The sequence below is a fragment of the Mesorhizobium sp. L-8-10 genome (genome assembly GCF_016756635.1).
Lineage (GTDB): Bacteria > Pseudomonadota > Alphaproteobacteria > Rhizobiales > Rhizobiaceae.
The window spans coordinates 6129735-6184879 of record NZ_AP023263.1 but is presented as its reverse complement, the minus strand read 5'-3'; the positions used below and the strand labels follow the sequence as shown (position 1 = coordinate 6184879).

General features: G+C 65.6%; 56 protein-coding genes and 1 pseudogene (2 of these 57 cut by a window edge). 30 read left to right on the top strand and 27 right to left on the bottom strand.

Features of this window, described 5'->3' with window-relative positions; translation table 11 throughout:
• The 4 genes from JN280_RS29005 to JN280_RS28990 all read left to right on the top strand — a co-directional run.
• Nucleotides 1-72, top strand: the 3' portion of a protein-coding gene (locus tag JN280_RS29005) for a DUF6398 domain-containing protein (protein WP_274609042.1). Its footprint begins 447 nt before the window's first position; only the last 72 of its 519 coding nucleotides appear in the window; its start codon lies beyond the left edge, outside the window; it ends in the stop codon at nt 70-72.
• Between the two features lie 179 nt (nt 73-251).
• Nucleotides 252-1013 carry a DNA repair protein RecO gene (gene recO / locus JN280_RS29000; RefSeq protein WP_202307448.1) on the top strand — a complete coding sequence of 254 codons (762 nt, stop codon included), beginning with the start codon at nt 252-254 and terminating at the stop codon, nt 1011-1013.
• Entirely contained in the window at nt 1010-1528 is a 519-nt protein-coding gene (locus tag JN280_RS28995) for a PaaI family thioesterase (RefSeq protein WP_202307446.1), read from the top strand. The genes recO and JN280_RS28995 overlap by 4 nt, the downstream gene beginning before the upstream one ends.
• 24 nt (nt 1529-1552) lie before the next feature.
• Nucleotides 1553-4276 (top strand): DUF2339 domain-containing protein, encoded by a 2724-nt coding sequence (locus JN280_RS28990; RefSeq protein WP_202307445.1) that lies wholly within the window; start codon nt 1553-1555, stop codon nt 4274-4276.
• Between the two features lie 181 nt (nt 4277-4457).
• Here JN280_RS28990 and JN280_RS28985 read toward each other — a convergent pair whose 3' ends face one another.
• Nucleotides 4458-4805, bottom strand: a complete 348-nt coding sequence (locus JN280_RS28985; RefSeq protein ID WP_202307443.1) for a winged helix-turn-helix transcriptional regulator — start codon at nt 4803-4805, stop codon at nt 4458-4460.
• 107 nt (nt 4806-4912) lie between these two features.
• Here JN280_RS28985 and JN280_RS28980 point away from each other — a divergent pair, with 107 nt between their 5' ends.
• Together JN280_RS28980 and JN280_RS28975 are read left to right on the top strand one after the other, a co-directional pair.
• Nucleotides 4913-5617 (top strand): glutathione S-transferase family protein, encoded by a 705-nt coding sequence (locus JN280_RS28980; RefSeq protein WP_202307441.1) that lies wholly within the window; start codon nt 4913-4915, stop codon nt 5615-5617.
• A 294-nt stretch (nt 5618-5911) separates the two neighbouring features.
• Nucleotides 5912-6607 (top strand): outer membrane protein, encoded by a 696-nt coding sequence (locus JN280_RS28975; protein WP_202307439.1) that lies wholly within the window; start codon nt 5912-5914, stop codon nt 6605-6607.
• A 23-nt stretch (nt 6608-6630) separates the two neighbouring features.
• Here the strand turns inward: JN280_RS28975 and JN280_RS28970 are convergent, their stop codons facing one another.
• The gene (locus JN280_RS28970) at nt 6631-7866 is read right to left on the bottom strand and encodes an MFS transporter (RefSeq protein ID WP_202307436.1); all 1236 of its coding nucleotides are present in this window, start codon (nt 7864-7866) and stop codon (nt 6631-6633) included.
• A gap of 226 nt (nt 7867-8092) precedes the next feature.
• Between JN280_RS28970 and JN280_RS28965 the strand changes: the two genes are divergently transcribed.
• From JN280_RS28965 to JN280_RS28950, 4 genes are all read left to right on the top strand, one after another.
• The gene (locus JN280_RS28965) at nt 8093-8605 is read left to right on the top strand and encodes a sigma-70 family RNA polymerase sigma factor (RefSeq protein ID WP_202307434.1); all 513 of its coding nucleotides are present in this window, start codon (nt 8093-8095) and stop codon (nt 8603-8605) included.
• On the top strand, nt 8602-9426 hold the full coding sequence (locus JN280_RS28960) for an anti-sigma factor family protein (RefSeq protein ID WP_202307432.1): 825 nt from the start codon (nt 8602-8604) through the stop codon (nt 9424-9426). The genes JN280_RS28965 and JN280_RS28960 overlap by 4 nt, the downstream gene beginning before the upstream one ends.
• Nucleotides 9427-9626: 200 nt before the next feature.
• Nucleotides 9627-10130 (top strand): GNAT family N-acetyltransferase, encoded by a 504-nt coding sequence (locus tag JN280_RS28955; protein WP_202307430.1) that lies wholly within the window; start codon nt 9627-9629, stop codon nt 10128-10130.
• Nucleotides 10131-10221: 91 nt separating this feature from the next.
• Nucleotides 10222-11685: a RimK family protein gene (locus JN280_RS28950; protein ID WP_202307428.1), complete on the top strand. Its 1464-nt coding sequence runs from the start codon at nt 10222-10224 to the stop codon at nt 11683-11685.
• Between the two features lie 15 nt (nt 11686-11700).
• On the opposite strand, the gene JN280_RS28945 is transcribed toward JN280_RS28950, so the two are convergent.
• The 7 genes from JN280_RS28945 to ygfZ form a co-directional block, all read right to left on the bottom strand.
• On the bottom strand, nt 11701-12435 hold the full coding sequence (locus JN280_RS28945) for an energy-coupling factor transporter transmembrane component T family protein (protein ID WP_202307427.1): 735 nt from the start codon (nt 12433-12435) through the stop codon (nt 11701-11703).
• Entirely contained in the window at nt 12429-14084 is a 1656-nt protein-coding gene (locus JN280_RS28940) for an ABC transporter ATP-binding protein (protein ID WP_202307426.1), read from the bottom strand. Before JN280_RS28940 ends, JN280_RS28945 begins: the two co-directional genes overlap by 7 nt.
• Nucleotides 14077-14661, bottom strand: coding sequence for an ECF transporter S component (locus JN280_RS28935; RefSeq protein WP_202307421.1), 585 nt, complete (start codon nt 14659-14661; stop codon nt 14077-14079). The genes JN280_RS28940 and JN280_RS28935 overlap by 8 nt, the downstream gene beginning before the upstream one ends.
• A 79-nt stretch (nt 14662-14740) precedes the next feature.
• Nucleotides 14741-15349 carry a YkoF family thiamine/hydroxymethylpyrimidine-binding protein gene (locus tag JN280_RS28930; protein ID WP_202307419.1) on the bottom strand — a complete coding sequence of 203 codons (609 nt, stop codon included), beginning with the start codon at nt 15347-15349 and terminating at the stop codon, nt 14741-14743.
• 221 nt (nt 15350-15570) lie between these two features.
• A complete protein-coding gene (locus JN280_RS28925; protein WP_202307417.1) occupies nt 15571-16761 on the bottom strand; it encodes an MFS transporter in 1191 nt (396 codons plus the stop codon).
• Nucleotides 16762-16922: 161 nt separating this feature from the next.
• The gene (locus tag JN280_RS28920) at nt 16923-17540 is read right to left on the bottom strand and encodes a YfbR-like 5'-deoxynucleotidase (protein ID WP_244743624.1); all 618 of its coding nucleotides are present in this window, start codon (nt 17538-17540) and stop codon (nt 16923-16925) included.
• Nucleotides 17537-18412: a CAF17-like 4Fe-4S cluster assembly/insertion protein YgfZ gene (gene ygfZ / locus JN280_RS28915; RefSeq protein ID WP_202307414.1), complete on the bottom strand. Its 876-nt coding sequence runs from the start codon at nt 18410-18412 to the stop codon at nt 17537-17539. The genes JN280_RS28920 and ygfZ overlap by 4 nt, the downstream gene beginning before the upstream one ends.
• A 103-nt stretch (nt 18413-18515) precedes the next feature.
• On the opposite strand from ygfZ, the gene JN280_RS28910 reads away from it, so the two are divergent.
• Nucleotides 18516-19841, top strand: a complete 1326-nt coding sequence (locus JN280_RS28910; RefSeq protein WP_202307413.1) for a dihydroorotase — start codon at nt 18516-18518, stop codon at nt 19839-19841.
• A 223-nt stretch (nt 19842-20064) separates the two neighbouring features.
• On the opposite strand, the gene JN280_RS28905 is transcribed toward JN280_RS28910, so the two are convergent.
• The 4 genes from JN280_RS28905 to JN280_RS28890 form a co-directional block, all read right to left on the bottom strand.
• Nucleotides 20065-20874 carry a hypothetical protein gene (locus JN280_RS28905; protein WP_244742214.1) on the bottom strand — a complete coding sequence of 270 codons (810 nt, stop codon included), beginning with the start codon at nt 20872-20874 and terminating at the stop codon, nt 20065-20067.
• A 78-nt stretch (nt 20875-20952) separates the two neighbouring features.
• Nucleotides 20953-21210, bottom strand: coding sequence for a hypothetical protein (locus JN280_RS28900; protein WP_202307412.1), 258 nt, complete (start codon nt 21208-21210; stop codon nt 20953-20955).
• 138 nt (nt 21211-21348) lie between these two features.
• Complete coding sequence (locus tag JN280_RS28895; RefSeq protein WP_202307411.1) at nt 21349-21726, bottom strand: TIGR02301 family protein; 378 nt, start codon at nt 21724-21726, stop codon at nt 21349-21351.
• 87 nt (nt 21727-21813) lie between these two features.
• Entirely contained in the window at nt 21814-22227 is a 414-nt protein-coding gene (locus tag JN280_RS28890) for an NUDIX hydrolase (RefSeq protein ID WP_202307410.1), read from the bottom strand.
• Between the two features lie 168 nt (nt 22228-22395).
• On the opposite strand from JN280_RS28890, the gene JN280_RS28885 reads away from it, so the two are divergent.
• Nucleotides 22396-23169, top strand: coding sequence for an SOS response-associated peptidase (locus JN280_RS28885; RefSeq protein WP_202307409.1), 774 nt, complete (start codon nt 22396-22398; stop codon nt 23167-23169).
• Between the two features lie 57 nt (nt 23170-23226).
• Here JN280_RS28885 and JN280_RS28880 read toward each other — a convergent pair whose 3' ends face one another.
• Entirely contained in the window at nt 23227-23367 is a 141-nt protein-coding gene (locus JN280_RS28880) for a transcriptional regulator (protein WP_202307408.1), read from the bottom strand.
• A gap of 407 nt (nt 23368-23774) precedes the next feature.
• On the opposite strand from JN280_RS28880, the gene cysS reads away from it, so the two are divergent.
• From cysS to rarD, 9 genes and pseudogenes are all read left to right on the top strand, one after another.
• The gene (gene cysS, locus JN280_RS28875; protein WP_202307406.1) at nt 23775-25271 is read left to right on the top strand and encodes a cysteine--tRNA ligase; all 1497 of its coding nucleotides are present in this window, start codon (nt 23775-23777) and stop codon (nt 25269-25271) included.
• 229 nt (nt 25272-25500) lie between these two features.
• Nucleotides 25501-25893, top strand: coding sequence for an endonuclease domain-containing protein (locus JN280_RS28870; RefSeq protein WP_202307404.1), 393 nt, complete (start codon nt 25501-25503; stop codon nt 25891-25893).
• The gene (locus JN280_RS28865) at nt 25890-26273 is read left to right on the top strand and encodes a VOC family protein (protein ID WP_202307402.1); all 384 of its coding nucleotides are present in this window, start codon (nt 25890-25892) and stop codon (nt 26271-26273) included. Before JN280_RS28870 ends, JN280_RS28865 begins: the two co-directional genes overlap by 4 nt.
• Before the next feature lie 13 nt (nt 26274-26286).
• Nucleotides 26287-26778, top strand: a complete 492-nt coding sequence (locus JN280_RS28860) for a GFA family protein (protein ID WP_202307400.1) — start codon at nt 26287-26289, stop codon at nt 26776-26778.
• A complete protein-coding gene (locus JN280_RS28855) occupies nt 26775-27251 on the top strand; it encodes a GFA family protein (protein WP_202307398.1) in 477 nt (158 codons plus the stop codon). The genes JN280_RS28860 and JN280_RS28855 overlap by 4 nt, the downstream gene beginning before the upstream one ends.
• A 14-nt stretch (nt 27252-27265) precedes the next feature.
• A pseudogene (locus JN280_RS28850) lies at nt 27266-27400 on the top strand (prolyl aminopeptidase); the annotation flags it as partial.
• Nucleotides 27401-27449: 49 nt separating this feature from the next.
• On the top strand, nt 27450-29066 hold the full coding sequence (gene cimA / locus JN280_RS28845) for a citramalate synthase (RefSeq protein ID WP_202307396.1): 1617 nt from the start codon (nt 27450-27452) through the stop codon (nt 29064-29066).
• Nucleotides 29063-29194 carry an urea carboxylase-associated family protein gene (locus JN280_RS39620; protein ID WP_244742209.1) on the top strand — a complete coding sequence of 44 codons (132 nt, stop codon included), beginning with the start codon at nt 29063-29065 and terminating at the stop codon, nt 29192-29194. Before cimA ends, JN280_RS39620 begins: the two co-directional genes overlap by 4 nt.
• Before the next feature lie 122 nt (nt 29195-29316).
• Complete coding sequence (gene rarD / locus JN280_RS28840) at nt 29317-30225, top strand: EamA family transporter RarD (protein ID WP_202307394.1); 909 nt, start codon at nt 29317-29319, stop codon at nt 30223-30225.
• A 12-nt stretch (nt 30226-30237) separates the two neighbouring features.
• Here rarD and JN280_RS28835 read toward each other — a convergent pair whose 3' ends face one another.
• On the bottom strand, nt 30238-30849 hold the full coding sequence (locus JN280_RS28835; protein ID WP_202307393.1) for an LOG family protein: 612 nt from the start codon (nt 30847-30849) through the stop codon (nt 30238-30240).
• Nucleotides 30850-31001: 152 nt separating this feature from the next.
• Between JN280_RS28835 and JN280_RS28830 the strand changes: the two genes are divergently transcribed.
• From JN280_RS28830 to pssA, 5 genes are all read left to right on the top strand, one after another.
• On the top strand, nt 31002-32498 hold the full coding sequence (locus JN280_RS28830; protein ID WP_202307392.1) for an Ig-like domain-containing protein: 1497 nt from the start codon (nt 31002-31004) through the stop codon (nt 32496-32498).
• A 42-nt stretch (nt 32499-32540) separates the two neighbouring features.
• Nucleotides 32541-32912, top strand: a complete 372-nt coding sequence (locus JN280_RS28825) for an ArsR/SmtB family transcription factor (protein ID WP_202307391.1) — start codon at nt 32541-32543, stop codon at nt 32910-32912.
• Between the two features lie 19 nt (nt 32913-32931).
• Nucleotides 32932-34812, top strand: a complete 1881-nt coding sequence (locus JN280_RS28820; RefSeq protein ID WP_202315348.1) for an ABCB family ABC transporter ATP-binding protein/permease — start codon at nt 32932-32934, stop codon at nt 34810-34812.
• Between the two features lie 247 nt (nt 34813-35059).
• Nucleotides 35060-35758 (top strand): phosphatidylserine decarboxylase, encoded by a 699-nt coding sequence (locus JN280_RS28815; RefSeq protein ID WP_202307390.1) that lies wholly within the window; start codon nt 35060-35062, stop codon nt 35756-35758.
• A gap of 4 nt (nt 35759-35762) precedes the next feature.
• On the top strand, nt 35763-36614 hold the full coding sequence (pssA, locus tag JN280_RS28810; protein ID WP_202307389.1) for a CDP-diacylglycerol--serine O-phosphatidyltransferase: 852 nt from the start codon (nt 35763-35765) through the stop codon (nt 36612-36614).
• A 122-nt stretch (nt 36615-36736) separates the two neighbouring features.
• Here the strand turns inward: pssA and JN280_RS28805 are convergent, their stop codons facing one another.
• From JN280_RS28805 to JN280_RS28790, 4 genes are all read right to left on the bottom strand, one after another.
• Nucleotides 36737-38965 (bottom strand): AMP-binding protein, encoded by a 2229-nt coding sequence (locus tag JN280_RS28805; protein ID WP_202307388.1) that lies wholly within the window; start codon nt 38963-38965, stop codon nt 36737-36739.
• A 139-nt stretch (nt 38966-39104) separates the two neighbouring features.
• Nucleotides 39105-39674 (bottom strand): putative glycolipid-binding domain-containing protein, encoded by a 570-nt coding sequence (locus JN280_RS28800; RefSeq protein WP_202307387.1) that lies wholly within the window; start codon nt 39672-39674, stop codon nt 39105-39107.
• 216 nt (nt 39675-39890) lie between these two features.
• Complete coding sequence (locus JN280_RS28795; protein ID WP_202307385.1) at nt 39891-40790, bottom strand: DMT family transporter; 900 nt, start codon at nt 40788-40790, stop codon at nt 39891-39893.
• 147 nt (nt 40791-40937) lie between these two features.
• Nucleotides 40938-41558: a hypothetical protein gene (locus tag JN280_RS28790; RefSeq protein ID WP_202307383.1), complete on the bottom strand. Its 621-nt coding sequence runs from the start codon at nt 41556-41558 to the stop codon at nt 40938-40940.
• A gap of 212 nt (nt 41559-41770) precedes the next feature.
• Here JN280_RS28790 and JN280_RS28785 point away from each other — a divergent pair, with 212 nt between their 5' ends.
• Together JN280_RS28785 and JN280_RS28780 are read left to right on the top strand one after the other, a co-directional pair.
• Entirely contained in the window at nt 41771-42907 is a 1137-nt protein-coding gene (locus tag JN280_RS28785) for a helix-turn-helix transcriptional regulator (RefSeq protein WP_202307381.1), read from the top strand.
• Nucleotides 42908-43013: 106 nt separating this feature from the next.
• Nucleotides 43014-44222, top strand: coding sequence for an ISAzo13 family transposase (locus JN280_RS28780; protein ID WP_202307379.1), 1209 nt, complete (start codon nt 43014-43016; stop codon nt 44220-44222).
• A gap of 182 nt (nt 44223-44404) precedes the next feature.
• Here the strand turns inward: JN280_RS28780 and JN280_RS28775 are convergent, their stop codons facing one another.
• The 5 genes from JN280_RS28775 to JN280_RS28755 all read right to left on the bottom strand — a co-directional run bounded on the left by JN280_RS28775 (nt 44405) and on the right by JN280_RS28755 (nt 50418).
• Nucleotides 44405-45151, bottom strand: coding sequence for an SDR family NAD(P)-dependent oxidoreductase (locus JN280_RS28775; protein ID WP_202307375.1), 747 nt, complete (start codon nt 45149-45151; stop codon nt 44405-44407).
• Between the two features lie 117 nt (nt 45152-45268).
• Nucleotides 45269-46744, bottom strand: a complete 1476-nt coding sequence (purF, locus tag JN280_RS28770; RefSeq protein WP_202307373.1) for an amidophosphoribosyltransferase — start codon at nt 46742-46744, stop codon at nt 45269-45271.
• A gap of 61 nt (nt 46745-46805) precedes the next feature.
• Nucleotides 46806-47402: a CvpA family protein gene (locus JN280_RS28765; RefSeq protein WP_202307372.1), complete on the bottom strand. Its 597-nt coding sequence runs from the start codon at nt 47400-47402 to the stop codon at nt 46806-46808.
• Between the two features lie 46 nt (nt 47403-47448).
• The gene (gene radA / locus JN280_RS28760; protein ID WP_202307371.1) at nt 47449-48846 is read right to left on the bottom strand and encodes a DNA repair protein RadA; all 1398 of its coding nucleotides are present in this window, start codon (nt 48844-48846) and stop codon (nt 47449-47451) included.
• An 84-nt stretch (nt 48847-48930) separates the two neighbouring features.
• Nucleotides 48931-50418, bottom strand: coding sequence for a replicative DNA helicase (locus tag JN280_RS28755; protein ID WP_202307370.1), 1488 nt, complete (start codon nt 50416-50418; stop codon nt 48931-48933).
• Between the two features lie 293 nt (nt 50419-50711).
• Between JN280_RS28755 and JN280_RS28750 the strand changes: the two genes are divergently transcribed.
• Nucleotides 50712-51542 (top strand): AraC family transcriptional regulator, encoded by an 831-nt coding sequence (locus JN280_RS28750; RefSeq protein ID WP_202307369.1) that lies wholly within the window; start codon nt 50712-50714, stop codon nt 51540-51542.
• 84 nt (nt 51543-51626) lie between these two features.
• Entirely contained in the window at nt 51627-52502 is an 876-nt protein-coding gene (locus tag JN280_RS28745; RefSeq protein ID WP_202307368.1) for a DMT family transporter, read from the top strand.
• A gap of 8 nt (nt 52503-52510) precedes the next feature.
• Here the strand turns inward: JN280_RS28745 and JN280_RS28740 are convergent, their stop codons facing one another.
• The 3 genes from JN280_RS28740 to JN280_RS28730 form a co-directional block, all read right to left on the bottom strand.
• Nucleotides 52511-53494, bottom strand: coding sequence for a small ribosomal subunit Rsm22 family protein (locus JN280_RS28740; RefSeq protein ID WP_202307367.1), 984 nt, complete (start codon nt 53492-53494; stop codon nt 52511-52513).
• A gap of 7 nt (nt 53495-53501) precedes the next feature.
• On the bottom strand, nt 53502-53822 hold the full coding sequence (locus JN280_RS28735) for a YnfA family protein (protein ID WP_202307366.1): 321 nt from the start codon (nt 53820-53822) through the stop codon (nt 53502-53504).
• A gap of 125 nt (nt 53823-53947) precedes the next feature.
• Nucleotides 53948-55145: the 3' portion of an SAM-dependent methyltransferase gene (locus JN280_RS28730; RefSeq protein ID WP_202307364.1), read on the bottom strand. The gene runs 98 nt beyond the window's last position; 1198 of the gene's 1296 nt are visible here — the last part of the coding sequence; its start codon lies beyond the right edge, outside the window; its stop codon occupies nt 53948-53950.

Below are 55145 nucleotides of genomic sequence, written 5' to 3'. Positions count from 1 at the left end.
GCGCCCCAGGAAATCCAACAGCTCGCCTTGGCCAACGGCCTCATCCCCTACCTCCCGCACGACAAGTCGTAGAGGCCCAGACATTCCAATCGCTCTCATAGGCCTGCCGTGTCTAAGTCCAACAGGCTGCTAGCACTATGAATCTACGCATCGTGCTTTCCGAAGATCGAGCACGATTTTCGGGCCGATGCGGTAGGGCAGCCGTGCCCCGTCCCTTGATTTTGGGGGCCGGGCGGTGAAAGGCTTGTTCCATGGAATGGCGCGACGAGGGAATCATACTCGGCACTCGCAAGCACGGCGAGACGAGCGTGATTCTGGAAGTGATGACCCGCGTGCACGGCCGTCATCTCGGCGTGGTCCGGGGCGGGCGCTCGCGCCGGCAGCAACCGGTGCTGCAGGCCGGCAACCGTGTCGACCTTCTTTGGCGCGCGCGACTCGACGAGCATCTCGGCACCTTCCAGGCGGAGGGCATCGAATTGAATGCGGCGCGCCTGTTCGACAGCGCCACCGCCGTCTACGGCCTTCAGACATTGGCCGCGCATCTGCGGCTGCTGCCGGAACGCGATCCGCATCAGAGCCTCTACGAAACCTTGACGCTGATGCTCGACCATCTCGACGATCCCGCGGCAGCGGGCGAACTCGTGGTGCGCTTCGAACTGCTGATCCTAGACGAACTCGGTTTCGGCCTCGACCTTTCGTGCTGCGCCGCGACGGGCGCGACGGAAGACCTGATCTACGTCTCACCGAAATCGGGCCGCGCCGTCTCGAAGTCGGCGGGTGATCCGTGGCGCGGCAGGATGCTGCCGCTGCCGGCCTTTCTGCGGCGCGGCTCGGGCCTGCGCGCCGGGCCGGCCGAGATTGACGATGCGTTCCGACTGACCGGCTTCTTCCTGACGCGCCATGTCTACGAACCGCGCGGAATGGGCGAGCCGGAAGCCCGTGTCGGCTTCATTGCCGCCCTGCGCAAGAATCTCGCCGGAAAGTCGGCGCCAAATGGAGAATCCGCTGCATGACCGAAGTCGAGCTTTTCCCGGGATATGTGTCGCGTCTCGGCATCGGCACGATCCCGCACGAAGACCTTGCCTATTATACCGGCCTGGAACTGCTGCAGCGCCTCATCGACGGTAAATATCCGGCTCCCAGCATCAATGCACGGCTGAACTTCGCGCTATGCGACGTTTCCGAGGGAAAGGCCGTTTTCCGCGGCCTGCCGAGCGAGCGTCACCTCAATCCGCTGGGCGGGGTGCATGGTGGCTGGGCTGCGACAATCCTCGATTCGGCGCTCGCCTGCAGCGTCCAGACGTTGCTCGACAAGGGTGAGGCCTATACGACGGCGGAATTCAAGGTGAATCTGACGCGTCCGATCACTCCGAAAACGGGCGAAGTGGTGTGTGAGGGCAGGGTGATCCACAAGGGCCGGACGCTCGCGGTCTCGGAGGCGTCCTTGAAGGACAGCAACGGCAAGCTGCTGGCCTTCGGTACGGAAACCTGCTCCATCTTCCCGGCGGCCAATCTGGCTGCGCGGTGACGATCGGTCCGGCGGGGGTAGCGTATGGAACTCGGCATAATCTCCCTGGTGGCGGTGATCGTGCTGTTCGCCGTGGTCGTGCGCCAACAGAAGCGCATCACGGTGCTCGAGTTCGATCTCGAAGGCCTGCGCAAGGCGTTCCTCGCCAACCGCGAAGCCATGTTGAGGATGGCTCCGCCGGCAGCGGAGGCGGCGTCCGCCGAGCCAGCCACGGCCCTGCCGGACGACGCCACGAAGGAGGCGATGACGGCCATGTCCGAGGCCGCGCCAGGTGAACGGGAAAAGCTCGGGCAAGTCGAAGCGGCAGATGCCCAGGCGCCCGCGGAACCTGGCCCGTGGTCCAGACCGCACGGCGAGCAACTGGAGGCCGTGCCCGCGGCCGCGGCGAAGAAGCCCGACATCGAGACCGCGCTCGGCACGCGCTGGGCGGTGTGGGTCGGTGGCCTGGCATTGGCGCTCGGCGGCATCTTCCTGGTCCGTTATTCGATCGAGGCCGGCATCTTCGGACCCGGCGTGCGCCTGACCATGGCGGCCCTCTTCGGCCTGATCCTCGTCGGCGGCGGGGAGTTCATTCGCCGCACCGGATTCCGCTTGCCGGCGGAGGGACTGCAGAGCGCGTATGTGCCGGCGATCCTGACTGCGGCCGGGGCCTTCACCTTGTTCGGCACGGTATATGCCGCGCACGGCATATACGGCTTCATCGGCCCCGGCTCCGCCTTCGTCCTGCTCGGACTGATCGGCGTCGGTACGATCGCGGCGGCGCTGGTTCACGGCCAGGCGCTGGGAGGCGTCGGTCTCGTCGGCTCGTATCTCACGCCGCTGCTTGTCGCGTCGGAGGCGCCCAACCATTGGGCGCTGTTCGGCTTCCTCGCCATTGTTCTTGTCGCATCGGGCGTCATCGCCCGGCTGCGGGACTGGGCGCCGCTGATGACGGCTGCCTTCGCCGGCTCCGGGCTCTGGAGCCTGCTCTATCTCGCGAGCTTCGCGGAAACCGACCTCACGATCCTGCTCTTCATCGGTGCGGTGACACTCGGCGTGCTGGTCTTCATCTGGCTGCGCGGCCGAGCCGTGGCTTCGCCGCACGGCTTCGATATCCCGTCGATCGCCCCTGCGGTATTCGTCGGGCTTACCGCCCTGGCGCTCGCGGTCGATCCGAGTCTCAGCGATGTCGGCGGCATGGCGGTCGCCACGGTCCTGATCGCAGGCCTGCTCGGCGCCGCCTGCTATCGCCGCCTGGCGATCCCCGCATTGTTCGGCGCGGGGGCGGCTGCCGCGCTTGCCTATGCCTATGTCGGCCTCGGCGGGCGCTTCCTTGTCGAATTCTCGTCAGGCTCGATCGCATTCGAGGGGACATCTCCGGCACCGTTTGGCGCGACCGCCGTCCGCTATGGCATCATGCTGGCGCTTGTCTTCGTCGCCGCCGGCCTGTGGGGCGCCTGGCGATTCGCAGGCGCCGCTCGCATCCGTGCGGTCGCCTGGGCCGGCTGGGGTGTCGCCGTGCCGCTCGCGGTCCTCGCCGCCACCTGGATCGCCTTCGGCAATCTCGATCAGGATTATTCATTCGCCGGCTCGGCGCTGCTGCTCGCTGCGGTCCTGGTGGCTGGCGCCGAATGGGTGGCACGCGCCGAAAGGCCTCCCCTCGCGGGTGGTCCGGCGGTTTCGGTCCTGCTCAGCGGTGCGGGCGCTGCAACGCTTCTCATGTTCCACATGGCGCTCGGCGGCGGCTGGACGACGCTGGCGCTGGGCGTGGTCGCTGCAGTACCTGCCTATGCCACGCGGTTCAGGTCCTATCCTGTGCTGGGCTGGCTGAGTGTCGCCACAGCGGTGGCCGTGCTCGGCCGCATGGCCTTCGACCCGACTATCGTCGGCGAGGAATTCCTCGGCACGACGCCGGTCTTCAACCGGTTGCTTCCCGGTTATGGCGTTCCTGCTCTCGGCGCAGCCTATGCGGCATGGCAGTTGGCGCGGACGACGAATGGCCGACCGCGGCTGGCGATGGAAGGCTTCGCCTCGCTCTTCGCCATGCTTGGGGTCGCCATGCTCGTACGTCATGCCATGAATGGCGGCGTCATCGATGCCGGCGCTCCGATGCTCGCCGAACAGTCGATCTACACGCTGATCGCCATCGGCGGCGGCGCCATACTCATCTCGCTCGACCTGCGTTCGCCGAGCCCGGTCTTCCGCTACGGTTCCCTGGCGCTCGGCGTGCTGTCGGTCACCTCCATCGTGCTCCAGCATTTCGCCAATCTGAATCCGGTCTATACGGACGAATCGACCGGCGGCATTCCGATCTTCAACCTGCTCCTGCTCGGCTATCTCCTGCCCTGTCTGGCCATGGCCGGGCTCGCCTGGCTGGCGCGGGGCAAGCGGCCGCGTTGGTACGTGGCGATGCTGGCCGTGGTCGCGGCCATGCTCGGCTTCGCCTACGCGACGCTGTCGGTGCGCCGCCTCTTCCACGGCGAGTTCATCGGCCTGTGGAAAGGCTTCACCCAGCTCGAAACCTATTCCTATTCGGCCCTTTGGCTGGCGATGGGCGTCGTCCTGCTCGCGGCGGGTGTGCGACTGGGCTCGCAGGCGCTTCGCATCGCGTCGGCCGGGCTGGTCGTGATTGCCGTGGCAAAGGTTTTCCTGCTCGACATGTCGGAACTTGAGGGCGTGCTGCGGGCACTTTCCTTCATCGGGCTTGGGGCCGTGCTCATCGGCATCGGCCTCTTCTATCAGCGCATGCTGGCCGCGGCTGCGAAATAAGCCTCGGGAGCGGTGCGGGTCGCAATGTTGGCGCAACCCGTGCCCGCGAATTTGCGCGGGCCTCGGCCCCGAGCGCACCCCAAGCCGCGCTGCCCGGCGCGGCACGGCACCGAGGCGCCGCTGCCGGTCCTGTTTTCCTCCCCGTGGATTGCAGGTCCGGCAGCGCTTCCAGCAGCAACGATCAGGCGGCGTGGCGCAGCTTCGGTAGGCCGAGCCTTTCGGTTTCCGTCTTTTCCCACCAGCCTCCGAGCGCGTCGATCAGCGGTACCAGCGTCAGGCCGACCGGCGTCAGGTCATAGTCGACCCGCAGCGGATAGCCCTGATGGGCCGTACGCCGGACGATTCCCGCCTTTTCGAGCTTGCGGAGCTCGAGCGTCAGGATCCGGTGCGACACGGTCGGATTGTCCCGCCTCAGGTCGCTGAACCGCTTGGTCCCATCCTTGAGATAGTAGAGCAGCAGCGTCGGCCAGCGGCCGCTCAGAACCTGCATGACCTCTTCGATGGGGCAACGCGAGACCAGATCTTTCACGGCAACGGTCCTTGGTTACAGAAATGTGCGTAATTTACATGGGGCCGCGAGCGCTTATGTTCCAGTCACGCTGCGCAGCGTGACCCTTTAATCCACGGAAGAAGACAATGGAACCGATCCTGCTTTACGGCTTCCCCCTGGGAAGCTCGATGGGGCTCGTAGCTGCGCTTGAGTGGCTCGGACAGCCCTACCGTTTGAGCCGCGTCGACATGCTCGGCGAGATGCGCGAACCCTCCTATGCGCGGCTGAACGCTCGCCACGAGACGCCCGTGATTATCACGGAGGAGGGACGTCCGCTAACCGAGACCATGGCGATTGCGGCATGGCTCGAGGCGCGCGACATCGAACGGCGCATCAGCTTCGCTCCCGGCTCGCCCGAGGCCGACCGCATGCATCAGATCATGGCCTTCGTGAACACGGGCTTCACCGGCGCTTTCAGCCCGCTCTGGGTGGCACTGGAGACGGAGGATCCCGATCCGGAACTGAAGGCGCGTCTGCGCAAGTTCGGGCAAGAACGGGTGATCGAGCGGCATGACAAGCTGGAGGCCATGATCGGCGACGCGCCGTTTCTCGTGGGTGATCGGCCAACGCTCGCCGACGGCGTGCTGATCGGCGTGGCGCGATGGCTGGAATTCCACGAGGTTGCCGAGCCGGACCGCTGGCCAAGGTTGGAGGCGCTGCGCCGCCGGATCGAGGCTGATCCGGCCGTGCGTTTCGCCACGGCGATCGAGAACGGCGAGACGCCGGTGGGATCCGGCGCACTGCGCGGACAGCTGCCGCTCGCGGAAGTGATTGAAAAGTTCGGCGTCTGAGCCGGACCGCGGGCACGGCTGGAGTTCCGACCGGAACTCACCAGCGAGACCTTCGAGAAAAAAGGGCCGCCGCTTGGCGGCCCTTCACCGTGAGTGGGTGAATTTCTTTCCCGCCATATCCATGGTTTATGAAGAGTAAATGATAAATATCTGTTTTTATTAAACTTTATGCAATGCAGGCGCAATGCGCGGTGGCCATCCTCCCCTCGTCACCAATTGGCGCGGCTCGATTTGCGGATTGGCCCGGAGGGCCTGACGTGCAGGCGGCCGCCAATGACGATTTCGGAGTTTGTCATGTCCAGGAAGTTCTTCACATTGCTCACACTGGCGGGTATCGCGGCGTCGTTCGCCTCTTTCGCATCGGCCGCCGACATGGCTTCGGGCTACGAGCCGGCCGGCGGCGGCGGGGAACTCGCCTATGACTGGTCCGGCGTCTATGCCGGCGTCCAGGGCGGGGTGCAGTCCAAAGGTGTCCCGAACCCATTCTCGTCGCGCAGCGGCTGGGCGTTCGGCGGGCAGGTTGGCGCCAACTTCCAGGCCGGTCCGCTGGTCTATGGCGGCGAGCTCGACGGCACCTATTCGACCGGCACCGACATCCGTCTCGGCAACGGTGCCGAACGGGAGCAGACGATCACGGGCGCCGCCAAGCTGCGCGCGGGCGTGTCGCTCGACCGGACGCTGATCTACGGCACGGCCGGCTATGGCTGGGCCAAGCTGAAGCCGAAAGGCACGGTGGTCTCGGACGACCAGTGGAAGGGCGGCTTCGTGGTAGGCGCGGGCGCCGAACAGGCTTTTGCCGGACGCACCTCGCTGAAGGTCGAATATCTGATGCACAGGCTGAACGATGTGGAATCAACGGTGGTCGGCGGGGCAACCCGCTCCGACGACGTCAACACCCAGAGCCTGAGCTCGGCCTCAACTACCGCTTCTGAGCGACGCCCGTGGCGGGAGTATCCGCCACGGGCCTTTTCTTCACGATTTGGAGCCTGACCGCGTGATGCCGGTCGGCGCCGCTATTCGGCGGGCGCCAATGCCGGGCGCTCGACAGGCTTCTCGCGGATCGGCCAATGCACGACCGCTGCAAACAGGCCGAGCAGGACGCCGAGCCACCAGACCGGATCGTAGGTACCGAAGCGGTCGTAGAGATAGCCGCCCAGCCAGACGCCCAGGAACGAACCGATCTGGTGCGAAAAGAACACGATGCCGCCCAGCATGCCGAGATGGCGCGTGCCGAACATGATCGCCACCAGCGCGTTGGTGGGCGGCACGGTCGACAGCCACAGCAGCCCCATCAGGATGGCGAAGACGATGACGCTCGCCGGCGTCTGCGGAAGAAGCAGGAAGGCCGTGACCAGGATCGATCGGCCGAGATAGATGAGCGCGAGGAAGATCGGCTTGGAGTATTTCTGGCCGATGACGCCCGCGGCCAGCGAGCCGATGATGTTGCAGAAGCCGATGAGGGCGAGCGCGATGACCGCGTAACGCGCGTCGATGCCGATGTCGCGGATATAGGCCGGGAAATGGGCTGTAATGAACGCCACCTGGAAGCCGCAGACGAAGAAGCCTGATGTGAGCAGCAGGAAGCTCTGGTGTCCGAATGCCTCCTTCAGGGCCTGGCCGATCGACTGGTCGCGTTCCGTCTGCGCCGCCTTGCCGCTGGCGGCGTTGCCGACGAGCGGGATGGCGAGCACCGGAATGACCAGCATGGCAATGGCCATGTAAACCAGCGAATCGGACCAGCCGAAGGCATCGATCATGCCCTGGCTGATCGGCGCGAAGAGGAACATGCCGGCGGAGCCGGCGGCGGTGCCGAGGCCGAAGACGAAGCTGCGGCGCTCGGCCGGCACGTTGCGCGCAAAGGCTGCCAGCACGATGCCGAAACCGCCGGCCGCGACACCGAGTCCGACGAGCACGCCGCCACCGATATGCAGCATGGTCGGGCTGTCGGCTGTCGCCATCAGGAACAGGCCGAGCGCATAGAGGACGCCCGAAAGCGCCAGGACGCGCCAGGTGCCGAACTTGTCGGCGATGGCGCCGAAGAACGGAAGGCCCGCGCCCCAGAAGAAATTCTGGATCGCCATCGCCAGCCCGAATGTGGTGCGGTCCCAGCCCTTCTCGGCGAGCATGGGAAGCTGGAAGAAGCCCATCGCCGACCGTGGCCCGAAGGTCAGTGCGGCGATCAGGCAACCGCAGATAATCATCAGCCAGGGGAGGTGGCGGGCAGTTTGCGAGGCCTGGGTGCTGGACATCGGAGTCTCTCGTGTATCTACACGATTGATATACGATCCGACCCGTCATTCAAATGAATTGGTTGGATCGATCGATTCAGTTTCGTTGATGAATCAGCGTGGAACCACCGGGAGTTCCACGGTTCGCATCGTCTGTTGCCGTGGCGGGTGCACACGGGAATATTTTCACAGGCCGGACGTTATAGGCTATGGTTCCCCAACAGGAACCGGCCGCCAGCGGGGCTCGATGGACGAGAAGAGGACGGCGATATTGGCGGAGATCCCTCGTCTGCGGCGCTACGCTCGCGCGCTTCTTCGCGACCGCGAAGCCGCCGACGATCTGGTGCAGGATTGCCTCGAGAGAGCACTGACCCGGCTGGAGAACTGGCGCACCGGCGAAAGTCCGCGACGCTGGCTCTTCACCATCATGCATCACCTGTTCGTCGACCAGACGCGCAAGGTGAGGAGGCGCGGCGAGACGATGCCGATCGAGGCGGCCGACGGGATGGTCACTCCGGCTACGCAGGTCGAGAACTTGGCGTCGCGCGAGATTCTCGAAGCGTTGCAGGCGATAAGCCCGGAAAGGCGGGCGGCTTTGGTGATGGTTACGATCGAAGGTTTCTCATATGCCGAGGCCGCCGATATGCTCGGCATCCCCGCCGGCACACTGATGTCGCGCATCTCGCGCGGCCGCGATGATCTGCGCGAATTGCTCGGCGATGCGGCTCGGCGCCGGACGATAAGGGTGATCGACAAATGACCGGCCGCCCGTTCTCCGAACGCGACATCCACCTGGCGCTCGACGGCGAACTGCCGCCGGAGGAACGGGCCGATTTCGAGGCATGGCTCGAGGCCGACTCCGATATGAAAGCGAAGTATTCGCGCTTCGCCGACGATGCGGCCCGGTTGCGGGACACCCTTGCCGGCGTGCTCGACGAAGCCGTGCCCGATCGCCTGTCCGGACTCCTGAGCGCCGGGGGTATCGGCGCCGAGACAGCCAGCAACCCCGGCCGCAAGGCAATCGTGGACGACCGGCGGGCTCGATGGTGGGGGGATTGGCGGGCGGCGGCCGCTGCCGTGCTGATGTTGCTGGCTGGCGGGGTAGGGGGCTACCTCATCGGTACGCGGCAGGACCGGGCGGAAAGCCGGCTCGCCGAGCAGGCGGTCGGTGCCTATCTGACCTATGCCGTCGACCAGCCCCGCGCTGTCGAAGTCGATGCCGGCGACAAGCTTCGTCTGGATGGATGGTTGTCGAAGCGGGTGGGCCTGAAGCTCGTCGCGCCCGACCTTTCCGCACAGGGCTTCGAGTTGCTGGGCGGACGGATCCTTCCCTATGACGACAAGGTTGCGGCGCTGCTGGTCTACAAGAATGCGGCCGGCAAGCAGATATCGCTCTATGTCACCGCGACAAAGGAAGACGGCATCAGGGGGACCTATGCGCAGGAAGCCGGTGGGCCGAGCGCCGTCTATTGGCTGGACAAGGGTTTCGGCTGCGCCGTCGTCGGGGCTCTGCCATCGGACGAGTTGGCAGAGGTTGCCCGAAACGCCTGGCGGCAACTGGTCGAGGGCGCTGCGACGTAGAGGCAGCCCCTGCGACACCTTGCGTCGCACAGAGATCGTGACTCATTGAGCTTTTTGCGGCTTACATTGTGCCGATCACCGCGTCACAATTCGGCCGATTTGGCGCGCCAAAGCGCGATGGATGCTGGAGTGTAGTCAGGCTGCAGCAGGGACCTTTCATTTCGGCACGCCAACGCATCGCACGAGGTTCCCTGGTCCGCATGACAGCCGACATCCGCCAGGCCCGCGCGTCCGACGCGAGTGCCATCCTTACCATCGAGAATGCAGTGTTCGAAGGGGACCGGATTTCGACCCGCTCGATGCGCCGGCTGCTGGCCGGTCGTTCGGCGGCCGTGCTGGTTGCCGCCGTCAGGGATGTGGTGGTCGGCTATTGCGTGGTGCTCTGGCGCGAGGGCACGCGAGTGGCGCGACTCTATTCGATCGCGACGGACAGGAACCATGGCGGCGCCGGAATCGGTCGGGCGCTGCTGGAGGCCGCCGAGGCGGCCGCGCGGCAGCGTGGGCGACGGCTGATCAGGCTCGAGGTGCGTGAAGACAATGGCCGCGCTCGCGCGCTCTATGAGCGCAACGGATATCGCTTCATCGGCAGGTTGCAGCGTTATTACCACGACGGAACGGCCGCACTTCGCTACGAGAAGGAGTTGCCGCCGGCCGGACCGCCTGCGGACGCGGAAGCGGCCGGCCGGGATGGACCTGCCCGCTGATCCCGCTATTGTCCGTCCCCCCCGCGTGAACATTCAGTGCCGCGCCGCATGACCTCCTCTCCCTCCTCGCTCCTGGAAGGCGCCTAACATCATGACCTGGGTCATCCTCACCGGCAGGCAGAACGACATCGATCAGGTCGCCACGCCGCATAAGATCATCACCAATCGCGACTATCTCGCGCATCCCGCATTGTTCCGCGGCCAGCGGCCCAAGGTCATCAACCTCTCGAACAACTACGGCTACCAGAGCCGTGGCTACTACGCTTCGCTGCTGGCGAGCTCTCGCGGCCATCGCGTCATTCCGACCGTCGAGACGATGATCGATCTGTCCGAGCGCAAACTCTACGAGCATGCCCTGCCGGAACTCGAAGTGGCGCTGAACAAGTGCCGCAAGGACCTCGGCGGCTCCTTTCCATCGCGTGTGCCGATCTTCTTCGGCATCGGGCCGTCGAAGGCCTGGGACCGTTTCGCAAAGCAGCTCTTCGACTGGTTCCGCGCCCCGGCCCTTGAAGTCTCGATCAGGGACAGTGCCGAATGGGCGACGATCCGCAAGGTCGGCTTCCTGCCGCTCGCCCGGATGACGGATCCGGAGGAAAAGCGCTTCGTCGATTGCCTCGACACCTATACGAGCCGCGAATGGCGCGACACCAAGACACGGACACCGGCGCGCTACACTTTCGCCACGCTGGTCGACCCGCAAGAGCAATTGCCGCCGTCGGAGATCGCCTCGCTGCGCTACTGGGCGCGCATCGCGGAGAAGATGGGCGTCGAGGTGGAGCCGATCACCAGGCGCGATCTGGCGAAGCTCGCCAACTACGACGCGCTGTTCATCCGCGAGACGACATCGATTTCGAACCATACCTATCGTTTCGCGCGCCGCGCGCAGCAGGAGGGCATGCCCGTCATCGACGATCCGCTGTCGATGATCCGCTGCACCAACAAGGTCTATCTGAACGAGCTGATGACCTACAACAAGGTGCCGACGCCCCCGACGGTGATGATCGCCGGCCCGGCCGATTTCGAGGTCGCTGCACAGACCCTCGGCTTTCCGCTGGTGCTTAAGATCCCGGACAGCGCCTTCTCGCGCGGCGTCAAGAAGGTGCAGGATTTCCACCAGCTGAAGACGCTGGCGACGACATGGATGGAGGATTCCGACCTTCTCATCGCCCAGAAGTTTGTTCCGACCGAATATGATTGGCGCGTCGGCGTGCTCGGCGGGCAGCCGCTATTTGCCGTCCACTATCTGATGGCGAAGAAGCACTGGCAGATCGTCAATCACGAGCGGGCCGGCAAGCCGGACCAGGGCGGCATCAAGACCTTCACCCTTAAGGATACGCCCGCCCATGTCGTGGAGACGGCGGTGCGCGCCGCAAGCTGTATCGGCGACGGGCTGTACGGCGTCGATCTCAAGGAGACCAGAGACGGTGTCTTCGTCATTGAGGTGAACGACAACCCGAATCTCGACCATGGCTGCGAGGACTCCGGCGAAAAGGACGAAGTCTGGGTAAGGCTGACGCAGTGGTTCCTGGACCGCCTCGAACGCCAGGGCAGGTAGGCAGCTGCGTACACGCTAAAGCCGAACCCACGCCGCGCAAAAGGCGAGCATGGCGAGCGTGACGGCCAAGAAGACGACGTCCCGGGGGCGAGATCGGGGCGCGCCGATGATCGTGCGCGGTGAAGCCACGCCGAGGCCGCGCGCCTCCAGGGCGATGGCGGCGCGGTTCGCCCGCCTGATCGCATAGGCGAGCAGTGGCACGAGCAGCGTCATTGCCTCGGCCGGATTGGGGAAGCGTGACGGCGGTTTGCCGCGCTTCATCGCACGCGCCAGCCGGATCTGCTGAGCTTCCGCTCCAAGGTCGGGTACCAACTGCAGCACCGAGAACAGCGAATAGCCGATGCGCGGCGAAAGCCGGCAGTTCGCCATCAATGCCTTGATTAGCGCGCCGGGATCGGTGGTCAGCGCGAACAGCGCCGAGATCATGCCGCAGGCGACTGCCCGCAGGAACAGCGTGATGCCGGCCGAGAAGGCCTCTGACGCCATCGGCGCCTCCTTCGCCATCTGAAGCGCGAAGCCGCTCTCCTGACGGAACAGAAGGCTGGTCGTGAGAAAGCCGAATCCGAAGAGTGCGAAGGGCACCATCAGCGCCAGCACGGCGAGCGGCGAACGCTTCTCCAGCACCACCAGCGCGAGCACGCACAGAACGATGGCGGCAAGCTGGAAGCGCGCGTCGAATACCGCGATCGACGCGCCGATCCAGGCGATGCAGACGACCAGCTTGGCGAGGGGATGGATCGAGCTCAGCATGCCGGCACCTGTCGGAGCCAGCGCCGCACCGGCGCGATCACCGGTTCGGCCAGCCCTGCTCGGGCGACGAGATTCCGATCCTCCAGAAGCTCGACGGTGGGGCCTTCGGCCAGAAGGCCGCCTTCGCCGACGATGACCGAGCGCGCGCAGAGACGCAGGGCGAAATCCATGTCGTGGGTGATGACAGCGATGCCCCGACCCGATCGGGCGAGAGCCTCGATGCGACCTGCGATCATGGTCGCGCCCGCGGCATCGAGGCCGGCGGTCGGCTCGTCAAGCACAAGAAGGCGCCAACGTTCGGTCGCGGTGAGCGTGGCGAGCGCCAGCCGCCGCTTCTGCCCTTGCGACAGCTCGTACGGATGGCGTTCCGCGAGGTCGGCAAGGTTCCAGGCGGCGGCGATGTCCTCGGCGGTCCGGAGTCTTTCCGATATCGGCAAGGAACGGTCGAGCGAGGCCACGATCTCCTCGCGCACTGAGCCGGCGGTGAACTGGCTTTCGGAATTCTGGAAGGCGACGCCGCCGATGGCCCCCTGCCGCCGTCCGCTGCCGAGCCTGAGGAGACCCGCCAGGCTGGCGCCGAGCGTCGACTTGCCGGCGCCGTTTGCGCCAAGAATGCCGAGGCACTCTCCTGTGCGAATCTCCAGTGAGATGTTCCTGAGAATGGTGGGCCCGAACAGCGGCGCGCAATCCGCCTTTTCGAGCCTGGCGGCGATTTCGGCACCGGGAGTGAGGCTGGCGCGCGCGGAATGCTCGGCGAGGAAATTCTGCAGCACCGGCGCCGCCCGTGCCGTCATCCCCTCCGCGTCGATGGCCCGCAGCAGGCCGTCGATCGTGAGCGGCGGGGTCGCGGGCGCCAGGCCGGCCTCCGCCAGCTTCGCGTCGAGCCGGCTCGCCGTTGGCACCCAGATTCCGAGCCGGTCGAACAGATCCTGGTTTCTTCGGAACAAGGGCGCCGGTTGCCCCTCGGCAATGATCTCGCCGTCCACGCCGAGCACCGCCACGCGATCGACGGAACCGATCAGCCCGTCGAGCCTGTGATCGACGATGAGCACGCTGCGCGCGATCGATTCTTCGAGAAGCAGATGATGCAAGCGGGCGGCCGCCGCCGGCGCCAGATGTGCCGTCGGTTCGTCCGCCACGAACAGCGGCGCCTCCTGCACCAGTGTCGCGGCGAGCGCGACGAGCTGTTTCTCGCCGCCTGAAAGCGTGGCGGTACGGCGTCGGCGCCATGCTTCCGACAGCCCGACCCGGCGCATGGCTTCGCTCACCTTGCGCACGATATCCTGTTCCGGTATCGCCCGGTTTTCGAGGGCGAAGGCGATTTCGTCCTCGACGCGCATGCCGCAAAGTGTCTGGTCGGCATCCTGGAAGAAGCGCGCCACCGTGCCGGCCCAGCGGTCGGGCCGGCATTCGTTCACCGCGCTGCCGAACAATCGGATCGAGCCTGCGACGGTTGCCGGAATCGTCTGCGGAATGAGCGCGGTCAACGTATTGAGGAGCGTCGACTTGCCGGAGCCGGACGGACCGAGAAGCAGAAGCCTTTCGCCTTGCCTGACGTCGAGATCGACCGGCCCGACCGCATCGCGGCCGGCATAGGGATACCGGGCCGTGACATTCTTCCAGGCCGCGGCCGGGGCAAGCTCAGGCACGGGCCGTCCGTTTGGCGTGGTCGATCGGCAGGCCCGACAGGACGCCCGTGCGATAGAGCGCTTCGACGATGAAATGGCCGAGCACGCTGCCGAGCAGGGCGCCGCTCAGGCAGCGGAGCACGAACATGGTGACGAGCAGGCCGGGAGCCAGCGCGCCGTAGTCGAAGCGGATCCAGGTGTAGACGAAGGAGACGATCGCCGCGCCGATGCCTGCCGCGATCAGCACGGGCAGCCTGTAGTTGCGCCAGCGGGTGGCGGCGAAAACCGCCTCCGCGCCCGCACCCTGGACAAGGCCGGTCACAAGCAGGAGCAGGCCGGCCGGGCTGCCGAGCAGGATCTGGGTGGCCGCGGCCAGCAACTCGGAGAACAGCGCCGCGCCGGGCTTTCGGATAATGACGGCGGCGATGATGGACACGATGAACCAGAAGCCCATCACGACATCCATGGTCACCGGACCGAACACGGCCTGGGCGATGAGCCAGACCTGCACCCAGGCCAGATAGAGGACGCCGAACACCGCGCCGAGCACGGTCACGATCAGTATGTCACGCAAAGTCCAGGCGCTGTTGTCATTCATTGTTCGATCTCCCGCGATGTCGAGTTTCGGAGTGTTGGAGCGTCCTTGCGCATCCAGAAGGACGCGCGCCCGATGCGGTTCAGGCGACAGTGGGACTGTTCGCCGAGGCCGTGAGGTCGAGCGCCACATGACCCTGCGGCGCCCCGAAACGCAGGAAGGCTTCGGCCAATGTGGCGAAGACCGGCCCGGCATCGCCGCGCAGCTTGGTGCAGAAATTCTTCGACCGGTCGAAGACGCCGGAGGATTTCAGGAATTCGATACAGCCGTAGATCTCGTCCATGTGATGGCCGGCGCCCAGGGGATAGAGCGAGAACTGGGCCGCGACGGGCTGGCCGGTCGGTTGCGCTGCGAGGACCGCGGCGGCTGCCGCTTCGATCCGGTCCCGCAGCGGCAAATCCGGTGGGGCCGATACGAGCGGCGTGCAGATCGCATCGTCCGGCTCGCCCGGACAGCCGCGCGAGACCGTCGCCGACAGTACGCAGTGCTTGCCGCTAGACGCTGCGGCGACGAAGAGGTCTCGCATGGCCGGGAAAAGCTGCTCGGGCGGCCCGACGATGAGCGTCGAGACGTCGTCCGTCTCGATCCTGAAGTTCGGGCGATAGGGCTCAAGCGCCTTGATGGCGCCCAGGATGATGCCGACGAAGTCGTCGGCCATCGGGTAAAGGGATAGCTGTGCACCTGAGAACATCGGCCGCCTCGCTCCGCTGGCATTAACCAGATCAGCTGAAGGGTCCGGAGGCATGCCGCCTCGCATCTCAGCCCCGGCAATACGGAGCACCCCTGTCGAACGACGTAAGCTCTATGCCGCGGCGTCCCGCGACGCAAGCCCCGTATTGGGCCTGTCGATCGCGAATTGCGGGCCAGGATGCCGCCGGTTCGCAGCGGCCCCCTTCGTCCTTCGAGGCGCAGTCAGCCGCCGCTGCCTTCTTGCTGTTCGAGGCTCGGCAGCAAGGTCACAAGAGCGACCGAAGCAAGTGCCAGCACGGCGGCACCCATGGCGAGCGGCATGAGGCCGGCCGTGATGAAAGGAGCGACCGCCGCGGTGCCGACGGCGGTGGTGACGAGGATGGCCACGACCACCAATGCGGCGCCGCGAGCATCGTCGCCACGCGCAGCAACGACGGCGAGGTGAAAGCCGGGCGGTCCGCGCAGCCCGAGACCGGTGTTGAACGGGATGAAGAGCGCCGTGACCACCAGAGTGTCGTCCCCGCCCGCAAGCGCATAGGCGAGCATGGCAACCGCCCCCGCCGCCGACAGCAGGGTGCCCATCGATATCAAGCGTTCTGCGTCGAAGCGGCGAACGAGGCGGCCGGCCAGGTTGGCCGCCACGACAAAGGTGGCGATCCCCGTCATCTGCATGATGATGAAGTCGGCAAGCGTGGCGCCGAGGGCCGCGACGAACACGGTCGGCGCGCCGAACACGACGACGAGAAGAGCGCCCAGAGTGAAGGCGTGGCTCACGGCGTAGCGAAGGAAGACCGGATCGGCCAGCAGGTGGCCATATCCACCGGCCTTGCGGCTGCTCACCACGGCGGGGATGTGACGATGCCAGGCGGTGATCGCGCCGGCCAGCAGCAAAGCCAGGAGCGCAATCGCCCCGAAGGAGGCGTTCCAGCCGAACAGGCGGATCAGCCACAGGCCGGCGACCGGAGCGAGTGCTGGCGTCAGCGCTTCCACGCTGCCGAGGAAGCCGAGAGCGCCGACGGCGCGCTCGTCGCCGTAGAGCGCGCGGATGATCCCCGGCGCAAAGACCGCCGCCGCCGAGCCCGCGGCGCCCTGCAGGAAGCGCAGGCCGATCAGGGCTTCCAGTGACGGGCTCAATCCGGCGAGGCCGGAAATCACGCCGTAGGCAACCAGCGAACCGACCAGCAGCGCACGCTGATCGTACCGTGCGCCGAGCGAGCCGAACACGAGCAGACCGAAGGCGGAGCCGGCGACGAAAGCCGCGAGCACCAACTGGGAGCGTTCGAGCGTGCCGCCGAGAGCCTCCGGCAACTCAGGCACGGCGGGCAGCACGAGATCGGTGCCGGCGATCCCGAGGACGGTTCCGCAGACGATCATCACGAAGGCCGGCACGTGGCTGCCGCCGGTCTTTTGCATGGCGCACACTCCTTGACCGCCAACAGGCGGGCGCGCGCAATGCACGGGAGGTGACGCGAAGTCAAGCCGCGCTTGTTGGGCCAGGCGACAACAAGACCCCGGCTTCGTCCACTATGAATGGGCGCGGCGGTGTCCCCGACCATGCGCTGCAGCGGGCGCGGCTACGCGGCCACCCGCGCCTTCTCGAGCGCAGCGAAACGTTTGAGAAATGTTCCCTGGACTGCGTTCGGCGGTCTGGGCGTCAGGTCGAACTGGTCGGCCGCGATGCCGCGCGGGCGTCCGAAGAACTGGGTCGCCTCGGCGACCGAGAAGCCGGCAAGCTCGGTGGCTTCGAAATAGGCAGCGATCTGGTCGGCCCGCTTGATCTCCTGCTTGAGCTTGCCGGGCAAGGCTGTAGGCAGCGAAAAACGCATATGGATCGCGCGCTGCAGCCGCTCCTCACAGGATTTGTAGCCACCTCCGATCACCGACTTGAACGGCGAGATCATGTCGCCGATCACATATTCGGGGGCGTCATGCAGCAGGGCGGCAAGCTGGGCTTCCGGCCGGATGTCTTTGCTGATGGCCGAATGGATTTCCTCAACCAGCAGCGAATGCTGCGCGACGGAAAAGGCGTGGTCGCCGCGGGTCTGCCCGTTCCATCGCGAGACGCGCGCCAGCCCGTGCGCGATGTCGGAGATCTCGACGTCGAGCGGCGAGGGGTCCAGAAGATCGAGCCGGCGGCCGGACAGCATGCGCTGCCAGGCCCTGGCCGGCGCCCCCGGTCTGTCTCCCATCAGGCGCCCTCCGCGGACGCGGCGTCCGCCGGGAAGGTGAATTTCGCCCAGGAGGGGATCGCAAGCTCGAGCTCGAGCCCGTCCGCGGTGATCGGGTTGCCCGCGGCCATCGCATCCTTGACGCGATCGATCCGGACGATGGCGAGGCCGGTACGGCCGGCGACCGTGCCGAGCGCACCGAGCGGGCGGCCATTGGCGAGGATCTCGGTGCCGGGGGCGGGAAGTGCGGCCGGCCCCGTCGCGATCAGCACGCGCCGTCGCGCCGTACCCCGATGCTGCATCCGCGACACGACCTCCTGCCCGACATAGCAGCCTTTGGCCAGGCCGACGCCGCCGGTCTGGTCGAGAAGCACGTCGTGGGGAAAGGCGTCGCCGAGTTCATAGTCGGCGCCGCTTTCGGCGATCCCGTGGGCGGCCCGCAATGCGTCCCATTCCGCGCGGTCCGACCCTCCGGCCGTCTTGCCGTAGTGCCGGGATACGTCGACCTCCGGGAAGCGGGTGTCGAGCAAGCTTGATTCATTTCGTGAAGAAGCTGAATCGGAAGGGGAGGAGCGTGAATCATCGCCCCACGAGACGGCGACAAGCGCTTGATCCTGCTTCTTTATCTTGGCCTTTGCCCGGAGGCGGTAGAGGGTCAGCCGCTTCACCAGGTCGTCGGCGACATCGGCCCGGCAGTCGAGGCGGAAGCCCGTATCGACGCGTGAGACGAGGAAGTCGAAGAGGATCTTGCCTTGCGGGGCGAGCAGGGCGCCGGGCTTGACCTCGCCCGTCTTCAGCGAGGAGATATCGGTGGTGATGATGTTCTGGAGCAGCGTCTCCGCATCGTCGTCGGTGACGAGGACGAGGGCGCGGTCGTCGAGCTGGACGGTGGGCATCGTTGGCGGGGCCTGATCTTGCAAATCGGTTGGCCATTACGTAAGCCCTGCCGCGCGGGGCGGCAAGGACCGGCCCGACCGGCGAACGGCAAGGACCACTGTCATGGCGACAACATTCGACCTGATCCTGAAGGGCGGCACGGTCGTCAACCATGACGGCCGCGGCGCGCGTGACATCGGCGTCGTCGGCGGGAGGATCGCCGCGATCGGCGAACTGCGCAGCGCCTCCGCCGGGACGACGATCGACTGCACGGGCCTGCATATCCTGCCGGGTGTCGTCGACAGCCAGGTGCATTTCCGCGAGCCCGGCCTCGAGCACAAGGAAGACTTGCAGACCGGTTCGCTTGCCGCGGTGCTGGGCGGCGTTACCGCCGTGTTCGAGATGCCGAACACCAAGCCGCTCACCACGAGCGCCGAGGCGCTGGCCGACAAGGTCGCCCGCGCCCGGCACAGGATGCATTGCGATTTCGCCTTCTGGGTTGGCGGCACGCGGGACAATGCGGGGGACGTGGGCGAACTTGAACGCCTGCCGGGCGCAGCCGGCATCAAGATATTCATGGGTTCGTCGACCGGCGACCTCCTCGTCGAGGACGACGACGGCGTCTATTCGATCCTCAGCAAGACGCGCCGTCGCGCCGCTTTCCATTCCGAAGACGAGTTCCGCCTGCGCGAGCGGCTGGGCGAGCGGGTGGAGGGCGATCCGTCAAGCCACCCGGTCTGGCGCGACGAGATCGCCGCGCTGCAGTGCACGCAGCGCCTGATCGCCGTGGCGCGGAAGGCGCGGGCGCGCATCCACGTGCTCCATATCTCGACGGCTGAGGAGATCGATTTCCTCGAGGCGCATAAGGACGTCGCCACCTGCGAGGCGACGCCGCACCATCTGACGCTGAGCGCCGACGATTACGCCACGCTCGGCAACCTGATCCAGATGAACCCGCCGGTGCGCGCGGCGCGCCATCGCGACGGCGTCTGGCGTGGCGTGACGCAGGGCATCGTCGACGTGCTGGGCTCCGACCATGCGCCGCATACGCTGGAGGAAAAGGCCAAGCCCTATCCGGCCTCACCTTCGGGCATGACCGGCGTGCAGACGCTCGTCCCGATCATGCTCGACCATGTCAACACCGGGAAACTCTCTCTCGAGCGGTTCGTCGATCTCTCCAGCCACGGTCCGCAGCGGATTTTCGGCATGGCGCGCAAGGGACGGATCGCTGCCGGGTATGACGCGGATTTCACCGTTGTCGACCTCAAGCGCCGCGCGACGATCCTCAACGAGCAGGCGGGTTCCAAAGCCGGCTGGACGCCTTATCACGGCCGGCAAGTCACCGGCTGGCCAGTCGGCACCATCATTCGCGGCAAGCAGGTGATGTGGGAAGGCGAGCTCGTCGAGGCAGAGCAGGGCGAACCCGTCGCGTTCTCCGAGGCCCTGTAGCCATCCGTCACACGGGACGCATCTTGCGTCCTGTCCACAGGCGGCAACGAAGGGAGCGAGGGGCGGGCCTGATACCGACGGCACTGGCTGCCGACACATCCACCGGGCGTGGCTGCTGACGTCTCGAACACCAGCGCCGCCCTTCCGGGCGCTTGGCTATGCGCCGAAGGGCGTGGGCCAAGCCGTCGCGCGCTCCAACGGTCGATCTCATAGACCGTTGGCGTCAGTCGCCGGCGACGAAAAACTCCCACTTGCCTTCCGGCGAGATGCCGACGCGATAGAAGATATAGGTCCCGTAGGTCTTCATGTCTTCAAGGTCGCCCGCCGTCACGATCTTGAAGAGCTCGACCTTCTGGCGTGCGTCGAGGCGATCGAGCGGCACGGCGATGAAATACGGCCAGACGTAGAGCTCTCCCGGCTTGCCCGCGTCGAGGTGGACATAGCCGGCGTTCAGCACCTCCTCAAGGATCGCGAGCAGCTCCTGGCCTTCCTCGTCGCCGGAGAGGCCCTTCAGGAATTCGATCGGATCACCGTCGACGCCGCCAAGCGCGATCTGAGTGCCATCCGGTCCGTTGCCGATCAGCGGCCGCAGGGCCTCGATGTTGCCGCTTTGGGCAGCCTCCACGATCAGCTCGCGCATCCGCTTCACCTGCGACGGCAGGCGGTTCAGGTCGTATATGATCTCGGGCAACGGCGCATTGGGGTCGATGACCGGGCGGCCGATCTGGCCGCCGCTTTCGTCCTCGCCGGGGACGGTCTCTTCTTCAGCGGGTTGCGAAGGCTCGTCGGTCCCCTGCGGCGTGGTCTGGATCGGGTCGGGGTCGGGCACGGTATGGACCGGCGGCAGCGGCTCCTGCTCGACCGATTCGGCGGCAGGCGGAGGCGTCGCCTGTTCCTGCTTGATTTCGCTCAGCGCCGATGCCGGGGCGGTGGCCCAAACGACCGTGCCGGAAAGGAAAAACGCGCCGGCCAGAAGGCGCAACGCGGCGCGTCGTGCGCCGGCGTATGATCTCTGGGGGGACTGACTTGCCATGCTTCCTCGACCTGTCGGGCAGGGCGGTCTGCGCCCTGTCGCAGGATCATATACATGAAAAACCGGAAAGCAGGTGTGTCAATGACGCCGCAGCAGCGGCTCGAATTCTCCGGCGACGACCTTTTCGCGCATGCGATCGAGAAGCGCGAGGGCAGCACCCTCGCCGCTGGAGCGCAGCAACTCGCCGAAAGCGGTGGCCAGGGCCGCCTCGGCGATGATCTCGGGCTCGATGCCGGCTGAAAGCCCCTCGGCCCAGGCTTCGTTGTGGCTCTCGACGGCAGTCAACCGTTTTTCTTCGCGCACCAGGGCGTCGATGTCGCTGAAGCCTTGTTCCATCTTGCCTTCCACCCTTTCAAGCGGCGATCCGGACAATTCGGATCAACTTGAGTCGTCCCTGTTAATGTCCCATTAAGGCTTTCTAACACACCGGATCGCGATTGTGCGCTGTCCATCGGGAAAAAAGTTAACAGGTTCCTAATTGCCGAATCGGGACGCGATGTCCCTGCTGAGCGCCTCACCCTCCTTCATGTAGCGCCCGATCGCCTCCGTCGCCGAGGCAGTGCAGTTCACATAGATGCCGTCGAAGGAACGGTAGCCGCGGTTGAAGCTGGCGATGAAGCGCGCCCGCCGCGTAGGCTCGGGATTCTCGGCGGCCAGCAGCTTCTCCATCTCGTCGCGCCATTGATTGCCCTTCTCGCCGCAAAGATTGCGCAGATAGTGGAGCGAGCCCAACACCTCTGCCAGCCGCATCAATTGTGCCTCGAAGGGCGACACGGCCGCGGGCGCCTGCGCCGAGACGTTCGGCGCGCCGAGCATGACTAGGGCGAAGGCGGCGATTGCGATGCGGCTCATAAGGCCTTGTGGCCAATGATCTTGTCGCCTGCAAGGCAATTTGCCGGGATCCCGCAATCTGCCAGGAAATCCCGTGCCCGGCGTCGCCTATCGGCTTCGGCCGGACAGGACCTCCCGTGCGACGTCGAACACGAAATCCGACAGCAGCATGCCGCGCATCGCGTCCAGGTCGTACCAGCCCGCCTCGTCAGCGTCGTCGCCGGCCACGGCCTCGCCCCCCTTGTGAACGCCGGAGAAGACCATGAGCCGGTAGCGCATGGCACGGCCGTCCTTGGTGCCGCCGACCCGGTACTCCCGAACCGGCGCGAGATCCCCGACGTCGAGGCCGGTCTCCTCCAGCAGTTCCCGGCGAGCGGCCTGCTCGGCGTCCTCGCCCGTTTCGACGCGTCCGCCCGGAAAGGCGTAGTAGCCGCGCGAGGGCTCGCGCCCGCGCTTCACCAGAAGGACGGTGTTGCCGCGACGTACTGCCACCGAGACGGCCGGAATCTCCTGTTCGTCCATGAGGTCTGGATAGCGCGGGGCGCTTTCTTGTGGAAGGCGGTCCTCACCCGGACGAGATGCGACGGCGGGATGTTGCGAAGCGCGCGGTCGCGCGCCACCATGCCGTTGTCGGGCGCATGCGCCGTCCGCCCCGAATCTCCTCCCACTCTGCAAGGACAGGCGCGAACCATGTGCGGACGCTTCGCTCTCACCGCCTCGCCGGACCAGACGGCCGCCTTCGCCGGCTTGGCCGATCTGGAGGATTTCCCCGCCCGCTACAACATCGCGCCGACGCAGCCGATTCTGACTGTGATCGCCGGCGAACCGCGCGCGCCGGGTTCGAACCTGCCGGACCGGCGCGCCCTGCTGGTGCGCTGGGGGCTGATCCCTGCCTGGGTGAAGGATCCGAAGGAATTTCCCTTGCTGCTCAATGCGCGATCGGAGAGCGCGGCCGAGAAGGCATCGTTCAAGGTGGCGATGCGTCACCGCCGGGTGCTCATCCCGGCATCGGGCTTCTACGAATGGAAGCGCAGCGGCCCGCGCTTGGCGCAAGCTTACTGGATACGGCCGAAGGCGGGCGGTATCGTCGCCTTTGCCGGGCTGATGGAGACGTGGAGTGAGCCCGGCGGCTCCGAGATCGACACGGGCGCGATACTGACGACATCGGCCAACAGCGACGTCAGTCACATCCATGACCGTATGCCTGTCATCGTCAGGCCGGAGGATTTCTCGCGATGGCTGGATTGCCGCACCCGGGAGCCGCGCGACGTGGCGGACCTGTTGCGGCCGGCCGAACCGGATTTCTTCGAGGCCGTGCCGGTTTCCGACCGGGTGAACAAGGTGGCCAACACCAGCCCCGACATACAGGAGCGCGTCGACCCGGTGCTCCTGGAGAGCGAGGCGCGGGCAAAACCCGCAAGAGCGCAGAAGTCCGCTTCAGGCGATCAGATGTCGTTGTTCTGATCGCAGGCCGATAGCCAAACCCGCCGGTGCCGTCAAAAGCGGGGCTATGGCTTGGCGTCAGGCCGCCTTGTTCGGCTTGCGCTTCTTAGTGTGCAGCAGCGCGGCCACGATCGCTGCCGGGCCGATCGCGCGATAGTGCTTGGTGAGGGCGGCGTACTGGCTGCGGGCTCGTTCTGCTTCGCTTTTGGTGCGAGTCATTGTCTCTTCCCTAAGGTAAGTCTGGGTCATGGGAGTGCAGATGGTGATCGATTTCGACCAAATCGTGACATCGGACCGATATCTTCATCTTCGTCCCGTTTCGTTCGTACAGATATGTTTAATAAAATCTTAGCCGATAGGTTCCCCCGAGACGGGGCCAGTGAAATTGCGGCTGTGAAATTGCGGCTTGACGCACTGCCCGGCGTAGAGCGATAAAGCCGGCCATGAAAACGTTTTTTGCCATTCCCGGCATTTGCATTATCGGCTAGCGCTCTCGCTGGTCCGGACGTTTTCGCCCTCTTTCAAGAAAAGACAAGCAAACGCCCCGGCCAGCGGTGCGCCGCGAAAGGTTTCCACAGGAGTCATGCGTCCCGAGGCGCAGGGCTGCACGAGGGCTTGGAGAACATATGTCGGAAGCATCCACGGGACTGCGGCTCTACAATACGCTGACGCGCGCGAAGGAGGACTTCGCCCCGATCGACGTCCGCAATGTCCGGCTCTATGTCTGCGGCCCGACGGTCTACGACTTCGCCCATATCGGCAATGCCCGACCGGTGATCGTCTTCGACGTGCTGTTCCGCCTCTTGCGGCACCTCTACGGCGCGGACCACGTGACCTATGTCCGCAACATCACCGACGTCGACGACAAGATCAACGCGCGCGCCGCGCGTGACTTTCCGGGCCTGCCGCTGAACGAGGCGATCCGGCAGGTGACTGAGAAGACCGCGCGGCAGTTCCACGAGGACGTCGCGGCGCTGAACTGCCTGCCGCCCACGCACGAACCGCGCGCAACGGAGCATATCGCCGAGATGCGGGCGATGATCGAGCGGCTGGTCGCGCGCGGTGTGGCCTATGTCGCCGAGGACCATGTGCTGTTCTCGCCTTCCGAAATGAACAGGCGGTCCGGGCCGCGTTATGGGGCACTCGCCAAACGATCGCTCGACGAGATGCTGGCCGGGGCACGTGTCGACGTCGCCTCCTACAAGCGCGACGAGATGGATTTCGTGCTGTGGAAGCCGTCCAGGCCCGGAGAGCCTGGATGGCCGTCGCCTGCCGGCATAGAGGTTGACGGTCGGCCGGGCTGGCACATCGAGTGCTCGGCCATGTCGATGGCCAAGCTGCTCGAACCCTTCGGCGGCGGCCTGCAATGCGATGATCCCCTGAAGAACACCTTCGACATTCATGCCGGCGGCATCGATCTCGTCTTTCCGCACCACGAGAACGAGATCGCACAGTCCTGCTGCGCCTTCGGTTCCGAGCGCATGGCCAATGTCTGGATGCACAACGGCTTCCTGCAGGTCGAGGGCCAGAAGATGTCGAAGAGCCTCGGCAATTTCGTCACCATCAACGAGTTGCTGCGCACCGATACGTTCGGCGGCCGCCGGTGGCCGGGGGAGGTGCTGCGGCTCGCCATGCTGACGACGCATTACCGGCAGCCAATCGACTTTACGGCCAACGCGCTCATGGAAGCCGAGCGGACGCTGGATGGCTGGTATCGCGCCGTCGGGGACGTCGATGCCGGCGACGTGTCATGCGCCGAAACGGTCGATGCGCTGCTCGACGACCTCAACACGTCGAAGGCGATCGCGGGTTTGCACGAACTGCGCGCCGAAGCTTCGAAGGGATCACTCGGCGCGAAGCAGGCCCTCAAACGCAGTGCCGCGCTGCTCGGCCTGCTCGGCCAGACCGAGAGTGCCTGGACCGCCGGCAAGGCGGCGAATGCCGGCGTCGATCGTCAGGCGATCGAGGCGCAGATCGCGACGCGGCTGGCCCATATCGCCGCGAAGGACTGGCCGGCCGCCGACCGCGTGCGCGACGAGCTTCTGGCGCAGGGCATCCAGCTGAAGGACGGCAAGGATCCCGCAACCGGTGCGCGGGTGACGACCTGGGAGATGAAGCGGTGACATTGGCGGTGGTTCACCCCCCTCTGCCCTGCCGGGCATCTCCCCCTCAAGGGGGGAGATTGGCTGTGGCTATCGCCAGCTCTCATTGGAAACGCTGGTGCTATTTGCAGCTTGCCTACAGTGAGGGCGGGCATTGCGGCCGGCCAATCTCCCCCCTTGAGGGGGAGATGCCCGGCAGGGCAGAGGGGGGTAACGGACCTCGCCGACACGAGAAGCGGGGATCGGTTTCATGAACCACGCGTCCGTCCCCGATACCCACCGACGTCTCGCGCGAAAAATGCGCAAATCCATGACAGAAGCAGAGCTAAAGCTCTGGAATGAAATCCGCGCTCACCGGCTGATGGGGCTCGGCTTCAGGCGGCAGTTGCCGATATCAGGGTACATCGTCGATTTTGCCTGCCCGGAGAAAAAGCTCGTTATCGAGATCGACGGCTCTCATCACGGGGAAGCAGGGCAGGCCGAAGCGGACCGAATCCGCGACGCAAAGCTTCAGTCTCTCGGTTGGACTGTCCTGCGCTTCTGGAACGACGACATCCTTCGCGACATTGACGGTGTATGCCAACATATCGTGGTTTCGGCCGGGCGCGATGAGCCCGGCCTTGGTAAGGAGGCAGCAGCATGATCGATCACCTCGGCATCAGCGTTTCCGACTTCGAGGCCTCGAAAACCTTCTACGACAAGGCGATGGCACCGCTTGGCGCTTCATTGCTCCATATGGTTCCGGCCGAGTACACGGGTGGAGTCAAGGTCGGTGGCTATGGCCGCGACCGGCCGGTGTTCTGGCTGCATGAGGCGACGCCGACCGGCCCCGGCCGCCACTACGCATTCACGGCGCGGAGCCGTGCCGAGGTCGATGCCTTCCACGCGGCCGCACTCGCGGCCGGCGGCAAGGACAACGGCGCGCCGGGGCTACGCCCGCACTACCACGCCAACTATTATGGCGCCTTCGTCTTCGATCCCGACGGCAACAATGTCGAAGCCGTCTGTCACGCATCGGAGTGAGGGGGAGACGACGATGAGCCTCGACAACAAGCCGGTCTATTCGGGCGGCTGCCAATGCGGAGCGGTGCGGTTCCACATCGAAGGCGCCCTGGGCGACGCCTCGATCTGCCACTGCCGCATGTGCCAGAAGGCAAGCGGAAATTTCTACTTGCCGCTCGTCTCGGTGCGCGGAGCTAAGCTCAGTTGGACCCGGGGAGAGCCCAGGAAGTTCCGCTCGTCCAACCATGCCTGGCGTGGCTTCTGCGGCGACTGCGGCACGCCGCTGTGCTACGAAGCGCCGGACGGGATCGCGATGGCCATTGCATCTTTCGACCATCCCGAGACGATCGCACCGGTCATCCAGTGGGGCGTCGAGGCGAAGCTTCCCTATGTGGACCGCATATATGAACTGCCCGGCGAAGAAACCATGGCCGACATCACCTCGGCGCCGTTCCTTGCCGATCTCGTCTCCTACCAGCATCCCGACCACGACACCGAAACCTGGCCGCCCGAGGAGAGATCATGACCGAGACCATTCGAACCGGCGGCTGCCAGTGCGGCGCCGTGCGCTTTCGCATCCAGGGCGCGCTCGGCAGGTCTTCGATCTGCCACTGCAGGATGTGCCAGAAGCAGTTCGGCTCGTTCTTTTCGGCGCTGGTGACTGCGCCGACGGGAGGCGTCGAGTGGCCGCGCGAAGAGCCGACCTATTTCCAGTCCTCGGTCAATATCGATCGCGGCTTCTGCCCGCGCTGCGGGACGCCGCTGACCTATCGCCACCCGGGTGGCCTAGAGATCGCGATCGGCGCTTTCGACGACCGCTCCGACCTGGCGCCGCAGATCCAGGTCAACTATGCCGCGCGCCTGCCATGGGTGGAGAAGATCTTTGAAGTGCCGGTGCATGACGATCCCGACTATTACACCAGGCAGGAGACGATCATCTCCTTCCAGCATCCCGATCGCGATACGGCACAATGGCCGGCACAAGGCTTGAAACTATGAGTGGGCGGCAGTCGTGCCCGGCTTGCTACGCTTGGGAACTGCACAAGGCATGTCCCGGCTCCGGGCTACATCCGATCGAGGGGGCCGGTCACGCCTGTTCCGAGCCGGGGATCCTCGATCGGCTCATCCGCGCGACGGACAGGTTCTGAGGCAAGAACTGATGCAATCCAGAGGAAGTGTTCCAACATTGCCCATGCCATGAAACGCGAACGTCTCTATCTTTTCGACACCACGCTGCGCGACGGCCAGCAGACGCCAGGCATCGACTTCTCGGTCGAGGACAAGATCGCCGTCGCCAGACTGCTCGACGAGTTCGGCCTCGACTATGTCGAGGGCGGCTATCCTGGCGCCAACCCGACCGATACCGCCTTCTTCAGCGAGAAGCGGACGGCTGCCGCCCGTTTCGTCGCCTTTGGGATGACCAAGCGCGTCGGGGTGTCAGCTTCGAACGACCCTGGCCTTGCTGCGCTCATCCAGGCCAAGTCGGATGCCGTCTGCTTTGTCGCCAAGAGCTGGGACTATCATGTCCACGTCGCGCTCGGCTGCACCGAGCAGGAGAACCTCGACGCCATCGGCGCCTCGGTCGAGGCGGTGCGCGCCGCCGGCAAGGAGGCGCTGGTCGACTGCGAGCATTTCTTCGATGGCTTCAAGGCCAATCCGGGCTACGCACTCGCCTGCGCCGAGGCCGCCTATGCCTCCGGCGCGCGCTGGGTGGTGCTGTGCGACACCAATGGCGGGACCCAGCCTTCCGAGATCAGCGCGATCGTCGAGAAGGTCATTGCGGCAGGCATACCGGGCGACCATCTCGGCATCCATGCCCATGACGACACCGGCCAGGCGGTGGCCAACTCGCTGGCCGCGGTGGAAGCCGGGGTGCGGCAGATCCAGGGGACGCTGAACGGCATCGGCGAGCGTTGCGGCAATGCCAACCTCGTGACGATCGTGCCGACGCTTCTGTTGAAGCCGGCCTTTGCCGATCGTTTCGAGACAGGGGTGTCGCTCGACGCACTGGCCGGCATCTCGCGCCTGTCGCGTGCCTTCGACGAATTGCTGAACCGGGCCCCGGAACAGCAAGCACCCTATGTCGGTTCGTCCGCCTTCGCCACCAAGGCGGGCATCCATGCGTCGGCGCTGATCAAAGAACCCAGGACCTACGAGCATGTTCCGCCCGAAACCGTAGGCAACCGGCGCAAGGTGATGGTGTCGGACCAGGGCGGCAAGGCGAACTTCATCGCTGAGCTGAAGCGTCGCGGCATCGACGTGCCACGCGACGACCGCCGGCTCGACGCGTTGATCGCGCTGGTCAAGGAGCGCGAGGCCGAAGGTTATGCCTATGAGGGGGCGGATGCGAGCTTCGAGCTCCTGGCGCGCCGGATGCTGCACACCGTGCCCGAATTCTTCCGCGTCACCTCGTTCCGCTGCATGGTCGAGCGACGCTTCGACGCCAACGGGCATTTGAAGACCGTATCCGAAGCGATCGTGAAGGTGCTCGTCGACGGCGAGGAGAAGATGTCGGTCGCCGAAGGCCATGGCCCCGTCAACGCGCTCGATATCGCGCTGCGCAAGGATCTGGGCAAATTCCAGAACGAGATCGGCGACCTGACGCTGGTCGACTACAAGGTGCGTATCCTCAACGGCGGCACCGAGGCGGTGACCCGGGTCCTGATCGAATCGCACGATTCGACCGGCGCGCGCTGGTCGACGGTCGGCGTCTCCGACAACATCATCGATGCCTCGTTCCAGGCGCTGATGGATTCGATCGTCTACAAGCTGATGAAGAACCGCGAGATGGCGGGGCTGGTGGCGGCGGAATGACCGACGCCAAGCACTATCTCGTTCCGGCGCAATCGGGACTGGTCGTGACGGCGAAACGTGGCGACCGGATACGCATCACGGACCCGAACCGGCGTGCCGGGATAATCGCGGCATCCGGGCAGGCCTGAGGCTTCCGCCTGCCTGGGCCATCAGCCTGGGCAGGTAAACTCGTTGAGCCATCAACCGGATTGCGCTGAACCATCACAAATTTTGTGTGGTGCTCGGCGCGCGGCGGGCGCATAGGAGCCGCATGACTGTCCAGACCTTATCGGAACATGACGCGCAAGCGGCAACGCGCGGCTTCTTCTTCGCTCTCGGCGCCTATACTTTCTGGGGCGTCCAGCCGATCTTCATGAAGGCGGTGGCGCATATTCCCGCCACCGAGGTGGTCGCCCACCGCATCATCTGGTCGGTGCCGATCGCCGGGCTGGTGCTCCTGCTGCTCGGACGCACCGCCGACCTCAAGGCAGCGCTGCGCTCCGGTCGGACGCTGCTGATGGCCGCAGTGACAGCGTCGCTGATCACCTTCAACTGGGGCATCTATGTCTGGGCGATCGCCGTCGACCGGGCGGTCGAGACGGCGCTGGGCTATTACATCAACCCGCTGGTCAGCGTGCTCATGGGCGCGATGCTTCTCGGGGAGCGGCTGAGCCGTCCGCAGGTGCTGGCGGTCGGGCTGGCGGCGCTGGCGGTCGTCATCATGACCGTTTATGCCGGCGGCCTGCCATGGGTTTCGCTGGCTCTGGCGCTATCCTTCGCCGTCTACGGCTTCCTGAGGAAGACGTTGCCGATCGGTCCGAGCCAGGGATTCTTCCTCGAAGTGCTGATCCTTTGCCTGCCGGCGCTTGGCTATATCGCCTGGCTGCAGTTCAACGGCGAGAGCCATTTCGTCGCCTCGGCGCCGGGCGACATGGTGCTGCTGATGCTCTGCGGTCCGATCACGTCCATCCCGCTGCTGCTTTATGCGTTCGGCGCCAAGCTGCTGCGTTTCTCGACCATCGGGATCATGCAGTATATCGGCCCCTCGATTGTGCTTCTGATCGCGGTCTTCGTGTTCGGCGAGCCCTTCGGCGGCGTGCGCGCAGTCGCTTTCGGGCTGATCTGGGCGGCCCTGGCGATCTATAGCTGGACGATGCTGCGCGGGCTCAAGGCGGCTTGATCGCGGCCGCCGTCACAATTTGTCGATGACGGTGGCCACACCGCTCGAAGGCACGCCGTCGGCCACGGCTTCGGCCAGGACGGCGGCGACGACCGCCCCCGGCTCGTCGATGACCAGCGGATCCACCAGATGGCCGCTGTGGATGAAGCCGGCCTCCCGCATGTGGTCGAGCAGCGCCAGCATCGGATCCCAGAAGCCGCGGACATTGACGAAGACGATCGGCTTGCGATGATGGCCGAGCTGCCCCCAGGTCATGATCTCGACGATCTCCTCGACCGTTCCGATGCCGCCCGGCAAGGCCACGAAAGCGTCGGATTTCTCGAACATCATATGCTTGCGCTCGTGCATGTTCTCGGTGACGACGAGTTCGTCGAGGCGTCCCAGGGCGGATTCGGTCGCTTCCTTGCTCATGAGGAAACGCGGGATAATGCCGGTCACCTTGCCGCCGGCCCGGATGGCGCTGTCCGAAACCGCGCCCATGATGCCCTTCGTGCCGCCGCCATAGACGAGACGGAGCCCGGCACCGGCGATGGACCGCCCGAGTTCCTGCCCGGACCGGATATAGATGTCGTCACGGCCGGGCGAGGAGCCGCAATAGACACAGATGGATCGTATCGTGTTCATGCAACTGGACGAGCTCTGCCTACGTGACTGTAGCGGATTGGTCCATCTGAGTTCATCTTTTTCCGGGGTCAAGAGCCCTTGTTGGGTTTCTTGTCGGTTTCCGGAAAAGGGGATAGACCGATGGAAGTTGGCTAAAGGGGCGAAAAAGGTAGATGGTCGTTAATCCGCTCAAGGCGATCCTGTTCCTGGCGGGCGGCGCGGCCGCCGTCGCGGGGGCGGCCTATGTATCGGGAGCGTTGGATTCTCTTCTTGTTCCGCCCCCGGCCGTGGTCGCCGCACTACCGGGAACGCAGCCGGACGCCGCAGCCCCGAAAGCCGAGCGCCTTCCCGGCGCCGAGCCCGCGATGCCGTCTGCCGGAACAGTCGCGCCGGCGCTCGAGGCGGCGGCTCCCGCTCCCCCCGACTCGCAAGGGCCGGCCGTGCCGTCCTTCGACATCGTCCGGGTGGAGCCCGACGGGTCGGTGGTGATCGCGGGCAAGGCCGCGCCCGAGGCGCAGGTCGACCTTCAGGCCGGTGGCGGCGTCATCGGTGGCGCAAAGGCCGATGCCAGCGGCGATTTTGCTATCGTGCTCGACAAGCCCCTGGCGCCTGGGGACTATCAGCTCACCTTGCGCGCGACACCCCCGGCGGGAGCCGCCGTCCCTTCGGCCGAGACCGCGGTCGTGTCGATCCCGAAGGCGCCAGGCGGTCCGGTACTGGCCATGGTCGAGCAACCCGGCAAGCCTTCCCAGATCATCACGACGCCGCAACCTGCGCCCGCCGGGCCGGCTCCGGCTGCCGCCACCGAACCTGCGCAGCCTCCGGCCGCAGTTCAGTCGCCTGTGGAAGCCGAACCGGCCGCTCCGAAACCCGCCGAACCGGCAGCGACGGCCGCGCCTGCCAAGCCGTCGATCGCCGTCCAGGCCGTCGAGATCGAAGGAAAGAAGGTGTTTGTCGCCGGCATGGCACAGCCGGGCCAGAGGGTTCGTGTCTATGCCGACGAGATCCTGCTTGGGGAGGCGAAGACCGACGCCAATGGCCGTTTCCTGGTCGAGGCGGAGCGCGACCTTCCGGTCGGCAGCTATATCATCCGTGCCGATGTGCTCGGCGCCGACGGTCTGCAGATCGTTGCCCGTGCCGCGGTGCCGTTCGAACGCGAGCCCGGCGAGGCGATCGCCGCGGTGGCCTCGCCCGCACCGGCGCAATCCGCTTCGCCCGAGCCCGCCGCCCCCGCGGCTGTTCCTGAAAAAGCAGCCGCTCCCGAAAAACCTGACGCGCAGGCCGGCGAAAAACCGGCAAATACGCCGTCCGAACCGGCGGTCGCCTCCGCGGAGCAGCGCAAGGCCGCCACGGAAATCGCGGCCAATCCGCCCGACGTGACGGCTCCCAAGCTCCAGGCCGTCGAAAGTGCCGTCATCATCCGTCGTGGCGATACGCTGTGGCGCATCTCCCGGCGCGTCTACGGTCGCGGCGTGCGTTATTCCACCATCTATCTCGCCAATCAGGACCAGATCTCCAATCCCGACCGCATATGGCCGGGCCAGGTCTTCTCGGTGCCCCACAAGACCGAGGAAGGCGAGGCCGCCGACATGAAAGCGATGGGCGAGCAGATGACGTCGAAGCCGGGAGCGGCCGACACGGCGGCAACGGCCGTTCCCAAGGCCCAATAACCAGTTGCATCGCCATCGTTCATCGTATATCGGCGATGGACGATGGCGCAGGCAGCAACCTCACCCCAACCCGAAGAACCGGGTGCTGACCGGCTTGCGGTCAAGCTCGGCGCATTGTCGCATCCGGCCCGTATCGAGATTCTGCGGCGGCTCTCCGCCTCGGGTGGCTGCTGCTGCAAGGAGGTTGTCGAGTCCCTCGACCTCGCACAGTCGACCGTTTCCCAGCATTTGAAGGTGCTGGTCTCCGCCGGGCTGGTGCGTCACGCGGTCGACCGCCAGCGCTCGCTCTATGCGGTCGACCGGGAGGCGGTGGCGATATTGTCGAGGGCGATCGCGGGGCTGCTCGATTCCTGCTGTTCCGGGCAATGGAACTGCGGGCGGTCCGGGACGGACGGCAGCCCGGAAGAGCAATAAGAATCCGAGGAAACGCCGCGTGGCAAAGACCGTCTCAGCCGACTCCGGCTCGACCCTCAAGACCGTCGTCAATCTCTGGCCCTATATGTGGCCGGCGGATCGTGCCGACCTGAAGGCGCGGGTGGTCTGGGCAACCTTCTTCCTGATCGCCGCGAAGATCATCCTCGTCATCGTGCCCTATTTCTTCAAATGGGCGACCGACGCCCTGGCGCATGACGGCAAGACAACCCCGCCGCTGCCGGCGTTTCTGCTGGCGCCGGTCATGCTCGTCATCGCCTATAATGTCGTGCGCCTTGTGCAATGGGGGCTCAATCAGCTCCGCGACGCGCTGTTTGCCCGGGTCGGGCAGCATGCGGTCCGCCAACTCGCCTACAAGACCTTCGTCCATATGCATGATCTGTCCCTGCGCTTCCATCTCGAGCGGCGCACCGGCGGCCTGTCGCGGATCATAGAGCGCGGCACCAAGGGCATCGAGACGATCGTACGCTTCACCATCCTCAATACTGCGCCGACCGTGCTGGAATTCGTGCTGACCGCCGCGATCTTCGCGGTGGCCTATGGCTGGCTCTATGTCTTGGTCGTGGCGACGACGGTATGGGTCTACACCTGGTTCACCGTTCGGGCGAGCGACTGGCGCATCTCGATCCGGCGCGAGATGAACGATTCCGATACCGATGCCAACACCAAAGCCATCGATTCCCTGCTCAACTTCGAAACGGTAAAATACTTTAACAACGAACGCATGGAGGCCGAGCGCTTCGACCGGTCGATGGCGCGCTACGAGATCGCGGCGACCAAGACCTGGACGTCGCTCGGCTGGCTGAACTTCGGCCAGGGCCTCATCTTCGGCATCGGCATGACCGTCATGATGGTCATGTCCGCACTGGAGGTGCAGGCCGGAACCCAGACCGTCGGCGACTTCGTCTTCATTAACGCCATGCTGATGCAGCTCTCGGTGCCGCTAAACTTCATCGGTTTCATCTATCGTGAGATCCGCCAGGCGCTCACCGACATCGAGCAGATGTTCGACCTGCTCGATGTCCCGCAGGAAGTGACCGACCGGCCGGATGCCAAACCGCTGAGCGTGATCCAGGGCACGGTGGAGTTCCGCGACGTGCATTTCGCCTACGATCCGGAGCGGCCGATCCTCAAGGGCGTCTCATTCAGCATTCCGGCGGGCAAGACGATCGCCATCGTCGGGCCGTCGGGCGCCGGAAAGTCCACAATCTCGCGGCTCCTGTTCCGCTTCTACGACACGCAGAAGGGGGCGATCCTGGTCGACGGCCAGGACATACGCGAGGTCACGCAGCACAGCCTGCGCACGGCAATCGGCATGGTCCCGCAGGATACGGTGCTGTTCAACGACACCATCGCCTACAACATTCGCTATGGTCGGCCGGACGCCGACGAGACGGATATGCGCAGGGCATCGGAACTCGCCCAAATCTCCGGTTTCATCGAGAAGCTGCCCGAGGGCTACAAGTCGATGGTGGGCGAACGCGGGCTGAAGCTTTCGGGCGGCGAGAAGCAGCGCGTGGCGATTGCGCGCACCATCCTGAAGGCGCCGCCGATCCTGGTCCTCGACGAGGCCACCTCGGCGCTGGACACGCACACCGAGCAGGAGATTCAGACCGCCCTGGACCTGGTCAGTCGTGGACGCACGACGATCGTCATTGCCCACAGATTGTCCACCGTGATCGGTGCCGATGAGATCATCGTGCTGCGGGAGGGTGTGATCGCCGAGCGCGGCACACATCAGAGCCTGTTGCGCCAGAAAAAACTCTATGCGGCCATGTGGGACCGGCAGCGCGAGGCGACGGAGGCGGAGGAGCGCCTGAGGGTTGCGCGCGAGGCCGACGAGCTCGGCGTGGTTGTGCGCCGCCGCACGGCCGAGGTCTGACGTCAACGGCCGATAAGATCGAGCGTCGAACACAACGGCGTGGCCCACCCTGGTGGCGCGAATGCCAAGCGGCCGAATGGGCCGTGCGCGGCTGGGGCCGCCTGGATGGGTCAGCACCCGCGGCGCCTGAATGTGTCGGCAATCAGGCCTATTGGCATGGGTCGCGGAGCGCCGGTCCGGGACGACGGCGCGTTGCGGCGGGCAGGCATATCGGTTAAGCAGGCGCGAATTCGAAATGGAGCCGGCCATGAGCATAGCCGACACGATCCGCAACGCCTTCGTGCCGATCCATCGCGAGGGCTATCCATTCATCGCGGCCTTTGCTGCGGCGACGCTGGTGCTGGCGCTGCTGTCCTACACGCTGTTCTGGATCGGGCTCATCCTCACGGCCTGGTGCGTCTATTTCTTCCGCGATCCCGAGCGGGTCACCCCGGTCGACGACCGCCTGGTCATCAGCCCGGCGGACGGCGTGGTGTCGGCGGTAGGGCCGGCCGTGCCGCCGCGCGAACTCGGCATGGGCTCGGGCGAGATGACCCGCATCTCGATCTTCATGAATGTCTTCTCCTGCCATGTGAACCGCGCGCCGGTTCGCGGCCGCATCACCAGGATCGAGCATCGGCCGGGCAAGTTCCTGAATGCCGAGCTTGACAAGGCAAGCGCCGAGAACGAGCGCAACGGCCTCGTCATCGACAGTCCGAACGGCACGATCGCGGCGGTCCAGATCGCCGGGCTTGTGGCGCGCCGGATCGTCTGCTGGGCCGACGCCGGCAGCAATATCGGCGTCGGCGAGCGTTTCGGCCTCATCCGCTTCGGCTCGCGAGTCGACGTGTTCCTGCCGGCACAGGCTGCGCCGCGCGTCGCCATCGGCCAGACCGCGGTGGGTGGGGAAACGGTGATCGCCGAGTTCGGCGGCAATGCCGCGGCGCCGCTGGTCCGGATCTCCTAGGTCCATGGCAACCCAAGGTTTCAAGCCCTTCCAGCCGCATGGCCAGGGCGGTCCGCGCATCCACGAGATACCGCTCCGGCTGATCATCCCGAACCTCATCACGGTGTTGGCCATCTGCGCGGGCCTGACCGGTGTGCGCATGGCGTTCGAGGGTCGTTTCCAGACGGCCGTGGTCATGGTCCTCATCGCCGCCTTCCTCGACGGTATCGACGGGCGCGTGGCGCGCGCGCTGAAGGCATCCTCGAAATTCGGGGCCGAGATGGATTCGCTCGCCGACATCGTCAATTTCGGTGTCGCGCCGGCACTCGTTCTTTATGCCTACCTGCTCGACCAGGCCGGTTCGCCGGGCTGGATCGCGGCGCTGCTCTTCGCGATCGCCTGCGGATTGCGGCTCGCGCGCTTCAACGTGCTTCTGGGCGACGAGGAACGCCCGGCCTGGCAGGCCGACTATTTTGTCGGGGTGCCGGCACCGGCGGGAGCCGCACTCGTCATGCTGCCGGCCTATCTCGGTTTTCTCGGCGTCGAGCCCGGTCCGGGCTTCGCCTTTGCCGGCGTCGGCTACACGATCCTCATCGCAATCCTGCTGATCAGCCGGGTGCCGGTCTATTCCGGCAAGAAGCTAGGGCTGCGCGTGCGCCGCGACATGGTGATGCCGCTGATCTTCGGCGTGGTGGCTTACGTCCTTCTTCTGTCGGCCTATCCCTGGTACACGCTGACGGCTTCGGTGGCCGCCTATCTGGTCTTCCTGCCCTTCAGCGCGGGCGCCTATGCCCGCAAGGCTCGGCAGGAGGCTGAGAAAGGGACTGAAAAGGTCGTTCCCGACGCCGACACGGAGGACGGCACCAAGTCCGATTGATGCCAACGGCACTGGATGCGGACACGTCCAATGAGCGCGGATGCTGCGTATTGCGGGCTTCGCAGTCGCGCTCCAGCGGTCGATGGCATCGGTCGTTGGCATGAAGCACCAGGCGCGGCCCTCTACGCCGCCTTGTCGAGACCGAGCCTTTCGACCGCGAGGCGCCGGGCAGAGGGATAGTCGGTCTTGCCCGAGCCGAGCAAAGGAACCTCGTCGACCTTCACGATGTCCTGGGGAACCATCAGGGCGTTGGCGCCGACATTTCGCCCGTGCTGGACGAGTGCTTCGGGCGCGGCCTCCTCGGCGGTCGTGACAAGAACGATCCGTTCGCCGCGACGCCGGTCGGGCACCGCGACGACGGCGTGCCGATCCTCGGGCCAGAGGGCCTGGGCGAGCATCTCCACGGCGCCGAGCGACACCATCTCGCCGGCGACCTTGGCGAAGCGTCGTGCGCGTCCCTTGATGGTGATGAAGCCCTCGCGATCGGTCGACACGATGTCTCCGGTGTCGTACCACGCCGCGTCGACAGGCTGGATCTCGCCCGGCGCGTCGGCCGTCATGTAGCCGATCATCACGTTGGGCCCGGTGATCCAGAGCCGCCCGCCCTCGGCTATTCCCTCGACCGGCTCCACCCTGAGCTGCATACCGGGCAGCAGGCGTCCCACCGTGCCGTCGCGATTGTGGATCGCCGTGTTGACCGCTACGACCGGAGCCGCTTCCGTGAGCCCATAACCTTCGACGATCTCCGCTCCGAAACGCTCGCGCCAGGTGCGCCGCGTCTCTTGGCGCACCGGCTCGGCGCCGGCGACCACCAGCCTGAGGCTCGAGAAATCGTTGTCGTCGGCCGTCCGCGCATACCCCGCCAGGAAGGTGTCGGTGCCGAACAGGACCGTCGGGCGAACCTTGGCGGCGATGCCCGGAATGAGCTTGTAGTGGAGCGGGGACGGGTAAAGGAAGAGTCTGACGCCGGTCAGGAGCGGAAGAAGCGTGCCGCCGGTGAGGCCGAAGGAATGGAAAGCCGGCAGCACGTTGAGAAGAGTATCGCGCGGCGAGAAGGCGATGCGTGCCTCGGCCTGCATCGCATTGGCGACGAGGTTGCGGTGGGAAAGCACCACCGCTTTCGGCGTGCCTTCGGTGCCTGAGGTGAAGAGGATGACGGCAGGCTTGGCGGCGTCCTGCGCCGCGAGCGGCCGGCGCCACAGTAAGGCCGCTCCGAGCTTTTCCGCCATTGTGGCACTCGTGCTGACGTCCTCGAGCCAGACGAACTTCGCGCCGCCCTGTTCGGCGGCTTCGACGATGTCGGCGAGCCCGGCCTTCTGGACGAAGGCGCGCGACGAGACGACGGTTCGGATGTGCGCCGTGCGGACCGCCGCCGTCACGTTTGCCGGGCCGGCCGTGTAGTTGATGACCGCGGCGACGCGACTGGCGGAAAAGAGGCCGACGAGTGACGCGACCAGGGCGTTGGCGTTGGGCAGCATCACCCCGATCGCTTCGCCAGGCGCCGAGGCGGAGGTGATGCGTTGGCCGATCAGACGCGCCTCGATGAAGAGCCGCTTATAGGTGAGGGCGCCAGCGACGGCGTCCTCGACGACGATCCTGCCAGCACCGAACCGGAAAGCGGCGTCACGTATGGCCAGAAACAGACTGCGGAAGGAGTCCGTCGCGGCCAGGCGTGCGTCGGCGGTCCGATCGAAAAGGGCGTTGGCGGCGGTCGTCTGCTGGCCGTCTGGCCTTTCTACCAGTTCAGCGAGGCTGACGGGCTCGAGCGCGACGGGCGTAAGGCGCGGGAACCAGTGGCGCGGCGCCTTCTCCGCCGGTGTGAAGGAGAAGGGCAGGTGGCGTGCTCCACCGATGAAAATCGGGACGATCCGTGCATCTGCCTTGGTCGCGATCCGCGCCACCGCCCGGTAGAGACGAAACGCCTTCATGTCCGGCTCTACAGCGTCGGGGAAGTAGACCGCCAGTCGTCCCTTGCCCCTGAGATGTCGCACCAGCCGGCGGCTGACGAACACATGCTCGGCATTGAAGGCGATCGTGCGGGCGAGCTCCCGCCACGGTTCCAGCCAGCCTGCCGCTGCAGATTCGGGATCGAGGATATGGAGCGTGTCCTGCGGCAGAAGCGCCAGCATGAGCGCCGGATCGATGCGGGACTGATGGACGATCGCATAGATGACAGGTGGCTTGGCTTCGCGCGCGATCCGGATCCGACGGTCGGCGATAGGGTATGCGAGCTTGAACGGCACATAAAAAAGCGCTTGCCGAAAGCCGATGCCGAGCCGCAGCATCTCGACGGCGGCGATCGCCAGATAGGCGGCCACCACACCGAGGAGCAGAGCGACGATCAGGATCATGCCGCACCTCCCTGCCTACCACTTTCGCGATTCTTGATTTGATCGCTTCGATCGAAAGGGTAACGGAAGTAGCCCGAAGGTCAATGCGAGTTTGCGTGACCGGCACGCAGTCTGGCCCCGAAGCCATACGACGAGGGCGTCAGTCGGGAAGCCAGAGTTTGCCTTGCCACAGCCCGGGATAGTCCGTTACGAAGCCGAAGTCGGAAACTTCGAGCGTCTCGTCATAGCCGTAGGCTGGAGATGTGTAGCGGTAGCGGGTCTCGCCGAGCCGCTCATAGGTCTGCTCCAGGTAGTCGAGCCGCGCTTCGGGAAATTCGAGATAGACGGCCGGTGAAGGCCTTGTTCCGTCGCCGACGGCCAGCGCATGGCGGTTGAGCGGCAGGAGGTTGGTCGCCGGCGTGAACCCCAGGTCGACGTCGATGAGCCCGGCGAGGCGCAACTGCTCGATGCCGTTCAGGCTCCATCCGCCACTGCCGGAGGGGGCGATCTCGAAGCGGAGATCCTGCGCGCCGAGCGAGCCGGTGACCAGTGCCGAGCGGGTTCGCCAGCCGGTGTCGCATGTGACCTCGTAGCTCAGGCTGCAGGGCCGGCCACCCTCGCGGAACACTGCGCGGCCGTCGAGCCTCCAGCCATCTGCCAGTTTCGACAGACGGCAGGTATCGTGGCCTTCCACGTCCAGCCTCTCCCAAAGGATCGCGGCGACCGTCATCGCTCTTCTGCCCCTTGCGTTTCCGTTGGGTTCTCCCCTGAAACCGCCGACGACAATGCCGTCGTCAGGCGACCGGGGCAACATCGAAAAGAAGAAGCCGGCCCTTACGGACCGGCCCAAGTGAAGGGACGGGTCTGAGGGGGTAAGGGGGGTGGGGGGACGACCCGTCCAGCCCCCGTAACGCGCGGCCCTTCGGATGGTTCCCGCGCGGATGGATTATTTTTCCGGTGTCGGGCGTTTGCGGAAATGCTCGCCCGCGATCATCAGCAGTCCGGCGCCGATGATGAGCGAGGCACCCAGGAAGACCTCGTGTCGGGGAATGTCCGCCCAGATCAGGTAACCGAGCAGGAACGCCCAGACGAGCCCGGTATATTCGAATGTGGCGACGATCGAAGCCTCAGCGCGCTTCATGCCTTGGAACAGCGTGAACTGGGCGATGCCGGCCAGCGTTCCGGCGCCGAGCAGCAATAGGATTTCGAGCAGATCGGGCGTGTGCCAGAGATAGACCAGCGGCACGCCGGCCGTGACCAGGAAGAAGGAATTGTTGAGGACCATCTGGACGATGGTCTTCTCCTGCAGCGCGATCTTCCTGAGAAGCACGATCGACAGGCCCCACATGAAGGCCGCTGCAAGCACCAGCAGGACCGGAATCGAGAGCCCGAGCGTCGCCGGATCACAGGCGAGGTATACGCCCGCGAAGCCGATGAAGACAGCCGCCCAGCGCACCGGAGGTACCTGCTCCTTGAGCACGAACACCGACATCGCCGTCACCATTACGGGTGCGGCGTAGTAGATTGTGGTGAGCTCGGCGAGCTGGAGGTAACGCGCGGCCGTGTAGTAGCAGAGCCAGGCCACCAGGATAAGGAAGGATCGCAGGAACATGGGCTTCATGACGGGCGATCGCGCGGCTTCGACGCAGAGCGGTCGCCCGCCGAGGATGAGGCAGCCGATAAGGATCGTGACGCTGCGGAAGAACAGGACCTGCCAGACGGGGGTGGAGGCCACCAGAAGCTTCACCACCGCATCATGCAAGGTGAATACGAAATAGGCGACGCTGGTAAGCATGATGCCCGCAAGGACATGGTCCCGGGTCTCGGGAATGGGAACTGCGGACATCGGTAGGATCCCGGGTGCGGCGATGATGCCGACAGCCTGCTATCGCGCGCGGCTTGAGGCCGCGCTACGCCCAGGGTGGAGATTGCGTTGGGGCAGACGCGGATTGCCGCCGGGATCCTGCCGACGCAGTCCGAAGCGGCACTGCGGTCAGTTGGTGGCGAAGCAGTAGAGCAGCCCGTCGCCGCCGGTGCCGCGCAAGGCTTCCTGGCCGCATCCGCGCGAAGGGTGCGACGAGTTCCACGACTTCGCGGCCGCCGAATCGTCGAGGCCCATGCGGTCATGGTGACCGACCATGGCGCTGCCGTCGCCGGCACTGGTCCAGTTTTCGCAGGTCTGCGGTGCGGCCGTCCCGTCCGGCATCGAGCCGGTAAGGATGTCGTGCCGGTTCGGCTGGTCGCCCCGGCCGTTGACGACCTGGCCCTTCTCGTCGAGCCCGGTCTGCTTGGTGATACCGTTGCTGTCGGAATGGAGCGAGGCAACGTCGCCAGCGATCTTCTCGCCCTTGGCGTTGTACCAGGGACCGGAGCCGATCCGGTCTCGGGCATTGGCGTCGCTCGTCGACAGATAGGCACGCCAGGTCTTGCCGCTTGAACCGGCTGCCTGGGCCAGGCTCTGGCAATGCGCGTCGGCCCCGGCCAGTCCACCGAGATTGGCGCCGTTGCCGGGGCCCTGGCTGGTGATGAAGAAACTCATCTCCTGGTTCTGCGCATTCGCAGCGACGGTCAGGGCACACACCATGCCGGCCGCAAGAAAAAAGTTCGTCCTCATTGAGGTTCCTCCCTGAAGCTGATCCCGCCGGAGCGAGCCTATGACCGTGGGCAGCGGGGCGACCAATCACGACTCCGTGCGGAAGTCGTGAAGGTGACGTAGCGGCGCCTCATACAATCGTACAAATGGAACTCGGCTGGAATTCCCGGCAATATCGATGATGATTACATAAAATAACGACCGGTCGGCTATGCGGCCCGGGCGATGGCACCATGATCAGCGGAGAGGGGCGGGAAATAAGCGGCACTGAGGACGATCGCGACGACGACCTCATCGACCTCGTCTATGCATCCCTGCTCGGCGAGGCCGATTGGAACGACTTTCTGGATCGCTTGAGCGCTAGACTGCCCGGCGGCAAGACGGTCTTTTTCTTTCATGATTCGGTCCGCAACAGGGGCGATCTCTCCTTGACGTCCGGTCTCAGCGAGGAGGCTTTGCGGGCCTATGCCCAGCACTATTCACGCATCAATCCCTGGATGGCAAAGGCCTCGGTAAGGCCGATCGGGTTGGGTGTCGTTTCCGAGCAGATGCTCGACCGCGGGGATCTGGTGCGAACGGAGTTTTATGGCGATTTCATGCGATCGATCGGCGCCGAGGCGGCGGTGGGCGTCACGATCGTGCGCGAGAGCGGCCGCTCCCTGCTGTTGAGCACGCTGACCGACCGCGCCGACCCGAACCAGAACGTGGCAGCGGCCGAGACGTTGACCCGGCTTGCGCCGCATCTGAGGCGAGCCTTTCGCTATTACCAGACAGGGCCGTTCCAGAAAGCCCTGTCCGACGTCGGCGATCACTTGTTCGAGGAAACGGACATCGGCCTTGTTGTCGTAGGCGAAGGAATGACCGTCAAGTCCGTTTCCGCCGCGGCGGTTCGTCATATCGATGGAGGCGAGGGGATCGGCATTACGCCGACCGGGCGCGTTGCGCTGACCGACCAGGATGCGGCCAGGGCGCTGCAGCAGATGGTCGACCGACTGGCCGAAGGCCCCCGCGTTCATTCCCATGTCGTCGCCGCGTCCGGGAAGATGCGCAAGATCACGCTCGTCAGATTGAACAAGGATCCGATCGCCAGCTTTTTCGAGGGGCCGACCGTGGCGATACTGATCGAACCGGCTCAGGGTACTCGGCCGCCCGACCTGGAACGGGCGACCGCTGCGTTCAACCTGACGCCGGCTGAGATCAAAGTGGCGCTGGCGCTCAACCGCGGGATTTCGCTGCGCCAGGCGGCCGCCGAACTGGGGATCGCCGAGGGGACGGCGCGGCAGCAACTGAAGTCGATCTTCCGCAAGACGGGCACCTCGCGCCAGTCCGAACTGATCGTGTGGATGCGCAGCTTGAAACCCGGACGCTAAGGACAGCTGCAACGATAATTGAATCGGTCGGTTGTCTCGACCTGCGGCGGTGTGACTCACCCGGCAGGGATTCCCTGCCGGAGCGAGGCGCGCTAGCGGTAGCGACATGATCGACCGGCGCGGGATCCAGCAGCGGTGGGAGGCGGACGGCTCGAAGCGCGACGAGCGCGGCCGGCGCGTGTTCGCCGCCAGCGAGGCGCGCGCTGCGGGCCGGGGTGGGCTGGCGGCGGTCTCGGAGATCACAGGGCTGGCCCGCTCGACGATCGGGCGCGGGCTGAAAGACCTCGACGCGGCGCCGCCGCGCGGTCGGGTGCGCCGAGAAGGCGGCGGCCCGCGGCCGTTGACGGCGCGCGATCCGACGCTGCTTGCCGACCTTGAGCGCCTCGTTGAGCCGGCGACCTTGGGTGATCCGGAGCGGCCTCTGTTGTGGGTGTCGAAGAGCCTGGACAAGCTGGCGCGCGCGCTTGGCGACATGGGCCATGCGATCAGCCCCAACAGCGTGCGCAAGCTGCTTGTCAAGCTCGGCTTCTCGCGCCAGCTTAACCGCAAGACGGATGAAGGCGCGCACCATCCCGACCGCGATGCCCAGTTCGCGCACATCAACGCCAAGGTGGTCGCCGCGCAGGCGGCCGGTGAGCCCGTCATCTCCGTCGATACAAAGAAGAAAGAGCTCGTCGGCGCCTTCAAGAATGGCGGCAGCGACTATCGCCCGAAGGGCGACCCGCAGCGCGTCAAGGTGCACGACTTCGTCGACACGACGCTTGGCAAGGTCGTCCCCTACGGCGTCTACGACGTGGCCGCCAACGAGGGCTGGGTCAGCGTCGGCATCACCGCCGACACCGCCGAGTTCGCGGTCCACTCGATCCGCACGTGGCTCGAGCGCATGGGCCGCCAGCGCTATCCCTCGGCCGGCGCGCTGACGATCACCGCCGACTGCGGCGGCTCCAACGGGGCGCGCGTGCGGCTGTGGAAGGTGGAACTGCAGAAGCTCGCCGACGAGACCGGGCTTGTCGTCCACGTCCATCACTATCCGCCGGGCACGTCGAAGTGGAACAAGATCGAGCACCGACTGTTCTGCCACATCACGCAGAATTGGCGCGGCCGTCCGTTGACGGATCGCCTCGCCGTGGTCGAGTTGATCGGCGCGACCACGACCAAGACCGGGCTCAAGGTCGAGTGCGCGCTCGACGCCACCACCTATGAGAAGGGCGTGAAGGTCTCGGCTGCCGAGATGGCGACCCTCGATATCACCGGCGACCAATTCCATCCAGAATGGAATTACACAATCAAACCGCGGCGGTCGGCCATAGCGTAGCGGTTATCGTTGCAGCTGTCCTAAGCTGGCTTGCAGGATTCGCAGACGCTTCACCTGCTCAGCCGCTTCTCATGCTGAAGGTTTGTCGGAGAGCCGTGGGATGCTTTTTTCCGAAGCCTGGTTGGATCGGCGGACGCACCGACGGAACTGGGGGCCGATGCCGGGGCGGGCGAGGCGCCCGCCTACTCAGGCATGCGATAGGCGGTGAAGCGTTCTCGCCTGGCGTCAAAGATCAGGCCGGTCTCCGCGAGAGCGGGGCTTGCCAGCCGAACGATCCTGGCGGCGATCTCCGAAGGATGCGGAAGGGTCTGCGGATCTTCGCCAGGCACTGCCTGGGCGCGCATGGCCGTGCGTGTCGCACCGGGATCGACCGCGTTGACACGCAACGGAAAATTCCTCGTTTCTTCAGCCCAGGACCGGGCGAGCGCTTCGACGGCGGCCTTGGAGGCCGCATAAGGGGCCCAGAAGGCGCGCGCCGAATGCGCCGCGCCCGACGAGATCACGATGGCGCGACCGGCATCCGACAGCCGCAGCAGCGGGTCCACGGAACGGATCAGCCGCCAGGTCGCCGTCACGTTGATGGCCATCACCTTGTCGAACACCTTCGCCTCGACATGGCCGATCGGCGCAATCACGCCGAGGATCGCGGCATTTGCCACCATGACGTCGAGTTTGCCCCAGCGCTCGTGGATCGCGCCGCCCAGGCGATCGATCCCGGCCATGTCGGTGAGGTCGAGCGGTACGAGGGTCGCCTGACCGCCGGCGGCCTTGATCTCGTCGTCGAGTTCCTCGAGCCCGCCCACTGTGCGCGCCACGGCAATGACATGAGCCCCTGCCGCGGCCAGTTCCCTGGCAATGAAGTAGCCGATGCCGCGCGAAGCGCCGGTGACGAGGGCGACACGCCCGGCAAGGTCGAGAGAGGTGGTCATGCCTTATCCTTTCGGGAATTGGGCGGAGCGTACCAGGCCCGCCGGCTGCCTGGTCGCCTGGCGCGACGAAGACCGGCGGCCTGCGGGAGCAGCCCTGGAACGGTAGGCCCGCCGGCGCTATTGCCCGCCATTGGCGAGCAGCGACAGGGTCCGAACATTGTCGGAGCCTTCGATGTCGGTGAGCCGGGTCGGGTATTCGGTGGAGAAGCAGGCGTCGCAGAACTGCGGCGATTCGTTCTCGCGGGCGGCCTCGCCGACGGCGCGGTAGAGACCGTCGAGCGAAAGGAAGCCGAGGGAATCGACGCGGATGAAATCGGCCATCTCGTCGACCGACATGCGTGAGGCGAGCAGCTTGGCCTTCTCGGGCGTATCGACGCCATAGAAGCAGGACGAGCGCGTCGGCGGCGAGGCGATCCGCATGTGCACCTCGCGGGCGCCGGCGTCGCGCACCATCTGCACGATCTTCTGGCTGGTCGTTCCGCGCACGATCGAATCATCGACCAGCACCACCCGCTTGCCTTCGATCATGCGCCGGTTGGCGTTGTGCTTCAGCTTCACGCCCATGTGGCGAATCGAATCGCCGGGCTGGATGAAGGTGCGGCCGACATAGTGGTTGCGGATGATGCCAAGCTCGAAAGGAATGCCGGCCTGCTGAGAGAAGCCGATCGCCGCCGGCGTGCCCGAATCGGGCACCGGCACGACGACATCGGCATCGACCGGGTTCTCCACGGCCAGCTCGGCGCCGATCCGCTTCCTCACGTCATAGACGTTGCGGCCCTCGACGGTGGAATCCGGCCGGGCGAAATAGACATATTCGAAGATGCAGAAGCGTGGCTTCTGAACCTCGAAGGGGAAGACGCTCTCTATGCCCTTGGAGGTGACGATCACCATTTCCCCCGGTTTCAAGTCGCGGACGAAACGCGCTCCGATGATATCGAGCGCGCAGGTTTCCGAGGCCAGTATCCAGGAGCCGTCGAGATCGCCCAGCACGAGGGGACGGATGCCGAGCGGATCGCGGCAGCCGATCATCTTCTTCGAGGTGAGGGCGACCAGCGAGAAAGCGCCCTCGAGTTGACGTATCGCGTCGATGAAGCGGGAATTGATGTCGCGCTCCTTGCTGAGCGCCACGAGGTGCAGGATCGTCTCGGTGTCCGATGTCGAGGAGAAGATGGCGCCCTGTTTCTGCAGCAAGCGCTGCACGGTAAGCGCGTTGGTGATGTTGCCGTTGTGGGCGATCGCCAGGCCGCCTTCGGCAAGCTCGGCGAAGAATGGCTGGACGTTGCGCAATCCGGCGCCGCCGGTGGTCGCGTAGCGCGTATGGCCGATCGCCCGGTTCCCCGGCAGCCTGTCGATGACCGATTGCTTGGTGAAGGTATCGCCGATCAGGCCGACATGGCGTTCGACATGGAACTGGCTGCCGTCATAGGAGACGATGCCTGCCGCTTCCTGTCCGCGATGCTGAAGAGCATGCAGGCCGAGCGTGACGATTGCGGCGGCATCCTGCCGGCCATAGATGCCGAACACACCGCACTCGTCGTGGAAGTGATCGTCGGCTTCAGTGGAAAGCATCTTGGCTGCGGTTGCGTCCGTCATGGCGCTGCCTCTCGTCCTGAATACCGCTATATAGGCGCGGCCGCCGCCGCGCACCAGCAGATCAGTTGCTGTTGCCCTCGGCCGGGGGCGCTTCGGCATCGCCTGCCGAAGGCGTGTCCCCCGCGGCGTCTGGCGCGCCTTCGCCGGTCTCCGGCGTAAGCTTCTTCAGGATCGAGTTCTCGGGATCGTCTGGCAAGAGCGCCTGGATGCGCCCGCCGATGTCCTCGAGCAAGGGGCGCGACTTGGCCTCGGCGATCCAGTTCGGCGGATTCACGCCGACCAGCCAGTTGAAGAACAGCAATCCGACCGCCACGACCAGGATGCCGCGCGCGGCGCCATAGAGGAAACCGAGCGTGCGATCGAGCGCGCCGACGCGGGAGTCGATGATGAAGTCGGCGATCTTCATTGTGATGACCGTGACGACGATAAGCGCAACGATGAACACAGCTCCGGCCGCCGCGGCCATGGCGATCTGCTTGTGATCGATATAGGGCTGAACATAGGGCAGCACCTGGGGATAGAAGAAATAGGCCGCCGCCGCCGCCGCCACCCAGGACGCTATCGAGAGGATTTCGCGGGAGAAGCCGCGGACCATGGCGAGCATTGCCGAAACGAGGGTGAAGCCGACGAGAATTCCGTCAAGCAGCGTAATCGGCATGTCGTTCCCACTCCATGATGCGGTCCGCTTCACCGCCTTCGCAGGTTCAGTCTTCGACCCGTCTCAGCCGCGACCCGGCGATGCGGGCCACGAGATCGGCGAGCATAGCCGGCTGGAAGGCGCTGGCTCCCGATCCTCCCGCCAGTTCGTCGGTGCTTCGCGGCAGGACCGCCTGTGCGAACCCCAGCTTTTCGGCTTCCTTGAGGCGCTGCAGCGCATGCGCGACCGGCCGCACGGCCCCCGAAAGGCTGATTTCGCCGAAATAGACGCAATCAGCGGGCAGGGCAAGACCGGTGAGCGACGAAACCAGAGCGGCCGCGACGGCCACATCCGCCGCCGGTTCGGTGATGCGATAGCCGCCGGCGACATTCAGATAGACGTCGTGCGTGGCGAACCGGACGCCGCAATGCGCTTCCAGCACGGCCAGCACCATCGACAGGCGCGCCGAATCCCAGCCGACGACGGCGCGGCGCGGCGTGCCGAGCGGGGAGGGCGCGACGAGGGCCTGGATCTCTACCAGGACCGGCCGTGTGCCTTCCATGCCGGCGAAGACCGCGGCGCCGGGGGCGGCCGCATGGCGTTCGCCGAGAAAGAGCTCCGAGGGGTTGGACACTTCGCGCAGGCCGCGGTCGGACATCTCGAAGACGCCGATCTCGTCAGTCGGACCGAAGCGGTTCTTGACCGTGCGCAGGATGCGGTAGTGGTGGCCGCCTTCGCCCTCGAAATAGAGCACCGCGTCGACCATGTGCTCCACGACGCGCGGCCCGGCGATCTGCCCCTCCTTGGTGACATGACCGACCAACACAACGGCGGCGCCCGTCGACTTGGCGTAGCGGATGATGGCCTGCGCGGCCGCACGGACCTGGGTGACCGTGCCGGGTGCCGAATCGGCGATATCGGTCCACAGCGTCTGGATGGAATCGAGGATGACGAGATCGGGGCGGCGGCCCTCGGAGATGGTCGCCAATATGTCTTCGACATTGGTCTCGGCGGCGAGCTCGACCGGCGCGCTGGCGGCGCCCAGCCGCTGCGCGCGCAGGCGGACCTGCGCCACCGCCTCCTCGCCGGAAACATAGACGATGCGGTGCCCGAGCCGGGCGAGGGCGGCGGCGGCCTGCATCAGCAGCGTCGATTTTCCGATACCCGGATCGCCGCCGACCAGCAGCGCCGATCCGCGCACGAAGCCGCCGCCGGTCGCCCGGTCGAGCTCGCTTATGCCCGACGCGATGCGTGGGGCGTCCTCTATATCTCCCGAGAGCGTGGTGAGCGTGACCGGCCGCCCCTTGCGTGCAGAGCGCAGGCCCGCCGGCCCGGCGCCGATGCCGCCGGCCGTGCCTTCCTCGATCAGCGTGTTCCATTCGCCGCAGGAATCACACTTGCCGGCCCAGCGTGTATGGATCGTTCCGCAGTTCTGGCAGATGAACTGGACGCGCGACTTGGCCATCAGGCCGCCCGCCCGGCAATGGATCGGATGTGGCGACGTCGAGCGGCAGCCCGACCTGCGATCGGCGTGAGGCTCCCCACCGGACTACTCGAGCCTCTCCGGCACGTGGGTATCTTCCGCCAGGTCGAAGAAGCGCGTGAACTCGCCCTGGAAGCCGAGCGGGACCGTGCCGGTCGGACCGTGGCGCTGCTTGGCGATGATCACCTCGGACTTGCCGCGCGCCTCGTCCATCTCTGTTTGCCATTTCACGTGCTCGTCCGTGCCGAACTTCGGCTCCTTGTTCTTCAGGTAGTACTCCTCGCGATAGACGAAGATCACCACGTCGGCGTCCTGCTCGATCGAGCCGGATTCGCGAAGGTCCGACAGTTGCGGGCGCTTGTCGTCTCGGTTTTCGACCTGACGCGACAATTGGGAGAGCGCGATGATCGGAGCGCCGAGTTCCTTGGCGAGCGCCTTGAGGCCCGTTGTGATCTCGGTGATTTCCTGGACGCGGTTCTCGCCCTTCTTCGACGAGCCGGTCATGAGCTGGATATAGTCGATGACGATCACGTCGAGACCGCGCTGCCGCTTCAGGCGGCGCGCCCGGGCGGAGAGCTGGGCGATCGAAATGCCGCCGGTCTGATCGATGAACAGGGGCAGCTTCTGCATGGTCTGCGAGCAGGCCACGAGCTTCTCGAAATCATATTCGGAGATCTCGCCGCGCCGGATCTTGGAGGAGGGGATTTCGGTCTGCTCCGAGATGATGCGGGTGGCGAGCTGCTCGGACGACATTTCGAGCGAGAAGAAGCCGACGACACCGCCGTTCTTGGCCTTGAAGGAGCCGTCGGCCTGCTGCTCGGGCTCATAGGCGTTGGCGATGTTGAAGGCGATGTTGGTGGCAAGCGACGTCTTGCCCATGCCGGGGCGACCGGCAAGAACGATCAAATCGGAAGGCTGCAGTCCGCCCATGCGACGGTCCATTTCGCGCAGCCCGGTCGAGATGCCGGACAGGCCGCCATCGCGCATATAGGCCGCATTGGCCATGTCGACGGCGGTCTTGACCGCATCGTTGAAGCTCTCGAACCCCCCGTCATAGCGCCCGGTCTCCGCCAGTTCGAACAGCCGGCGCTCGGCGTCCTCGATCTGCTCCTGCGGCGACATGTCGACCGGTGCGTCGTACGCGATGTTGACCATGTCCTCGCCGACGGTGATCAGTGCGCGGCGTGTAGCGAGGTCATAGATGGCGCGGCCGTAGTCGGCGGCGTTGATGACGGTGACGGCCTCGGCGGCGAGGCGCGCGAGATAGTGCGCGACCGTCATGTCGCCGACCTTCTCGTCGGCCGGAAGGAAGGTCTTCATCGTCACCGGATTGGCCATCTTGCCCATCCGGATCAGCTCGCCCGACAGCTCGAAGATCTTGCGGTGCAGCGGCTCGAAGAAATGGGCCGGCTTCAGGAAGTCCGACACGCGATAGAAGGCGTCGTTATTGACGAGGATCGCGCCGAGAAGCGCCTGTTCGGCCTCGATGTTGTTCGGCGCCTCGCGATAGAGCGGCGTTTCCGCGACTTCCAGTTTGCGTGCTGCCTCAGCCATGTCACCCCCAGTTTCCGCACTCCGGCCCTCGGTATCAGACGCAGGGCGCCACCGGAAAAGATTCGTGGCCGGCCGCCTTCTTGTGCGCGGGATTCACAGAAGTCCACAGGCGCTCCGGCCCGGCGCCCGAATCACGATTGACGCGAATCGGAAGCGGAAGATTAGCCCTGGACAGAATGGAACAAAACGGGAAAATCCAAAACGCTTCCGATCAGACGTGCAGAGGGAGCAAGCGGGATCAAACCGGCCGCCCCGCAAGGTGTCATAGAAGCCCTGTTTCCTGGGAGTGTTTCATGGATCCCGTGGCAAAGGCACTCTGGTTCATCGAAAGCCATCTCGGCGGCGAGGTGTCGCTCGACGACATCGCCGAGGCGAGCGGCGTTTCGCGGTTCCATCTGTCGAGGGCATTTTCCGCAACGCTCGACCGGTCGGTGATGCGTTATCTGCGCGGACGCCGGCTGAGCGAAGCAGCCCGCGCGCTCGCCTATGGTGCGCCGGACATTTTGTCGGTTGCGCTGGAGGCCGGGTACGGCTCGCATGAAGCGTTCACCCGGGCATTTCGTGACCAGTTCGGTATCACGCCCGACCAGTTGCGGGCGCAGGGCACAATCGAGGGGTTAGACATGGTGGAGCCGATCGTGATGCAGCAGAACATCGAGGTGAAACTGGAGCCGCCGCGCTTCCTACAGGGCAGGGCCATGCTGATCGCCGGCCTCGGCCAACGCTTCGAATATGAGAGCATGGACGGGATCCCGGCGCTTTGGGAACGCTTCCATGCGCATCTCGGCAACATGGCGGGTGAAGTCGAGGGTGTGGCCTATGGCGTGATGGCCAACAGCGACGACAAGGGTTTCGACTATATCTGCGGCGCCGAGGTAGCCGATTTCTCCGACATGGACCCCGTCCTGACCAGGATCCGGATTCCACCGCAGAAATACGCCGTCTTTTCTCATCGCGATCACATTTCGACGATCCGCAACACCATGCATGCGATCTGGGCCGGATGGCTGCCCGATTCGGGGCATGAGGTGGCCGATGCCCCGTCGCTGGAGCGGTATGGCCGGGAGTTCGACCCGCGCAGCGGCGCGGGCGGGCTGGATGTCTGGATACCGATAAAGGGGTAGGGGATATCCGCATCCCCGGCTCTTGTCCTTCTTGCATCGGTGGGGCGGCCATATACCGTCTACCGTGCCGAAACAGAGGGCGTCATGCGGATCACGGCTTTCCTGACGACGCTTGCGATGCTCGCCTTCGCCGCCAACTCGCTGCTTGCCCGGCTGGCGCTCGCCGGCCCCGCAATCGATGCGCCGAGCTACACGGTGATCCGGCTGGTTTCGGGCGCGATGGCGCTTGGCCTGATTCTGCGCTGGCGCCGGGGGTCGGGTGGAGGGCTTCCCGGCAACTGGCCGTCGGCCCTGGCGCTCTTCGTCTATGCTATCGCGTTTTCACTGGCCTATCTCAGGCTCGGGGCCGCCGTCGGCGCGCTGGTCCTGTTCGCCGCCGTCCAATGCACGATGATCTCGTGGGGGCTCTGGCGGAAGGATCGACCGAATACGGGCGAACTCGCCGGTCTCGCCATCGCTTTCGGGGCTTTCGTCTATCTGGTTTCGCCGGGCCTCGACAAGCCGGACCTGCCGGGAAGCGCGCTGATGGCGCTGTCCGGCATTGCCTGGGGCGTCTACTCGTTGCGGGGCCGCGGCGCGCGTGATCCGCTCGGCGACACGGCCGGCAATTTCATTCGCTCGGCGGCGTTCTGCGTTCCGCTGGCGACAATCGCACTGCTCGACCACGGAGTTACGGCGCGCGGCGCGGTGCTGGCCATTGCCTCCGGCGTGGTCGCATCGGGCCTCGGCTATGCCATCTGGTACCGCGCATTGCCGGGACTGACGTCCACCCAGGCCGCGATCGTCCAGTTGACGGTGCCTGTCATCGCGGCCCTGGCTGCGGTGGCTTTGCTGGATGAACCCGTGACGGTCAGGCTGGTCATATCGACCATCCTCGTCCTTGGTGGGGTGGCGCTCGCGATACTGTCGCGAAGGTCGGTGAAGCCGGTGGAAGCTCCGCAGGGGGACGGCCGCATCTGAGCGCTCGTTCAGGCTCCGCCTACGGTCCAGGGCGCCGCTTCGCCCCAGTCGAGCCGCCGTGCCGTCCGGAACGCGTCACCTTCCCGCTTCGTGACCGTCCGCTCGGCGGCCGATCCATCCTGGCGGCAAAGCTTGAGCGTGACCTTGCCTTTGGCCGCCCGCGGCGGAGCGACGACACGCGCAGCAGGACCGTTGCCGGCATGCCGCGAGGCTGCGATGAAGACATATTTCTCGTCTTCCCAAGGAACATCGGCGCCCTTGGTGAGCCGGTGCAGCCGCGATCGGGCAACGCGCCGCGCGAAATGGCACCAGTCGGGAGCCGCGAGCGGGCAAGGAGCTGAATGCGGGCAAGGCGCGACGAGATGCGCGCCCTCCTCGACGAGCCGCTGCCGGGCGGCCAGGATGCGCGACCAGCCGGCGGGCGTTCCCGGCTCGACGATGACGAGCGTATCTTCGGTGAGTTCCCACAGCCGTCCGATGAGCGAGCCGATCGTTTTCGGATCGATCTCGTCGAGCACATAGGAAAGCGTTACCAGATCGGCCTTTGCGAGGCCGTCCATGTCGCCTGTGACGTCGCCGGCAAGCCAGCGGGCCCCAACCATGTCCATGTCGCCGGCAAGAGCTTCGCCGACCTGGCGCGCGGCGGCGCTCGCTTCGACATGAACGGCGTCGCCGAGCGTCGGCCAGCAGTCGGCAGCCGCCCATAGCACCGTACCCGGCCCGGCTCCCAGGTCGAGCATCGTGCCGGGCGCGAAGTCGGGCCGCAACTCGGCCACCGATGCAAGGCTCGCGCGAACCGCGGCGAACGTGGCCGGCAGGCGTGTCGCCAGATAGGCTTTCACCGCGAGCCGGTCGTCCAGATGCAGGCGCCCGTCGCGAACTTCGGCGCGGTAGCGCGCAGACAGAAGCCCGGCAGCCTTCTGAAGTTCTGTCACCGGGATTCCTTCGAGAAGCCGGTCGACGGCCCGTCGAAGTGCGGCGGGGAGTTCCATTGGCCGTTCAGGCTCCGCGCGGGGCAAGGATGACGGTTGCGCCGACCAGGCAGATCGCAGCCCCTGCGAGATCGAAACGATCGGGTCGCACGCCTTCCATCGCCCACATCCATATCAGCGACGCCGAGATGTATATGCCGCCATAGGCGGCGAAGGTGCGGCCGGCAGCTTCGGCCGGTACGAACGCGAGCAGCCAGGCGAAGGCGAGGAGCAACAACGCGCCCGGAACGAGCCACAGCGGCGATTTGTCAAGGCGCCACCAGGCCCAGAAGGCGAAGCAGCCGGCGATCTCGGCGATCGCCGCGGTCGCCAGCACGGCGTAGCTCATGGGAACGGGCCTTCCTGTCGAATATCGGGATGACAGCGGATACCGCATAAATCCGATGCGTGGGCAACAGGAAAGTGCCCCGCCCGGACGGGAGGCGCCGTGGGAAACCGGCCTCACGGCCGGAATCACTCTTTCTCGCTGACTTTCCTGGCCCGCTTTGTCTTCGGCGCTCGTTCGGCGACCGCGCCATGCGCCATCTCGTGCATGGCGAGCGCTTTCTCGCATTTGCCGATATAGTCGCGGGTCAGCGGCACGGCGTCGTTCGCCCGGGCGAGCTGGATCTGGAAGACCATCAGGTCCTGCCAGCGGAACGCTGCCTCGGACCCCGAGAGATAGAACTCCCACATGCGGCAGAAGCGCTCGTCATAGATGTCCTTCGCCCGTTCGAGATTGGCCATGAAGCGCTCGCGCCAATGCTTCAGCGTCTCGGCATAGTGGAGGTGCAGGATCTCGACATCGGTGACGAAAAGGCCGGCCTTCTCGATATGCGGCAACACCTCGGACAAAGCCGGGATGTAGCCGCCCGGAAAGATGTGCTTGCGGATGAAGGGATTGGTGGCTGTAGGCGGGCCGGCGCGCCCGATCGAATGAAGCAGCATCACGCCGTCGGGCTTGAGCAGGGTGGCGACCTTGTCGAAGAAAGCGCGGTAGTGGTTGACGCCGACATGCTCGAACATGCCCACCGAAACGATGCGGTCGAAACGCTCCGACAGGGAGCGGTAGTCGCGGATCTCGAAATGGACGCGGTCGTCGAGGCCTTCCGCCCGGGCGCGTTCGGTGGCCACGGCGTGCTGCTCGGTCGACAGCGTGACGCCGAGCACCTCCGCGTCGAAGCTCTTGGCCAGATAGAGGCCGAGGCCGCCCCAGCCCGAGCCGATGTCGAGCACGTTCTGGCCGGGCTTCATCCTGAGTTTGGCTGCGATGTGCCGCTTCTTGGCGAGCTGAGCTTCCTCGAGCGTCATGTCGGGCCGCTCGAAATAGGCGCAGGAATACTGCATATCCTTGTCGAGGAAGAGCCGATAGAGCTCTCCCGACAGGTCGTAGTGACGCTCGACATTGCGCTTGGCGCGGCCGGCCGTGTTGATCTGCTGCAGCCGCCGAAACGCCACTCGCAGGCCCTCTATGGCGCGCGCCCAGGCCGCGTCGATGCTGCCGGTCGGCCCCATGTTACGGTAGGCGAGATGCAGGAAGGACAGCACGTCGCCTTCGAGGAAATCGAGTTCGCCTTCCATGAAGGCTTCCGGAAACGCCAGCGTCGGATGGAAGGTGATGGTCCGCTCGGCGTGGCGCGTGTTGATTCGCAGATGCACGAACTCGCCGGTG

What these genes read in the sequence shown, in the direction of transcription:
- recO (WP_202307448.1), top strand. Translation starts at nt 252, where the DNA reads ATGGAATGGCGCGACGAGGGAATCATACTCGGCACTCGCAAGCACGGC.
- JN280_RS28995 (WP_202307446.1), top strand. Translation starts at nt 1,010, where the DNA reads ATGACCGAAGTCGAGCTTTTCCCGGGATATGTGTCGCGTCTCGGCATC.
- JN280_RS28990 (WP_202307445.1), top strand. Translation starts at nt 1,553, where the DNA reads ATGGAACTCGGCATAATCTCCCTGGTGGCGGTGATCGTGCTGTTCGCC.
- JN280_RS28980 (WP_202307441.1), top strand. Translation starts at nt 4,913, where the DNA reads ATGGAACCGATCCTGCTTTACGGCTTCCCCCTGGGAAGCTCGATGGGG.
- JN280_RS28975 (WP_202307439.1), top strand. Translation starts at nt 5,912, where the DNA reads ATGTCCAGGAAGTTCTTCACATTGCTCACACTGGCGGGTATCGCGGCG.
- JN280_RS28970 (WP_202307436.1), bottom strand. Translation starts at nt 7,866, where the DNA reads ATGTCCAGCACCCAGGCCTCGCAAACTGCCCGCCACCTCCCCTGGCTG.
- JN280_RS28965 (WP_202307434.1), top strand. Translation starts at nt 8,093, where the DNA reads ATGGACGAGAAGAGGACGGCGATATTGGCGGAGATCCCTCGTCTGCGG.
- JN280_RS28960 (WP_202307432.1), top strand. Translation starts at nt 8,602, where the DNA reads ATGACCGGCCGCCCGTTCTCCGAACGCGACATCCACCTGGCGCTCGAC.
- JN280_RS28955 (WP_202307430.1), top strand. Translation starts at nt 9,627, where the DNA reads ATGACAGCCGACATCCGCCAGGCCCGCGCGTCCGACGCGAGTGCCATC.
- JN280_RS28950 (WP_202307428.1), top strand. Translation starts at nt 10,222, where the DNA reads ATGACCTGGGTCATCCTCACCGGCAGGCAGAACGACATCGATCAGGTC.
- JN280_RS28945 (WP_202307427.1), bottom strand. Translation starts at nt 12,435, where the DNA reads ATGCTGAGCTCGATCCATCCCCTCGCCAAGCTGGTCGTCTGCATCGCC.
- JN280_RS28935 (WP_202307421.1), bottom strand. Translation starts at nt 14,661, where the DNA reads ATGAATGACAACAGCGCCTGGACTTTGCGTGACATACTGATCGTGACC.
- JN280_RS28930 (WP_202307419.1), bottom strand. Translation starts at nt 15,349, where the DNA reads ATGTTCTCAGGTGCACAGCTATCCCTTTACCCGATGGCCGACGACTTC.
- JN280_RS28925 (WP_202307417.1), bottom strand. Translation starts at nt 16,761, where the DNA reads ATGCAAAAGACCGGCGGCAGCCACGTGCCGGCCTTCGTGATGATCGTC.
- ygfZ (WP_202307414.1), bottom strand. Translation starts at nt 18,412, where the DNA reads ATGCCCACCGTCCAGCTCGACGACCGCGCCCTCGTCCTCGTCACCGAC.
- JN280_RS28910 (WP_202307413.1), top strand. Translation starts at nt 18,516, where the DNA reads ATGGCGACAACATTCGACCTGATCCTGAAGGGCGGCACGGTCGTCAAC.
- JN280_RS28905 (WP_244742214.1), bottom strand. Translation starts at nt 20,874, where the DNA reads ATGGCAAGTCAGTCCCCCCAGAGATCATACGCCGGCGCACGACGCGCC.
- JN280_RS28900 (WP_202307412.1), bottom strand. Translation starts at nt 21,210, where the DNA reads ATGGAACAAGGCTTCAGCGACATCGACGCCCTGGTGCGCGAAGAAAAA.
- JN280_RS28895 (WP_202307411.1), bottom strand. Translation starts at nt 21,726, where the DNA reads ATGAGCCGCATCGCAATCGCCGCCTTCGCCCTAGTCATGCTCGGCGCG.
- JN280_RS28890 (WP_202307410.1), bottom strand. Translation starts at nt 22,227, where the DNA reads ATGGACGAACAGGAGATTCCGGCCGTCTCGGTGGCAGTACGTCGCGGC.
- JN280_RS28885 (WP_202307409.1), top strand. Translation starts at nt 22,396, where the DNA reads ATGTGCGGACGCTTCGCTCTCACCGCCTCGCCGGACCAGACGGCCGCC.
- JN280_RS28880 (WP_202307408.1), bottom strand. Translation starts at nt 23,367, where the DNA reads ATGACTCGCACCAAAAGCGAAGCAGAACGAGCCCGCAGCCAGTACGCC.
- cysS (WP_202307406.1), top strand. Translation starts at nt 23,775, where the DNA reads ATGTCGGAAGCATCCACGGGACTGCGGCTCTACAATACGCTGACGCGC.
- JN280_RS28870 (WP_202307404.1), top strand. Translation starts at nt 25,501, where the DNA reads ATGAACCACGCGTCCGTCCCCGATACCCACCGACGTCTCGCGCGAAAA.
- JN280_RS28865 (WP_202307402.1), top strand. Translation starts at nt 25,890, where the DNA reads ATGATCGATCACCTCGGCATCAGCGTTTCCGACTTCGAGGCCTCGAAA.
- JN280_RS28860 (WP_202307400.1), top strand. Translation starts at nt 26,287, where the DNA reads ATGAGCCTCGACAACAAGCCGGTCTATTCGGGCGGCTGCCAATGCGGA.
- JN280_RS28855 (WP_202307398.1), top strand. Translation starts at nt 26,775, where the DNA reads ATGACCGAGACCATTCGAACCGGCGGCTGCCAGTGCGGCGCCGTGCGC.
- cimA (WP_202307396.1), top strand. Translation starts at nt 27,450, where the DNA reads ATGAAACGCGAACGTCTCTATCTTTTCGACACCACGCTGCGCGACGGC.
- JN280_RS39620 (WP_244742209.1), top strand. Translation starts at nt 29,063, where the DNA reads ATGACCGACGCCAAGCACTATCTCGTTCCGGCGCAATCGGGACTGGTC.
- rarD (WP_202307394.1), top strand. Translation starts at nt 29,317, where the DNA reads ATGACTGTCCAGACCTTATCGGAACATGACGCGCAAGCGGCAACGCGC.
- JN280_RS28835 (WP_202307393.1), bottom strand. Translation starts at nt 30,849, where the DNA reads ATGAACACGATACGATCCATCTGTGTCTATTGCGGCTCCTCGCCCGGC.
- JN280_RS28830 (WP_202307392.1), top strand. Translation starts at nt 31,002, where the DNA reads ATGGTCGTTAATCCGCTCAAGGCGATCCTGTTCCTGGCGGGCGGCGCG.
- JN280_RS28825 (WP_202307391.1), top strand. Translation starts at nt 32,541, where the DNA reads ATGGCGCAGGCAGCAACCTCACCCCAACCCGAAGAACCGGGTGCTGAC.
- JN280_RS28815 (WP_202307390.1), top strand. Translation starts at nt 35,060, where the DNA reads ATGAGCATAGCCGACACGATCCGCAACGCCTTCGTGCCGATCCATCGC.
- pssA (WP_202307389.1), top strand. Translation starts at nt 35,763, where the DNA reads ATGGCAACCCAAGGTTTCAAGCCCTTCCAGCCGCATGGCCAGGGCGGT.
- JN280_RS28805 (WP_202307388.1), bottom strand. Translation starts at nt 38,965, where the DNA reads ATGATCCTGATCGTCGCTCTGCTCCTCGGTGTGGTGGCCGCCTATCTG.
- JN280_RS28800 (WP_202307387.1), bottom strand. Translation starts at nt 39,674, where the DNA reads ATGACGGTCGCCGCGATCCTTTGGGAGAGGCTGGACGTGGAAGGCCAC.
- JN280_RS28795 (WP_202307385.1), bottom strand. Translation starts at nt 40,790, where the DNA reads ATGTCCGCAGTTCCCATTCCCGAGACCCGGGACCATGTCCTTGCGGGC.
- JN280_RS28790 (WP_202307383.1), bottom strand. Translation starts at nt 41,558, where the DNA reads ATGAGGACGAACTTTTTTCTTGCGGCCGGCATGGTGTGTGCCCTGACC.
- JN280_RS28785 (WP_202307381.1), top strand. Translation starts at nt 41,771, where the DNA reads ATGATCAGCGGAGAGGGGCGGGAAATAAGCGGCACTGAGGACGATCGC.
- JN280_RS28780 (WP_202307379.1), top strand. Translation starts at nt 43,014, where the DNA reads ATGATCGACCGGCGCGGGATCCAGCAGCGGTGGGAGGCGGACGGCTCG.
- JN280_RS28775 (WP_202307375.1), bottom strand. Translation starts at nt 45,151, where the DNA reads ATGACCACCTCTCTCGACCTTGCCGGGCGTGTCGCCCTCGTCACCGGC.
- purF (WP_202307373.1), bottom strand. Translation starts at nt 46,744, where the DNA reads ATGACGGACGCAACCGCAGCCAAGATGCTTTCCACTGAAGCCGACGAT.
- JN280_RS28765 (WP_202307372.1), bottom strand. Translation starts at nt 47,402, where the DNA reads ATGCCGATTACGCTGCTTGACGGAATTCTCGTCGGCTTCACCCTCGTT.
- radA (WP_202307371.1), bottom strand. Translation starts at nt 48,846, where the DNA reads ATGGCCAAGTCGCGCGTCCAGTTCATCTGCCAGAACTGCGGAACGATC.
- JN280_RS28755 (WP_202307370.1), bottom strand. Translation starts at nt 50,418, where the DNA reads ATGGCTGAGGCAGCACGCAAACTGGAAGTCGCGGAAACGCCGCTCTAT.
- JN280_RS28750 (WP_202307369.1), top strand. Translation starts at nt 50,712, where the DNA reads ATGGATCCCGTGGCAAAGGCACTCTGGTTCATCGAAAGCCATCTCGGC.
- JN280_RS28745 (WP_202307368.1), top strand. Translation starts at nt 51,627, where the DNA reads ATGCGGATCACGGCTTTCCTGACGACGCTTGCGATGCTCGCCTTCGCC.
- JN280_RS28740 (WP_202307367.1), bottom strand. Translation starts at nt 53,494, where the DNA reads ATGGAACTCCCCGCCGCACTTCGACGGGCCGTCGACCGGCTTCTCGAA.
- JN280_RS28735 (WP_202307366.1), bottom strand. Translation starts at nt 53,822, where the DNA reads ATGAGCTACGCCGTGCTGGCGACCGCGGCGATCGCCGAGATCGCCGGC.